This window comes from Pantoea sp. GbtcB22, assembly GCF_019091025.1.
Lineage (GTDB): Bacteria > Pseudomonadota > Gammaproteobacteria > Enterobacterales > Enterobacteriaceae > Pantoea > Pantoea leporis.
In genome coordinates this window covers 353,321-398,815 of the sequence record NZ_JAGXKB010000003.1, presented here as the reverse complement: position 1 = coordinate 398,815, position 45,495 = coordinate 353,321, and the positions used below count along the sequence as shown (strand labels likewise).

66 protein-coding genes (1 of these 66 running past the window's edge) are annotated in these 45,495 nt (G+C 53.2%); 28 read left to right on the top strand and 38 right to left on the bottom strand.

Translation table 11 applies throughout. The features are described from left to right. Positions 1-139 precede the first annotated feature (139 nt). The 4 genes from KVT28_RS13385 to KVT28_RS13370 all read right to left on the bottom strand — a co-directional run bounded on the left by KVT28_RS13385 (position 140) and on the right by KVT28_RS13370 (position 4,801). Complete coding sequence (locus tag KVT28_RS13385; RefSeq protein ID WP_217548920.1) at positions 140-1,741, bottom strand: rhodanese homology domain-containing protein; 1,602 nt, start codon at positions 1,739-1,741, stop codon at positions 140-142. Next, entirely contained in the window at positions 1,734-2,324 is a 591-nt protein-coding gene (locus KVT28_RS13380) for a cysteine dioxygenase (protein ID WP_101763589.1), read from the bottom strand. The genes KVT28_RS13385 and KVT28_RS13380 overlap by 8 nt, the downstream gene beginning before the upstream one ends. Positions 2,325-2,329: 5 nt before the next feature. Then, entirely contained in the window at positions 2,330-3,418 is a 1,089-nt protein-coding gene (locus KVT28_RS13375) for an LLM class flavin-dependent oxidoreductase (RefSeq protein ID WP_217548918.1), read from the bottom strand. A gap of 192 nt (positions 3,419-3,610) precedes the next feature. Continuing rightward, on the bottom strand, positions 3,611-4,801 hold the full coding sequence (locus tag KVT28_RS13370) for a NupC/NupG family nucleoside CNT transporter (RefSeq protein ID WP_101763591.1): 1,191 nt from the start codon (positions 4,799-4,801) through the stop codon (positions 3,611-3,613). Positions 4,802-5,170: 369 nt separating this feature from the next. Between KVT28_RS13370 and KVT28_RS13365 the strand changes: the two genes are divergently transcribed. After that, complete coding sequence (locus tag KVT28_RS13365; protein ID WP_008101352.1) at positions 5,171-6,412, top strand: Nramp family divalent metal transporter; 1,242 nt, start codon at positions 5,171-5,173, stop codon at positions 6,410-6,412. A 45-nt stretch (positions 6,413-6,457) separates the two neighbouring features. On the opposite strand, the gene KVT28_RS13360 is transcribed toward KVT28_RS13365, so the two are convergent. Both KVT28_RS13360 and mgrA read right to left on the bottom strand, forming a co-directional pair. Then, positions 6,458-6,814, bottom strand: a complete 357-nt coding sequence (locus KVT28_RS13360) for a DUF2502 domain-containing protein (RefSeq protein WP_101763592.1) — start codon at positions 6,812-6,814, stop codon at positions 6,458-6,460. 159 nt (positions 6,815-6,973) lie between these two features. Further along, positions 6,974-7,963, bottom strand: a complete 990-nt coding sequence (gene mgrA, locus KVT28_RS13355) for an L-glyceraldehyde 3-phosphate reductase (RefSeq protein ID WP_110866527.1) — start codon at positions 7,961-7,963, stop codon at positions 6,974-6,976. Positions 7,964-8,176: 213 nt separating this feature from the next. Between mgrA and KVT28_RS13350 the strand changes: the two genes are divergently transcribed. Together KVT28_RS13350 and glk are read left to right on the top strand one after the other, a co-directional pair. Then, entirely contained in the window at positions 8,177-9,829 is a 1,653-nt protein-coding gene (locus KVT28_RS13350; protein ID WP_217548916.1) for an alpha-keto acid decarboxylase family protein, read from the top strand. Between the two features lie 160 nt (positions 9,830-9,989). Beyond that, a complete protein-coding gene (gene glk, locus KVT28_RS13345; protein ID WP_101763595.1) occupies positions 9,990-10,955 on the top strand; it encodes a glucokinase in 966 nt (321 codons plus the stop codon). Positions 10,956-10,986: 31 nt separating this feature from the next. Here glk and KVT28_RS13340 read toward each other — a convergent pair whose 3' ends face one another. After that, positions 10,987-11,712 (bottom strand): LytTR family DNA-binding domain-containing protein, encoded by a 726-nt coding sequence (locus tag KVT28_RS13340; RefSeq protein WP_217548914.1) that lies wholly within the window; start codon positions 11,710-11,712, stop codon positions 10,987-10,989. Further along, positions 11,709-13,400, bottom strand: coding sequence for a sensor histidine kinase (locus KVT28_RS13335; RefSeq protein WP_305801709.1), 1,692 nt, complete (start codon positions 13,398-13,400; stop codon positions 11,709-11,711). Before KVT28_RS13335 ends, KVT28_RS13340 begins: the two co-directional genes overlap by 4 nt. Before the next feature lie 269 nt (positions 13,401-13,669). Between KVT28_RS13335 and KVT28_RS13330 the strand changes: the two genes are divergently transcribed. Together KVT28_RS13330 and alaC are read left to right on the top strand one after the other, a co-directional pair. After that, positions 13,670-14,194: a GNAT family N-acetyltransferase gene (locus KVT28_RS13330; protein WP_101763598.1), complete on the top strand. Its 525-nt coding sequence runs from the start codon at positions 13,670-13,672 to the stop codon at positions 14,192-14,194. A 118-nt stretch (positions 14,195-14,312) separates the two neighbouring features. Continuing rightward, positions 14,313-15,551 (top strand): alanine transaminase, encoded by a 1,239-nt coding sequence (alaC, locus tag KVT28_RS13325; protein WP_008101332.1) that lies wholly within the window; start codon positions 14,313-14,315, stop codon positions 15,549-15,551. Positions 15,552-15,592: 41 nt separating this feature from the next. On the opposite strand, the gene ypdK is transcribed toward alaC, so the two are convergent. The 3 genes from ypdK to KVT28_RS13310 all read right to left on the bottom strand — a co-directional run bounded on the left by ypdK (position 15,593) and on the right by KVT28_RS13310 (position 18,502). Next, positions 15,593-15,664: a membrane protein YpdK gene (gene ypdK / locus KVT28_RS13320; protein ID WP_099686956.1), complete on the bottom strand. Its 72-nt coding sequence runs from the start codon at positions 15,662-15,664 to the stop codon at positions 15,593-15,595. 202 nt (positions 15,665-15,866) lie between these two features. After that, positions 15,867-16,895, bottom strand: a complete 1,029-nt coding sequence (locus KVT28_RS13315) for an HlyD family secretion protein (protein WP_217548912.1) — start codon at positions 16,893-16,895, stop codon at positions 15,867-15,869. A 5-nt stretch (positions 16,896-16,900) separates the two neighbouring features. Then, positions 16,901-18,502, bottom strand: coding sequence for an MFS transporter (locus tag KVT28_RS13310; RefSeq protein WP_217548910.1), 1,602 nt, complete (start codon positions 18,500-18,502; stop codon positions 16,901-16,903). Between the two features lie 150 nt (positions 18,503-18,652). Here KVT28_RS13310 and KVT28_RS13305 point away from each other — a divergent pair, with 150 nt between their 5' ends. The 4 genes from KVT28_RS13305 (at position 18,653) to KVT28_RS13290 (ending at position 21,246) form a co-directional block, all read left to right on the top strand. Beyond that, on the top strand, positions 18,653-19,438 hold the full coding sequence (locus tag KVT28_RS13305) for an IclR family transcriptional regulator (RefSeq protein ID WP_008101326.1): 786 nt from the start codon (positions 18,653-18,655) through the stop codon (positions 19,436-19,438). Positions 19,439-19,445: 7 nt separating this feature from the next. After that, on the top strand, positions 19,446-19,898 hold the full coding sequence (locus KVT28_RS13300) for a universal stress protein (RefSeq protein ID WP_101763602.1): 453 nt from the start codon (positions 19,446-19,448) through the stop codon (positions 19,896-19,898). Positions 19,899-19,907: 9 nt separating this feature from the next. Then, positions 19,908-20,711: a hypothetical protein gene (locus tag KVT28_RS13295; protein ID WP_110866533.1), complete on the top strand. Its 804-nt coding sequence runs from the start codon at positions 19,908-19,910 to the stop codon at positions 20,709-20,711. 253 nt (positions 20,712-20,964) lie between these two features. Next, positions 20,965-21,246: a membrane lipoprotein lipid attachment site-containing protein gene (locus KVT28_RS13290; RefSeq protein WP_110866534.1), complete on the top strand. Its 282-nt coding sequence runs from the start codon at positions 20,965-20,967 to the stop codon at positions 21,244-21,246. 515 nt (positions 21,247-21,761) lie between these two features. On the opposite strand, the gene KVT28_RS13285 is transcribed toward KVT28_RS13290, so the two are convergent. Next, positions 21,762-22,979, bottom strand: a complete 1,218-nt coding sequence (locus KVT28_RS13285) for an MFS transporter (protein ID WP_217548908.1) — start codon at positions 22,977-22,979, stop codon at positions 21,762-21,764. Positions 22,980-23,248: 269 nt separating this feature from the next. Here KVT28_RS13285 and KVT28_RS13280 point away from each other — a divergent pair, with 269 nt between their 5' ends. After that, a complete protein-coding gene (locus KVT28_RS13280; RefSeq protein WP_008101313.1) occupies positions 23,249-23,488 on the top strand; it encodes a hypothetical protein in 240 nt (79 codons plus the stop codon). 38 nt (positions 23,489-23,526) lie between these two features. On the opposite strand, the gene KVT28_RS13275 is transcribed toward KVT28_RS13280, so the two are convergent. Further along, entirely contained in the window at positions 23,527-24,426 is a 900-nt protein-coding gene (locus KVT28_RS13275; protein WP_217548905.1) for a DMT family transporter, read from the bottom strand. Positions 24,427-24,606: 180 nt separating this feature from the next. Here KVT28_RS13275 and KVT28_RS13270 point away from each other — a divergent pair, with 180 nt between their 5' ends. The 3 genes from KVT28_RS13270 to KVT28_RS13260 all read left to right on the top strand — a co-directional run bounded on the left by KVT28_RS13270 (position 24,607) and on the right by KVT28_RS13260 (position 26,129). Then, positions 24,607-25,476, top strand: coding sequence for an AraC family transcriptional regulator (locus tag KVT28_RS13270; RefSeq protein ID WP_137386227.1), 870 nt, complete (start codon positions 24,607-24,609; stop codon positions 25,474-25,476). 106 nt (positions 25,477-25,582) lie between these two features. Beyond that, positions 25,583-25,915 (top strand): hypothetical protein, encoded by a 333-nt coding sequence (locus KVT28_RS13265; RefSeq protein WP_254633535.1) that lies wholly within the window; start codon positions 25,583-25,585, stop codon positions 25,913-25,915. A gap of 25 nt (positions 25,916-25,940) precedes the next feature. Continuing rightward, positions 25,941-26,129, top strand: a complete 189-nt coding sequence (locus KVT28_RS13260) for a hypothetical protein (protein ID WP_110866538.1) — start codon at positions 25,941-25,943, stop codon at positions 26,127-26,129. A gap of 108 nt (positions 26,130-26,237) precedes the next feature. On the opposite strand, the gene KVT28_RS13255 is transcribed toward KVT28_RS13260, so the two are convergent. The 18 genes from KVT28_RS13255 to KVT28_RS13170 form a co-directional block, all read right to left on the bottom strand. After that, positions 26,238-26,432, bottom strand: a complete 195-nt coding sequence (locus KVT28_RS13255; RefSeq protein ID WP_064739444.1) for an AlpA family transcriptional regulator — start codon at positions 26,430-26,432, stop codon at positions 26,238-26,240. 177 nt (positions 26,433-26,609) lie between these two features. Next, positions 26,610-27,089, bottom strand: a complete 480-nt coding sequence (locus tag KVT28_RS13250) for a class I SAM-dependent methyltransferase (protein ID WP_217548903.1) — start codon at positions 27,087-27,089, stop codon at positions 26,610-26,612. Between the two features lie 46 nt (positions 27,090-27,135). Next, a complete protein-coding gene (locus KVT28_RS13245; RefSeq protein ID WP_217548901.1) occupies positions 27,136-27,435 on the bottom strand; it encodes a hypothetical protein in 300 nt (99 codons plus the stop codon). Further along, entirely contained in the window at positions 27,425-27,655 is a 231-nt protein-coding gene (locus KVT28_RS13240; protein WP_217548899.1) for a hypothetical protein, read from the bottom strand. The genes KVT28_RS13245 and KVT28_RS13240 overlap by 11 nt, the downstream gene beginning before the upstream one ends. Then, complete coding sequence (locus KVT28_RS13235) at positions 27,652-27,864, bottom strand: hypothetical protein (protein ID WP_101763961.1); 213 nt, start codon at positions 27,862-27,864, stop codon at positions 27,652-27,654. Before KVT28_RS13235 ends, KVT28_RS13240 begins: the two co-directional genes overlap by 4 nt. A 45-nt stretch (positions 27,865-27,909) precedes the next feature. Beyond that, positions 27,910-28,179 (bottom strand): hypothetical protein, encoded by a 270-nt coding sequence (locus KVT28_RS13230; RefSeq protein WP_101763962.1) that lies wholly within the window; start codon positions 28,177-28,179, stop codon positions 27,910-27,912. 93 nt (positions 28,180-28,272) lie between these two features. Beyond that, positions 28,273-28,512 carry a hypothetical protein gene (locus KVT28_RS13225; RefSeq protein WP_217548897.1) on the bottom strand — a complete coding sequence of 80 codons (240 nt, stop codon included), beginning with the start codon at positions 28,510-28,512 and terminating at the stop codon, positions 28,273-28,275. Then, on the bottom strand, positions 28,509-29,027 hold the full coding sequence (locus KVT28_RS13220; protein ID WP_217548895.1) for a DUF551 domain-containing protein: 519 nt from the start codon (positions 29,025-29,027) through the stop codon (positions 28,509-28,511). The genes KVT28_RS13225 and KVT28_RS13220 overlap by 4 nt, the downstream gene beginning before the upstream one ends. Next, complete coding sequence (locus tag KVT28_RS13215; RefSeq protein WP_217548893.1) at positions 29,024-29,395, bottom strand: hypothetical protein; 372 nt, start codon at positions 29,393-29,395, stop codon at positions 29,024-29,026. The genes KVT28_RS13220 and KVT28_RS13215 overlap by 4 nt, the downstream gene beginning before the upstream one ends. Then, positions 29,388-29,951 carry a hypothetical protein gene (locus tag KVT28_RS13210; RefSeq protein ID WP_217548891.1) on the bottom strand — a complete coding sequence of 188 codons (564 nt, stop codon included), beginning with the start codon at positions 29,949-29,951 and terminating at the stop codon, positions 29,388-29,390. Before KVT28_RS13210 ends, KVT28_RS13215 begins: the two co-directional genes overlap by 8 nt. After that, the gene (locus KVT28_RS13205; RefSeq protein ID WP_217548889.1) at positions 29,951-30,169 is read right to left on the bottom strand and encodes a hypothetical protein; all 219 of its coding nucleotides are present in this window, start codon (positions 30,167-30,169) and stop codon (positions 29,951-29,953) included. The genes KVT28_RS13210 and KVT28_RS13205 overlap by 1 nt, the downstream gene beginning before the upstream one ends. 52 nt (positions 30,170-30,221) lie before the next feature. Next, positions 30,222-30,554 (bottom strand): hypothetical protein, encoded by a 333-nt coding sequence (locus KVT28_RS13200; protein WP_217548886.1) that lies wholly within the window; start codon positions 30,552-30,554, stop codon positions 30,222-30,224. A gap of 98 nt (positions 30,555-30,652) precedes the next feature. After that, the gene (locus tag KVT28_RS13195) at positions 30,653-30,976 is read right to left on the bottom strand and encodes a single-stranded DNA-binding protein (protein WP_217548884.1); all 324 of its coding nucleotides are present in this window, start codon (positions 30,974-30,976) and stop codon (positions 30,653-30,655) included. Further along, entirely contained in the window at positions 30,976-31,605 is a 630-nt protein-coding gene (locus KVT28_RS13190; RefSeq protein WP_217548881.1) for an ERF family protein, read from the bottom strand. The genes KVT28_RS13195 and KVT28_RS13190 overlap by 1 nt, the downstream gene beginning before the upstream one ends. Beyond that, a complete protein-coding gene (locus KVT28_RS13185) occupies positions 31,592-31,750 on the bottom strand; it encodes a hypothetical protein (protein WP_217548879.1) in 159 nt (52 codons plus the stop codon). The genes KVT28_RS13190 and KVT28_RS13185 overlap by 14 nt, the downstream gene beginning before the upstream one ends. Further along, a complete protein-coding gene (locus tag KVT28_RS13180) occupies positions 31,747-31,941 on the bottom strand; it encodes a thioredoxin reductase (RefSeq protein WP_217548877.1) in 195 nt (64 codons plus the stop codon). The genes KVT28_RS13185 and KVT28_RS13180 overlap by 4 nt, the downstream gene beginning before the upstream one ends. Positions 31,942-32,047: 106 nt before the next feature. Further along, entirely contained in the window at positions 32,048-32,188 is a 141-nt protein-coding gene (locus tag KVT28_RS13175) for a protease FtsH-inhibitory lysogeny factor CIII (RefSeq protein ID WP_155726396.1), read from the bottom strand. 33 nt (positions 32,189-32,221) lie between these two features. Continuing rightward, complete coding sequence (locus KVT28_RS13170) at positions 32,222-33,193, bottom strand: cell envelope biogenesis protein TolA (RefSeq protein ID WP_217549027.1); 972 nt, start codon at positions 33,191-33,193, stop codon at positions 32,222-32,224. A 180-nt stretch (positions 33,194-33,373) separates the two neighbouring features. Here KVT28_RS13170 and KVT28_RS13165 point away from each other — a divergent pair, with 180 nt between their 5' ends. Further along, entirely contained in the window at positions 33,374-33,511 is a 138-nt protein-coding gene (locus KVT28_RS13165) for a DUF2256 domain-containing protein (protein WP_217548874.1), read from the top strand. 13 nt (positions 33,512-33,524) lie between these two features. On the opposite strand, the gene KVT28_RS13160 is transcribed toward KVT28_RS13165, so the two are convergent. The 7 genes from KVT28_RS13160 to KVT28_RS13135 form a co-directional block, all read right to left on the bottom strand. Then, complete coding sequence (locus KVT28_RS13160) at positions 33,525-33,773, bottom strand: hypothetical protein (protein WP_217548872.1); 249 nt, start codon at positions 33,771-33,773, stop codon at positions 33,525-33,527. Positions 33,774-33,898: 125 nt separating this feature from the next. Next, the gene (locus KVT28_RS13155; RefSeq protein ID WP_217548870.1) at positions 33,899-34,651 is read right to left on the bottom strand and encodes a methyltransferase; all 753 of its coding nucleotides are present in this window, start codon (positions 34,649-34,651) and stop codon (positions 33,899-33,901) included. A gap of 99 nt (positions 34,652-34,750) precedes the next feature. Next, positions 34,751-34,972, bottom strand: a complete 222-nt coding sequence (locus KVT28_RS13150) for a hypothetical protein (protein WP_217548868.1) — start codon at positions 34,970-34,972, stop codon at positions 34,751-34,753. Beyond that, positions 34,972-35,241: a hypothetical protein gene (locus KVT28_RS27815; RefSeq protein WP_254633533.1), complete on the bottom strand. Its 270-nt coding sequence runs from the start codon at positions 35,239-35,241 to the stop codon at positions 34,972-34,974. Before KVT28_RS27815 ends, KVT28_RS13150 begins: the two co-directional genes overlap by 1 nt. A 470-nt stretch (positions 35,242-35,711) precedes the next feature. After that, positions 35,712-36,053, bottom strand: coding sequence for a hypothetical protein (locus tag KVT28_RS13145; RefSeq protein WP_217549031.1), 342 nt, complete (start codon positions 36,051-36,053; stop codon positions 35,712-35,714). A gap of 1 nt (position 36,054) precedes the next feature. Next, positions 36,055-36,513: a hypothetical protein gene (locus tag KVT28_RS13140; RefSeq protein ID WP_217548866.1), complete on the bottom strand. Its 459-nt coding sequence runs from the start codon at positions 36,511-36,513 to the stop codon at positions 36,055-36,057. A gap of 23 nt (positions 36,514-36,536) precedes the next feature. Next, positions 36,537-37,199 carry a LexA family transcriptional regulator gene (locus tag KVT28_RS13135; RefSeq protein WP_217548864.1) on the bottom strand — a complete coding sequence of 221 codons (663 nt, stop codon included), beginning with the start codon at positions 37,197-37,199 and terminating at the stop codon, positions 36,537-36,539. Positions 37,200-37,302: 103 nt separating this feature from the next. On the opposite strand from KVT28_RS13135, the gene KVT28_RS13130 reads away from it, so the two are divergent. The 14 genes from KVT28_RS13130 to KVT28_RS13065 form a co-directional block, all read left to right on the top strand. Next, on the top strand, positions 37,303-37,512 hold the full coding sequence (locus KVT28_RS13130; protein ID WP_049852104.1) for a helix-turn-helix transcriptional regulator: 210 nt from the start codon (positions 37,303-37,305) through the stop codon (positions 37,510-37,512). A gap of 117 nt (positions 37,513-37,629) precedes the next feature. Continuing rightward, positions 37,630-37,917 (top strand): CII family transcriptional regulator, encoded by a 288-nt coding sequence (locus KVT28_RS13125; protein WP_101763980.1) that lies wholly within the window; start codon positions 37,630-37,632, stop codon positions 37,915-37,917. Positions 37,918-37,953: 36 nt separating this feature from the next. Next, positions 37,954-38,778, top strand: coding sequence for a DNA-binding protein (locus KVT28_RS13120; protein ID WP_217548862.1), 825 nt, complete (start codon positions 37,954-37,956; stop codon positions 38,776-38,778). After that, positions 38,775-39,677 (top strand): DNA replication protein, encoded by a 903-nt coding sequence (locus KVT28_RS13115; protein ID WP_254633532.1) that lies wholly within the window; start codon positions 38,775-38,777, stop codon positions 39,675-39,677. Before KVT28_RS13120 ends, KVT28_RS13115 begins: the two co-directional genes overlap by 4 nt. Further along, positions 39,667-41,097, top strand: coding sequence for a DnaB-like helicase C-terminal domain-containing protein (locus KVT28_RS13110; protein WP_217548860.1), 1,431 nt, complete (start codon positions 39,667-39,669; stop codon positions 41,095-41,097). The genes KVT28_RS13115 and KVT28_RS13110 overlap by 11 nt, the downstream gene beginning before the upstream one ends. Continuing rightward, a complete protein-coding gene (locus KVT28_RS13105) occupies positions 41,097-41,414 on the top strand; it encodes a hypothetical protein (RefSeq protein WP_217548858.1) in 318 nt (105 codons plus the stop codon). Before KVT28_RS13110 ends, KVT28_RS13105 begins: the two co-directional genes overlap by 1 nt. 452 nt (positions 41,415-41,866) lie before the next feature. Next, positions 41,867-42,325 carry a YbcN family protein gene (locus KVT28_RS13100; RefSeq protein ID WP_217548856.1) on the top strand — a complete coding sequence of 153 codons (459 nt, stop codon included), beginning with the start codon at positions 41,867-41,869 and terminating at the stop codon, positions 42,323-42,325. After that, positions 42,318-42,524: a hypothetical protein gene (locus KVT28_RS13095; protein WP_217548854.1), complete on the top strand. Its 207-nt coding sequence runs from the start codon at positions 42,318-42,320 to the stop codon at positions 42,522-42,524. The genes KVT28_RS13100 and KVT28_RS13095 overlap by 8 nt, the downstream gene beginning before the upstream one ends. Next, on the top strand, positions 42,521-42,691 hold the full coding sequence (locus KVT28_RS13090) for a NinE family protein (protein WP_217548852.1): 171 nt from the start codon (positions 42,521-42,523) through the stop codon (positions 42,689-42,691). The genes KVT28_RS13095 and KVT28_RS13090 overlap by 4 nt, the downstream gene beginning before the upstream one ends. Before the next feature lie 102 nt (positions 42,692-42,793). After that, complete coding sequence (locus KVT28_RS28195) at positions 42,794-42,985, top strand: protein NinF (protein WP_217548850.1); 192 nt, start codon at positions 42,794-42,796, stop codon at positions 42,983-42,985. Then, positions 42,960-43,565 carry a recombination protein NinG gene (locus KVT28_RS13080; protein ID WP_217548848.1) on the top strand — a complete coding sequence of 202 codons (606 nt, stop codon included), beginning with the start codon at positions 42,960-42,962 and terminating at the stop codon, positions 43,563-43,565. The genes KVT28_RS28195 and KVT28_RS13080 overlap by 26 nt, the downstream gene beginning before the upstream one ends. A 114-nt stretch (positions 43,566-43,679) precedes the next feature. Then, entirely contained in the window at positions 43,680-44,207 is a 528-nt protein-coding gene (locus tag KVT28_RS13075) for an antiterminator Q family protein (RefSeq protein ID WP_217548845.1), read from the top strand. A gap of 641 nt (positions 44,208-44,848) precedes the next feature. Beyond that, the gene (locus tag KVT28_RS13070; RefSeq protein WP_217548843.1) at positions 44,849-45,091 is read left to right on the top strand and encodes a phage holin; all 243 of its coding nucleotides are present in this window, start codon (positions 44,849-44,851) and stop codon (positions 45,089-45,091) included. A gap of 4 nt (positions 45,092-45,095) precedes the next feature. Then, a protein-coding gene (locus KVT28_RS13065) for a lysozyme (RefSeq protein WP_305801708.1) crosses the window boundary here: on the top strand, positions 45,096-45,495 show its 5' portion. 104 nt of this gene lie beyond the right edge of the window; only the first 400 of its 504 coding nucleotides appear in the window; the start codon lies at positions 45,096-45,098; its stop codon lies off the right edge, out of view.

Here is a 45,495-nt window from a genome sequence, read left to right as displayed (position 1 = left end):
ATCTCTGTTCATTCTGAACACATTCAAAAAAATACCTTCTTAAACGCAACGCAGTAAATTGCGATTTTTGTCGTTTGAAGGGCCGCCATTTTGGCGACCTCATCACTCACGACGCAAATTATCATCAGGCCGTAACAGCCTACGGCTGCAATTGCAGCACCCGGAAACCGTGCGTGCCATCGCGATCCAGCTGCGCCACTAAACCGTATTCCCAGTCCAGATACGCCTGCATCACGCCCGCTTCAATATCGGTGCCTTCATATGGACGGCGATAGCGATCAATGGCCGGGGACAACAGTTGCTGCTCTCCCTGCTCCGTTGGCAAACCCGCTTCGCGCCAGGCAGCGTTACCGCCCTCCAGCACAAACACCGGCTTGCCGGTCAGCTCAGCCACTTGTTGCACCGCATAACCCGCTAGCAGGCTGCTGCCGCAGGTCAGAACATAGCGACGTGCCTCCGGCAACAACGCTTTGCCTTGCTGCTGCAGGGTAGAGCGCAGCAACCAGGCCGCGCCCGGAATATGGCTGTTGAGATGGTTCGCGCGCGTGGTGAAATCCAGTACCTGCGTTTGTCCTTCCTGCAACCATTCCGCTAACTGCTGCGGTGAGATGAATTCGGGTTGAGCGACGGGCGGCACCTGCGCTTTCCAGTTACCGCGTTCACTGAAATCACTGGCCTGCAGCTCCTCCAGCACCGAAACCTGCCAGCCAAGCTGCGCCAGCCAGGATGCGGTCATATTGGCGCGCACGCCGTCATCATCAATCAGCACAATACGCGCACCGCGTACACTGGCGTAATGATCGGTCTCCTGCACCAGTTGACCTCCCGGCACATGGCGGCTGCCAGGCAGATGCCCGGCGGCGTATTCGTCGGCATCACGCACATCAAACAGATAAGTGGTGCGCGTCTCCTGCTGCCAGCGTTTCAGCGTTGCGAGTGGGATACGTTCCACACCGGCGCGATCGGCGATGATGCGCGCATTGTTCGCCGCCTGATGCTGTGCGGTTTCGCTGGCCTCACCGTAGCGGCGCGACTGGCCTTTATCCAGCGCATGCCCGGCCAGCGTCCAGCCGATGGTACCATTACGCAGTGCGAACACCGGATTGCGAATCCCGGCGTTCACCAGCGATTGCGTACCAATGATACTGCGCGTGCGGCCGGCGCAGTTCACTATCACCGTGGTCTCCGGCGATGGCGCGATGTCACGCACGCGCAGCACCAGTTCACCGCCCGGCACGCTGGTGGCGCCTGGAATACTCATGGTTTGATATTCATCGAAACGACGCGCATCGAGCACCACCACGTTAGCATCGCTGTTAATCAGCTGATGCACCTCGTCCGCAGATAAAGAAGGTGTGTGATTGTGATGCTCAACCAGCTCGCCAAAGGCTTTGCTGGGTGAATTCACGTCGATAAACAGTTCGCCGCCTGCCGCTTGCCAGCCGGCCAAATCATCTGCCAGCAGCGCGACATTGCTGTAACCCAGCGCGGCAATCCGTTCGGCAGCGGTTTGCGCCAGGCCTTCGTTACCGTCATACAGCGTGATCGCGGTGGTGCGCTGCGGAATGCGGTCCAGCAGCTCAAGCTCCAGTTTTGACAGTGGAATATTCACGGCAAACAACGGATGCGCGGTGGCAAACAGCGCTTCATCGCGCACATCGACAATCGCCACTTCCTGCTGCTGACGCAGGGCTTCAATAATTTCCGCCGCCTGGCGTAAAGGGAAAACCGGTTTAGTCATGTGAAAGGTCCCAAATGTTCGGTAAGTAACGGTTGCTGTAACCGGAGATAAACGTTTTTTCACTGCCGTCTTCGCGGTAGACCGCGCGTTTGACCGCGCCAATATTGGCGCCATAAACGTGAATGCTGATGGAGACGCGGTCGTCATAGGCGTTGCTGACGCGATGAATATCGCCTACCGTCGGCGACACCGCCTCAACGCGGCCGGGATCGAGTCGGACTGGCGCGCCTTCCGGCTGCAATCCGTTCGGCCCCGGCTGCCAGGATTGTGAAATCTCTGCACCGCGCAGCATCCCAATCAGTCCCCATACGCGATGGTCGTGAATCGGCGTTTGCTGGCCTGGCCCCCAGACGAAACTCACCACCGAAAAGCGTTGCTGCGCATCGGCATACAACAAATATTGTTGATAGTGTTCGGGATGAGGTTGGGTAAAGGCATCGTCCAGCCAGTCGTCGTGGCGAATCAACTCGCCAAGCCACGCGCTACCACGTTGCAACACCGTGGCCTCCTCCGGCTGCGCATCCAGCAAGTTGGCAAGATTGGCGACAAAATCACGCAGGCGCTGGTGCTGATACTGGCTCATAAGCTTCAGGCGCTCCTTTTCTCGGCGGCTGAGAGCGCATCGACTTTCTCGCGCGTCAGCGGAATCAGCTCGCGACCATATTCCACCGCATCGTTAAGCGGATCGAAGCCGCGAATCAGCACGCTATGAATGCCAAGGCGATAATATTCCAGCAGTGCATCGGAAACTTGCTCCGGCGTTCCCACCAGCGCAGTGGAGTTGTAGCCGCCCTGAACCAGTTTTGCGACGCCGGTCCACAGCACTTTATCCAGACGATCGCCTTCATTGGCGGCGGCGAGTAAACGCTGCGCGCCAACGCTCTGTGGCTTCGCCTTACCAAAGGTAAAGCCACTTTCGTTAAGCTGTTTTTCAGCCGTGGCGCGGATGTGCTCCGCACGTTCCCAGGCTTCTTTTTCAGTTGTGCCAAGAATCGGCCGGAACGAGATGTTGAAGTTAATTTCGCGGCCCTGTCTGGCGGCAGCGGCACGCACGTTGCGTACCGTCTCTTCCGCGCCTTTCAGCGGCTCGCCCCACAGCGCAAACACATCGGCATGGCGTGCTGCAACATCAATCGCCTCCTGCGACGATCCGCCAAAATAGATGGGCAGTTTATTCTGCAGCGGTTTGATGGCTGAGAACGCCTGCTCGGCCTGATAAAACTGGCCTTGATGATCGTACGGCTGCGCGGATTCGAGACTCTGCTTCAATACGGTGAGGAACTCATCGCTACGCGCATAGCGCTCGGCTTTATTGAGGAAGTCACCGTCGCGGCGCTGCTCGGCATCGCTGCCGCCGCTGATGATGTGCACCGCTAAGCGACCGTCGGTGAGGTGATCAAGCGAAGCCAGCTTGCGCGCCGCTAACGTCGGCGAGACAAAGCCGGGACGATGCGCAAGCAAAAATTTCAGCGTCGAGGTGTGCGCCGCCGAGTGCGCGGTGACCAGAAAACCATCCGGCTGATCCGACCAATAGCCCACCAGAATGCGATCAAAACCGGCGTCTTCGTGCGCCCGCGCAAAACGCGCAATGTACTCTTTATCGAACAGCGGGCCGCTAGCCGGAATAATTTCGGAAGCGAGGCGGTGGCCTATCATGCCTAGGAATTGAATGCTCATGCGGTTCTCCTGAAGTGACGTCATGGAGAAAAACTACGGGCGCAGGCGGTGTGAACGGAAATTCAATATTGTGCAAAGGTTTTGCGTTTAACAGTGAAGCGGGTGATAGCGGGGGAAAAGCGGAAGCGACGCGGATTAGAACTGATGGAAATAATTAAGAACAGAAGGGCGAGCCGCAGCTCGCCCCGTATATCAGAAGGCCAACACCAGACCAGCGATAGCGGCTGACAGCACGCTCACCAGCGTTGAACCGTACAGCAGTTTCAGGCCGAAGCGTGAAACCACGTTACCTTGCTCTTCGTGCAGACCTTTAATCGCGCCTGCCACAATCCCGATTGAGGAGAAGTTAGCAAAGGAGACCAGGAACACAGAAAGAATACCTTCCGAGTGTGGCGACAGCTGACCGGCGATTTTCTGCAGATCCATCATTGCCACGAATTCGTTGGAAACCAGTTTGGTTGCCATGATGCTGCCTACTTGCAGCGCTTCGTGTGAAGGAACACCCATCACCCACGCAAATGGATAGAACACATAGCCCAGCACGCCCTGGAAGCTGATGCCGAAAATCAGGTCGAACAGCGCGTTCAGACCGGTGATCAAGGCGATAAAACCAATCAGCATTGCGGCAACAATCATCGCAACTTTAAAACCGGCGAGGATGTATTCGCCCAGCATTTCGAAGAAGCTCTGGCCTTTATGCAGGTCCTGCAGTTGCAGATCTTCTTCGCTGTCCACGCGGTACGGGTTAATCAGCGACAGCACAATAAAGGTGCTGAACATGTTCAATACCAGCGCGGCCACCACATATTTTGGCTGCAGCATGGTCATGTAGGCGCCGACAATTGACATCGAAACGGTCGACATGGCAGTCGCTGCCATGGTGTACATACGGCGCTGTGACATTTTGCCAAGGATATCTTTATAGGCGATGAAGTTTTCTGACTGTCCCAAAATCAGAGAACTCACGGCGTTAAAGGATTCCAGTTTGCCCATACCGTTTACTTTGGACAGCACGGTACCAATGCCGCGAATCACCCACGGCAAGATGCGGAAATGCTGCAAAATACCGATTAACGCAGAGATGAAAATGATGGGGCAAAGCACGTTAAGGAAGAAGAAAGCGAGACCTTTTTCGCTCATATTGCCAAACACGAAGTTGGTGCCTTCGGCGGCATATTTGAGCAGATGATCAAAGAATCCTGCGAAGCCCTGCACAAAGCCGAGACCGATGGAGGAGTTCAGGAAGAACCAGGCCAGCAGAATTTCGATTACCAGAAGTTGAACGATATAACGAAGACGGATGCTTTTACGATCGTGGCTGACCAGCAAGGCCAGCACCGCTACCACCACTAGTGCTAAAAGAAAATGCAAAACATGGGACATGTCGGCTCCAAATTTGAGGAGGGTTGTATTTTGTTGCGTATTCTATGTAACGCGTTACTTAAAAACGAGATCAAAACCACATTATAAGTATTCGCTATCGCGTTTTTTCTCAGATAAGTCTGACCGCTCACAACCCTATTACAAATTCATCACAAGAAATATCCACAAAAACATTGTCTATAAAATAACCCAAGAGTAGAGTCTTTTGCGTTGCACTTGTTTTAAGCAAGAACTGACTTTACCGTAATGTATAGCAATGGCTATACTTTATAGCACCATCTATTACTACAATAACTATAACCAAATTTCATCTGCCTTGAATGACCCTTAATCTGGACAGGTCAACAAGCATTAGGACAGGGTAAAACTATGCTAGAAAGCCGCACCGCCGAGCGCGCCGCTCGCGGAGCCAGAAAGATCAAACTCGCGCTGCTGGGCCCGGCCTTTATTGCGGCGATTGGCTACATCGATCCCGGCAACTTCGCGACCAACATTCAGGCTGGCGCCGCCTATGGCTACAAGCTGTTATGGGTGGTGGTGTGGGCCAACGTCATGGCGATGCTGATCCAGCTGATGTCCGCCAAGCTGGGCATTGCTACCGGCAAAAATCTTGCAGAACACATCCGCGATCGCTTCCCGCGCCCGGCGGTGTGGTTCTATTGGGTGCAGGCGGAAATCATCGCCATGGCCACCGATCTCGCTGAATTTATCGGCGCGGCGCTCGGCTTCAAGCTATTACTTGGCATTTCCCTGCTGCAGGGTGCGGTGTTAACCGGTATCGCGACCTACCTGATTCTGATGCTGCAAAGTCGCGGGCAGAAGCCGCTGGAACTGGTGATTGGCGGTCTGCTGCTGTTTGTAGCGGCGGCTTATATTGTGGAGCTGTTTTTCTCCCAGCCTAAAGTGAGTGAGCTGGTGGTTGGCATGGCGCTGCCATCGCTGCCAACATCGGATGCGGTATTCCTCGCTGCTGGTGTGTTAGGCGCCACCATTATGCCGCACGTGATTTATCTGCACTCGGCGCTGACGCAGCACGGCAATAAAGGCAGCAAGGCGCAACGTTACAGTTCAACCAAGCTGGATGTGGCTATCGCCATGACCATCGCTGGCTTTGTGAATCTGGCGATGATGGCCACCGCCGCCGCGGCGTTTCACTTTAGCGGTCACTCCAGCATCGTCGATCTCGATCAGGCATACCTAACGCTGCAACCGCTGTTGGGTGAAGCGGCAGCAATTGTGTTTGGTTTGAGTCTGGTGGCTGCCGGTCTCTCCTCAACCGTGGTTGGCACGCTGGCGGGACAAGTGGTGATGCAGGGCTTTATCCGTTTCCACATTCCGCTGTGGTTCCGCCGCACCATCACCATGTTGCCCTCTTTTATAGTAATTTGGGCGGGCTGGGATCCCACGCGCATTCTGGTAATGAGTCAGGTGCTGTTGAGTTTTGGTATCGCGCTGGCGCTGATTCCGCTGCTCTCCTTTACCGGCAACCGCGAATTGATGGGCGATGAGATGGTGAACTCGCGTCTGATGCAGAATGCCGGGCGGCTGATTGTGGTGCTGGTGATCGCGCTCAATCTCTATTTGCTGGTCGGCGAAGCGCTCGGTTGGTAACTGCCAGAGAAAAGAAAAATCCCGCCATTGTGCGGGATTTTTTGTTTAGTGATGATGGTGATCGTGGTGACCTCGACGATCATCATGGCGATGATCGTGGCGGTGATGTTCACGACGTTCACGCTCATGCCAGCGGCGTTCGCGCTCACGTTCATAGGCGCGATGACGTTTCCACTCTTCGTGACGCCACCAGCGATGATCATTGTACTGATAACGATCGTTCCACCAGCGCGGCTCGCGCCAGCGCCCCCCGTCCCAGTAATTACCGTGACGATCGCGATCGCCGAGATGCAGCGTAACGCCCGGACCCAAATTGATGGTGGCGCTGTCGGCTTGTGCTGTGCTGATAGCCAATGGGGATAAGGTTGCCAGCAAGGCGGCAAACAAAATGGCACGTTTCATAACTTCTCCTTTTCAGTAGCTTATAACTGCCACCGTTGCGCTAGTTTGCCACATCGGACCAGGGAAGCCTTGAGAATCAGTCTGAAAACGCTGAGGTAAATCTGAAATGAGAATTTTCTGCTGCGGAAAACGCCCGACCAATGCCGGGCGGGTAAACGTTTACACTAAGATGTTGTGGATAGCGTCGATCTCATCCTGGCTTAGTTCCGGCTGGCTCAACATCTCAACCGCATCATCAATTTGCGCGGTTTTACTGGCGCCAATCAGCACCGAGGTAACACGCGCATCGCGCAGCACCCAGCTCAGCGCCATCTGCGCCAGCTTCTGGCCGCGCTGTTGGGCAATCGCCTGCAGCTGACGCACTTTTTCCATCTTCTCTTGCGTCAGCTGGTTTTCATTCAGGAACTTACTGCCGCTGGCGATGCGCGAGTCTTGTGGAATACCCTGCAAATAGCGGTCGGTTAACACGCCACCCGCCAGCGGCGAGAAGGCGATGCAACCAACGCCGTTGTCGCCCAGCACATCCAGTAAACCCTGCTCAGGCATACGTTCAAACATCGAATAACGCGGCTGGTGGATCAGGCAAGGCGTGCCGAGGTCGCGCAGAATCGCAATCGCTTCGGCAGCTTTGTCTGCCGGATAGTTGGAGATGGCGGCATACAGCGCTTTGCCCTGACGCACCACCTGATCCAGCGCACGCATGGTCTCTTCCAGCGGCGTTTCGGGATCGGGGCGGTGATGATAGAAGATATCAACGTACTCCAATCCCATGCGCTTCAGGCTTTGATCGAGACTGGAAATCAGATACTTGCGCGAACCCCAATCGCCGTATGGGCCGTCCCACATGGTGTAACCGGCTTTAGTTGAAATCACCAGCTCGTCACGCAGTCCCTGAAAATCCTCGCGCAGAATGCGACCAAAGTTGGATTCCGCCGATCCCGGCGGCGGGCCGTAATTATTGGCGAGATCGAAATGGGTAATGCCGCGATCAAAGGCATGGCGCAGCAGTTCACGGCTGTTATCGACGCGCGTACTGTCGCCAAAGTTATGCCACAAACCCAGTGAAATCGCCGGTAACTTCAGGCCGCTACGGCCACTGCGGCGGTATTGCATCTGTTGATAACGTTCGGGATGGGGAAAAGCACTCATGCAGCGTTCCTGTCTCATAGGGGAGAAAGTGACATCAGCATATCAGTGTATGCGTTTACACTAAGGCGAAACGCGCCGAAGATCGCAACTTACAGAATTATCTGTCGTCGTAACGAATGCTTGCCACAAATCACCACGCCACGATGATGAATATCTCGCCAATTCAGCCACATCGCTAATACTCGTGATTATCCCCTTAACAAGGAGCTGTCGATGAAAAACCCGAATGTTGGCGATTATTTACTGCACCGATTACAGCAAGCTGGCATCCGTCATCTGTTCGGCGTGCCCGGCGATTACAACCTGCAATTTCTCGACAGCGTGATTGCGCATCCCGACATTGCCTGGGTTGGCTGTGCCAATGAACTGAATGCGGCGTATGCGGCGGATGGTTACGGGCGCTGCAACGGTGCGGCGGCACTGCTGACCACCTTTGGCGTCGGCGAGCTCAGCGCTATCAACGGCATCGCCGGCAGCTATGCCGAATATGTGCCGGTGATTCATATCGTTGGCGCGCCCGCCAGTCAGGCGCAACAGCAGGGCGATTGTGTGCACCATTCGCTGGGCGACGGCGATTTTGGTCACTTCCTGCGTATGGCGCAGGAAGTAAGTGTGGCATCGGCGGTGCTGACGGCGGAAAACGCAGTGACTGAGATTGATCGCGTTATCAGCGAGGCGCTAACGCAACATCGCCCCGGCTATTTACTGCTGGCGGTGGATGTGGCGGCGGCTGAGATTTCGCTATCAGAGGAAAAAGCCACAGCCGCAGATAACCATCAGCAGGTTGCCGTGGCCTTTGCCGATGCGGCAGAACGCTTGCTGGCACCAGCACAGCGCGTGGCGCTGTTGGCCGATTTCCTGGCCTCACGCTGGCAGTTGCAGCCACAGCTTGAGGTGTTGCGCCAGCTGCGTGCGATTCCTGCCGCCACCTTGTTGATGGGCAAGGGCGTGCTGAACGAGCAGCAGCCGGGCTTCGTCGGTACGTACGCCGCGCAAGGCAGCAGCGAGGCGGTGCGTCAGGCCATCGAAGATACCGACGTTACGCTGTGCGTCGGCGTGCGGTTTACCGACACCTTAACCGCCGGCTTCACACAAAATCTGCCCGCCGAGCGCGTGATCGATCTGCAGCCGTTTCAGGCCACGGTCGCTGGCGAGGTGTTTGCGCCGTTGAGCATGCAGCAGGCGCTGGCGGCGCTGACGCCGATTTATCAGCGTCACTGCGCGCACTGGCGGCTGGCAGATGCGCCTGAGTGCGAGGAAAGTGAGCAAATTGCTGCGGCGGTAATCAGTCAGCAGGCATTCTGGCAGGCCATGCAGCGCTTCCTGCAACCCGGTGATATTATCCTTGCCGATCAAGGCACTGCGGCCTTTGGTGCGGCGGCGCTGCGTTTACCGCAGGATGCACAACTGTTGGTGCAACCGCTGTGGGGATCGATTGGCTATACTTTACCCGCCACTTTTGGTGCGCAAACCGCGCAGCCAGATCGGCGGGTCATCCTGATCATTGGCGATGGCTCTGCGCAGCTGACGATTCAGGAGTTAGGTTCGATGCTACGCGACGGCCAGCAGCCGATTATCTTCTTGATTAATAACGATGGTTATACCGTTGAGCGCGCGATTCACGGTGCTGAGCAACGTTACAATGATATCGCGCAATGGAACTGGACCGCGCTACCGCAGGCGCTGAGCCAGCACTGTGCGGCGCAAAGCTGGCGCGTCAGCGAAACGGTGCAACTCGACGCGGTGATGGAACAATTGATGCGGAATCGACGTCTGTCGCTGGTGGAAGTGGTGATGGACAAACAGGACTTGCCGCCGCTGCTACGTAAAGTCACCGCCGCACTGCATCAGCGTAATAGTGGCTAAATTTCGGAAAGTTGCCGCTGGGAAGTCGGGCAGGTGATCGGTAGGCTGTGCAGCATCTTTGAATGGATTACGCCCATCGTGCAGGTGGGCGTTGTTGTTTTATTGGCAGGCTTTTATAGTGTCCTGCAATTGTTTATGACCCAAGCGGAGCAGCAGAAGAATGACAACATACGCCCTGGTCGGCGATGTGGGCGGTACCAATGCCCGTCTCGCATTGTGTGAGGTAGAAAACGGCGCTATCTCGCAAGCCCAAACTTTCTCAACATCAGACTACGACAATCTCGAAGCGGTGATTCGCCACTATCTGGACGAGCAAAAACAGGACATTAAGCACGCCTGTATCGCTATTGCCTGTCCGATTACCGGCGATTGGGTGGAGATGACCAACCACGATTGGGCGTTCTCGACCAAAGTGATGAAAGAGCATCTGGCGCTGGAAAGCCTGGAAATCATTAATGATTTCACCGCCGTTTCCATGGCGATTCCGATGCTGAGCGAACAGGAAGTGATTCAGTTCGGCGGTAGAGCGCCGGTTGAAGGCAAGCCTATCGCGATTTATGGTGCGGGCACCGGCCTTGGCGTCAGCCATTTGGTGCACGTGGATAAGCGCTGGATCAGCTTGCCGGGCGAGGGCGGTCACGTCGACTTCGCGCCAAATAGCGAAGAAGAGGGTGAAATTCTCGAAGTGCTGCGCGCGGAGATTGGCCACGTTTCGGCGGAACGCGTGCTGTCCGGTGCCGGTTTGGTTAATCTGTATCGCGCCATCGTGAAGTCAGATGAGCGTGAGCCAGAAAACCTCAAGCCTAAAGATGTTACCGAACGCGCATTAAAAGATACCTGCATTGATTGCCGTCGCGCGCTGTCGCTGTTCTGCGTGATTATGGGCCGTTTTGGCGGCAACCTGGCGCTGAATCTGGGCACCTTCGGCGGCGTTTATATCGCGGGCGGTATTGTGCCGCGCTTCCTCGATTTCTTTAAAGCCTCCGGTTTCCGCGCGGCATTTGAAGATAAAGGTCGCTTCCGCGATTACCTGGTCGATATTCCGGTATATATGATTACTCACGATCAGCCGGGCTTACTCGGCGCCGGTGCGCACTTGCGTCAGGTGTTGGGCCGCGAGCTGTAAGCATGCAGGCGAGCGGCATCCGCCGTTCGCCTTATAATCTCATTAACTGCCTAAAGGCTTTCACCTTGCTGCGACTCACCGGCACCTGCGCATCCAAATCACGCAACTTCACCAAATAGGTATTGTTAAACCACGGCTCGATTTCACGAATCTTGCTCAGGTTGACGCAGTAAGAGCGATGGCAGCGGAAGAACTGTTGTTCCGGCAAACGGCTGCAAAACTCACTGATCACCATCGACATCACATAGGCTTCGCGCCGCGTATACACAAACGTCAACTTCTCATGCGCCTCAACGTAATAGATCTCGTTGATATCGGTGACGATAATGCGTTCATCTTTCACCAGATTGACGGTTTGTGGCGAGTTGGTGGCTGCGTTTTGTGGTTGCAACTGCTGTTGCGCGCTGGCTTCCAGCTTCTGCAGCATCGTCATGATGCGCGACTCATGATACGGCTTGAGAATGTAGTCAAACGCGTCCAGCTCAAACGCTTCAACCGCATGCTCTTTCCACGCGGTGATAAACACAATCAGCGGTTTGTGGGCAAACTGATTGATGTTTTGCGCCAGCAGCATGCCATCGAGCGAAGGAATGTTGATATCGAGGAAAATCACATCCACCCGATGGTTCTGCAGATATTTCAGCACTTCCAGCCCATCATCAAAGCAGGCCTCAACGCTGATTTGGCTGTGTTGCTGAATCATCCAGCTTAACTCTTGCTGGGCGAGAAATTCGTCTTCAACGATGATGGCTTTCACGTGGCGGTTTCCGTGGTGGGGCGCAGCGGGGCAGGCAGCCCCTGGCCATTCTTGCTAAGCGTAAAGGCGATTTCCGTGCCGGGATGATGGCGGGTGATGACCAAACCCTGGCCGGAGAGCAGCTTAACGCGATGATGCACATTCAGCAGACCAATTTTGTTGCCGGGCATCTCGTTTCGCGCCACGCGGCTCATCACATCATCGCTGATGCCATCGCCGGTATCGCGCACCGCAACGCGCACCCGATCGCCTAAATCCTTCACGCTCAGCGTCACTACGCCTTTGCCGCGACAAGGCTGAATACCGTGCACAATCGCGTTCTCTACCAGCGGCTGAATCAGCAGGCTGGGCAGCGTGAAGTGCAGATCTTCATCCACGTCATAAATCATCGACAGCTTATCGCCGAAACGCGCCTGCTCAATCGCGATGTAATCCTTCACCTGCCACAACTCTTTCTTGATATCGATAAGCTCGTCATCGTTGAGTTCGAGGTTGTAACGCAGATAACGTGACAAATTGATCACCAACTGGCGCGCGGTGTCCGGATTAAGGCGAATCGAAGAGGAAATAGCATTCAGGGCGTTAAACAGGAAATGCGGGTTAATTTTGCTCTGCAGTGCGCGCAATTCTGCCTTGTTCGCCATCTCACGCAGCTGTTCAGCCCGCGAGACTTCCAGCTGGGTGGAGATGATTTGCGACAGCCCAATCGCCATCTCTTTCAGCGACCCGGTGATGCGATGCGCTCGGCGATAATAGATTTTTAGCGTGCCTGTCACTTCCCCTTTTTCCCAAAGGGGAATAACCAGCATCGAGTGAATATCTTTGGTGCGATGTGCCTCGTCGTTGTTTTTAATAATAATTTTACCGCTGGCGATCGCCTGCGCGGTGGTCGGGCTGATGGCATCATCGCCGTTGTGATAGTTCTGCTCGCCGTAGCCGACGTAAGCGAGAATCTGTTTGTTATTGGTGATGGCGACCGCATCGGCGTGAATGTCGGTGCGGATGATATCGCACACTTTATGCAGCGACTGGCTATCAACCTGGCGAAACAGCGGCAATGTTTTGTTGGCGATCTCCAGCGCAAGCTTGGCCTGACGCGCCGCAATCGCCTCTTTTTCACCTTCGACGCTCTGCACCAGCAGCACGATTAAACCGATGCTTGATGCGCCCAAAATCATCGGCAGCGCAATCTCGGACACGATCGCCAGTCCCAGCGTCATTGGCTTGGCCCACAGCACAATCAGCAGCATGGTCAGGCTTTCGCACAACATGCCGCCAAGAATACCGGCGCGCCAGCGCTGCTCTTTATTCACCCGGCGGTTGATCACGCCCGAAGCGATGCCAGCAATGATGCTGGTGATCAGGCAAGGCACCGCCGTGACGCCATCCATATCAATCAGATAGCGATGCAAACCGGCAATCACGCCGGTGGCGATGCCTACCCACGGACCAAACAGAATGCCGCCGGACATCACTGCAATCACGCGCACATTGAGCAGCGAGCCGTCGACGTTAATGCCTGACCAGGTGCTGAACAGCGCAAACAGCGAGAATATTGCCGTCACCACCAGTTTTTCTCGCACCGAATGCTCATCTTTTTGCAACAGCTGACGAAACACCCGCGTGCGCGTGAGGAAGAACAGACAGATCAGCATCAGCGCCGCGCGGTCAAAAACCGCCAGCAGCATGTCGAAGTGGGAAGGCAAGGGCATCTCTCAGGCAAGAAACGGGAGGCTATGATAAAAAATGTGGTCACGATCCGCCAGCGCCACGGCAATCTGCAGACCTTTCTCGTAGCCGGGATCAATTTTGAGCATGCCTGGTCGCCATAAATAGCGACCTCTGCCAAAAGAGGAAAACTTGACTAACAAAAAGAGGATTAGCGAAAGCGTGCGCCGATCGCTGGTTGTCAATACGCCGGTTTGCTATGTTGCCGGATAAAAAGGGGAGATTAGCCATGCAATTACTCACGCCACGTTTGTCCCTCAGTCGGCTTCAACCTGAAGACTGGCGGATTTTCAAAGCGGTACATCAGGACCGCGCGACCATGACGTGGGTCAGTGAAATCCCGGATGAAAACGATATTCGTCAACGCTTTACTGAGCGTCTGGCGCCATGGCAGGCGAGCAGTTTTCATATGCTGTGTCTGGTGGCGCGCATCCGGGAAACCGGCGAGCCGATTGGCCTGTTTGGCTGTAGCGCCGAGTGGCATCCTTATCGTCAGGCCGAAGTGGGTTACATGCTGCGCGCGGCGTTTACCGGAATGGGTTATGGCAGTGAAGCGCTCGACGCGCTGTGCCAGTTTTTGCTACAGGCAGAATTTCATAAGCTGAAAGCGATGGTGATTGAGGGGAATTGGCCGTCGCGCCGCATTCTTGAGAAGAATGGTTTCGTACTTGAGGGTACGTTGCGGGATAATTATCTGCTAAACGGCCAATGGGTAAGCGATTGGGTGTTTGGCCGCTTGAATCCGCAACATTAAAAAAATTTCCGTCTGCTCTCGACAATCTTGTTATCAGCGCGTTATGTTCTTGGTGCGGTCACCACAGTGACCCACGTCGCTCGGACGGTCCGGGCGCTTACGTAAACCAGAGGACATCATGGCTGATAACAGCACACCCCGTCGTTTCTCGCGTATTGAACGCCTTCCCCCGTATGTTTTTAACATTACCGCTGAATTGAAGATGGCTGCGCGTCGGCGCGGCGAAGACATCATCGATTTTTCGATGGGCAATCCGGATGGCCCCACGCCGCCGCACATCGTCGAAAAACTCTGCCAGGTGGCGCAGCGCGAAGACACGCACGGTTACTCAACCTCGAAAGGTATTCCCCGTTTGCGTCGCGCGATTTCGCGCTGGTACGCAGACCGTTATCAGGTAGAGATCGATCCAGAATCGGAAGCAATAGTCACCATCGGCTCCAAAGAGGGTTTGGCGCACTTGATGCTGGCCACGCTCGACCACGGCGACACCGTGCTGGTGCCGAATCCCAGCTATCCAATTCACATTTACGGCGCGGTCATTGCCGGCGCGCAGGTGCGTTCTGTTCCGTTGGTAGCGGGCGTTGATTTCTTCAACGAGCTGGAGCGGGCGATTCGCGAAAGCTATCCCAAACCGAAAATGATGATTCTCGGCTTCCCGTCGAACCCTACAGCGCAATGCGTTGAGCTCGACTTCTTTGAGCGCGTCATCGCGCTGGCGAAGCAGTACAACGTGCTGGTCATCCACGATCTCGCCTACGCTGATATCACCTACGATGGCTGGAAAGCGCCGTCGATTATGCAGGTGCCAGGCGCGCGTGATGTGGCGGTAGAATTCTTTACCCTGTCGAAAAGCTACAACATGGCGGGCTGGCGCATCGGCTTTATGGTCGGTAACAAAGAGCTGGTCTCCGCGCTGGCGCGCATCAAAAGTTATCACGATTACGGCACCTTCACGCCACTGCAGGTCGCAGCGATTGCGGCGCTGGAAGGCGATCAACAGTGCGTGCGCGATATTGCTGAACAGTACAAACGCCGTCGTGATGTGCTGGTGAAAGGCCTGCACGAAGCGGGCTGGATGGTCGATCTGCCGAAGGCGTCGATGTACGTCTGGGCGAAAATTCCCGATCACTACGCGCATCTTGGCTCACTGGAGTTTGCCAAATTACTGATGCAGGAGGCCAAAGTGTGCGTCTCGCCGGGCATCGGTTTCGGTGATTACGGGGATACCCACGTGCGTTTCGCGCTGATTGAAAACAGCGATCGTATTCGTCAGGCGGTGCGGGGGATTAAATCGATGTTCCGTGCCGATGGCATTTTGCCGGGAACGGTGAAAGCGCTGGAAGAAGAAGAGGAATAACCATTAAGTGGGGCGACTCAGCGTCGCCCCGCCTGGCGGCTCTACAGCATCAGTACAAAAGTACCGACCCAAAGCAACAGGAAGAAAGAAATTCCCATCAAAGCGTATCTCACAAAACAACTCCTCTGAGCGGCTACCCGGCGGGCGATCCCAAACCCGCGTAACCCGAACAGAATAAGAGAAAGGTGGAGTTCATCATCGCTACACGCTTTCTTCTCAGGTCGCTCCAGGCAAGCCCGAAACAGGATCGAGGGCTAATTTACGCGGATTTGTCCCAAAAATAAATAGGCCGCTTCTGAGATATTGCTCACATTTTCAGCGGGTCTCAATCTCCGGTATCGCCGACATTCCCACGCGCAGTTTGGCCAGATCCGGCTGGTTTTCATCGAGCACAATTTTCACCGGTAAACGCTGTACCACTTTGGTGTAATTGCCGGTGGCGTTGTCCGGCGAAATGGCGGAAAAGGTCGCGCCCGTAGCTGGAGCAATGCTGTCGACGTGACCGCTAAATACCTTGCCCGGCAAGGCATCCACCTTCACGCTCACTTTCTGCCCTTGCTGCACATCCGCCAGCTGCGTTTCCAGATAATTAGCGGTGATATAGGTTTGCTGCAGCGGCACCACCGCCAGCAAACGCGTGCCTGCGCTAACGTAGGCGCCGAGGCGCACCGAACGCTGACCGACCATGCCATCCACCGGCGCCACAATCCGCGTGTAGGAAAGATTGAGCTGCGCCTGATCGACGCTGGCCTGCGCGGCAGCGACATCGGCAGCGGCCTGACGCACCGCAGCTTGTAGCACGCCAACTTGCTGGACGGCGGAAGCTAGCGCCGCTTCGCTCTGGCGGACGGTAGCCGAAGCGGATCGCTGCGTTGAGTTGGCTTTTTGCTGATCGTCTGCGGCGATGGTGCCACTTTTATACAGCTGGTTGTAACGCGCGGCGCTTTGTCCGGCGTACTGCGCTGAAGCCTGGCTCGCCGCTAACGTGGCCTTCGCCTGGTCGATAGTGGATTGCTGCTGTTCCAGCTGCGCCTGGCTACTCAAACGCTTCGCCTCGCTGACCTGCAAATTGGCCTGCGCGGTCTCTAACGCCACACGGTAATCGCGATCGTCGAGTGTCGCCAGCAGTTCGCCGGCCTTCACGCGCTGGTTGTCTTGCACGTTGACGCTGGCGATGTAGCCGGAAACTTTCGGTGCAACCAGCGTGTAATCGGCATTCACGTAGGCATCGGTGGTGCGGTGATCGTTGCCGGTCATTGATGACCAGACAAAAAAAGCCATCGCTAATAACACCAGTAATAAGGCGCTCAACAGCACCGTTCTCTTCAAAGCAAAAGCTTGCATATCAATTATCTCGACGTCGTCGTAACAGGTTGAATCAGTGTTTGTGGTGGCCACACGCGTTTTGGCAACCAGGCGGTTAACAGTAAAAGCAGGGCGGCGAAGGCAATCAGCATCTGGTAGCAATCACTCAGGCTCAGCACCATCGCCTGCTGTTTCAGCAAGGTGGCGAAGCCGCTGAGGTTTTCCGCGCTGCTGACGCTGCCGTCCGGCAGCAACGGCACGCTGCTGCTGGATTGTGCGCTGTTCGGCGCCGTCATCAGCCATGAACGGCTGGCGGCGCTATCGACCAGCACGTTGGAGTGGAATTTTTCACGGTGGCTGATAAACCATTCCACCAGCGTGCTGGCGGCGATGCTGGAGAAACCGCGCACCGTGTTGAACATCGCCGAGGCAAAGGGGCCTTCTGGTGGTGCAACCACGCTGGTGGCACTCATCAGCACCGGCAAAATCACCATGGGCTGTCCGAACGCCTGCAAAATCTGAATCAGCCAGAAATTCTGCCGCGCCCAATCGGTGGTGATGTGCATGCCCATCAGGCAGGACGTCACCAACAGCGCTACGCCCGTCGTCAACATCCAGCGGCAATCCACCCAGCGAACATTCAGCAGCGCGGCAACAAAAGGCGCGATCAGCAATTGCGGCAATCCGATGGTCAACGCCAGCGGGGCGAACTGCAGCGTGCGGAAGCCTTGCACCTGCGCCAGATAGGCCGACGGCAACGCCGAACCTGACAGCGACAGAATCAGCACGCCCGCCAGCACCAGCAAGCCGTGCGCGAGATTGCGCCGCCCCAGCATTTGCAATTTGAACAGCGGCAGCGGATGAAACCATTCATTAATAAAGAACACAGTCAGCAACGCCAGCGCGCTGAATAATAAGCCGCAGAATAACGGCGATTCGAGCCAGTCGAGTCGCTCGCCCTGCGTCAGCGCCAGAATCAACAGCGCCATACCGGAGCAGCCGGTCAGCATGCCGAACAGGTCGATCTGTTTAAAACGCTCAAGGCGCAGCGGATCCTGCGGCAAACCCCAGCTAATCAGCAGCATGGCAATCAGCATTGCGGGCACCACTTGCCAGAAGACAAACAGCCAGCTGACGTCATCGGTCCAGAACGCCGCCAGCGAAGCGGCCATATTCGGACCGAAAGTGGCGGTCAGCGCATATCCGGCTAAACCGTATAATTTGATCGGCGGCGGAAGAAAGCGCAGCGCAACGGTCATCAGCATTGGCGGCAGCGCGCCGCCAAATAACCCCTGCACCACGCGCAAGGCGATAAACAGCGTGGCGTTAGGCATCAGCGGCAGCAGCAGACCGCTCAGCATAAAACCAGCGGAGACGGTGAGCGCAAAGCGGCGCAGCGAAAAGGTGACGGCGAACCAGGGCGCAATCATCATTACCGCCACTTCAGCGGCCTGATACGCGGAGATGATCCAGCTGCCTTGATCGTAACTGATGCCGATGGCAGCGCGGATATCGGCTAACGCGATATCGGTGACGCGATCGTTTAATCCTGATGTGAGCGCGGCAATCAGCACGCCAACCAATCCCAGCGCTAGGCGCAGAGTAAACGGATGGGGGGCCGGAGCCGCAATGGGCTGGGCGTTCATAGCAGGCTTCTCGTTATGATGTTGATGCAGTGTATTGCGATGTGATACAGATGGCATCTTACATATCGATATGCTGTATTGCAATGTGATACAGGGTGTAAAAGTGCGATCATTCGCGTTAAAGTAGGGCAGGCCAAAAAGGAACGCATCATGGTTGAACTTCCCTCAAGCCGTGAGGATGAAAAAGCGGGTGGCATTCAGGTCATCGCGCGTGCGGCAAAAATTCTGAACGCGCTGGGTGAGCATCCCGGCGGCATGAGTTTGGGTGAAATTGCGCAGGTGGTTGATCTGCCGCGCTCGACGGTGCAGCGCATTATTGGTGCGCTGGACAGCGCACAGCTGGTGCGCAGCAGCGGTGCCGGCGGGTTACGTCTTGGTCCGGCGCTGCTCAAGCTGATCTCCAGCGTGCACAGCGACGTGGTGGAAATCGTGCGTCCATTCCTCGAACAACTCTCTGCAGAGATTAATGAAACGGTATCGCTGGCGCGGGCCAGCGGCACGCAGCTGGCTATCGTGCATTATGTGGTGGCCTCGCGCGAACTGCGCGTGGTGCCGCGCATCGGGCTGAATTTGCCGCTTTACAGCACATCGGGCGGCCGCGCGTTGCTGGCGCTGGAGAGCGATGAAGATGTGCGCGTGATGGTGGGCGAAGCCTATAAAGAGTTAACCGAGATGACGGTGAAAACGCTGCCGCAATTGCTGGAGCTGATTGCCGAGGTACGCGCCAGCGGATTGGCGATTGATCGCGGTGAGACGCTGGAGGGCATTTCGACCATGGCGGTCGCCATTGATACGCTGTTTGGCCGCTTCTCCATCTCATTACTGGTGCCGACCGCGCGTTTTCATAAGCAGGAAGCGCATTATCGTGAGCAAATCATCAAGTGCAAAGACGCCTTGATTCGTGAAATTGGCAAAATGACCGCTGTGGAAGGATAACCAACTGATGAAAACCTTGCTGATGGCCATCGATAACTCTCCGGTGGCGGAAAAAGTGATTGCGTTGACCATTGAACAAGCGCTGGCGCATCAGGCACAGGTCACGGTGCTATGCTGCGTTGATCCCGCTTACTCCTCCTGTAATCAACCGATAGAGATTGATGCCGGTGAAGATCCGGATGATTTTGTGGCGGCGAAAGATGAGCAGAACACCGCCGAAATGGTGGTGCGTCATGCGCTGGCGCCGCTTTTGCGCGCGGGCGTGGCGGCAAAAGGTTTGATTCTGGCGGGGGAAGCGGCGGAAACCATTGTGGCGCAATCCACACTTTTGCATGCCAGCATGATCATCATGGGACGCCGTCATCTGTCGCCGTTTAATCGTCTGCTGAAAGGTTCGGTCAGCGCTGCGGTGATTGAACGCGCCAATTGCCCCGTTTTAATTGATGTACGTAAGGATTAACCCCGCTCGATGCTCTCGCTTTTTCCGATTACGCTAGCGGCGTTCGCGCTGCTGGCGATCATTATTATTCTGCTGGTGCGCACCACCTCGCTGCGACTGTGGCAAGGCGTGCTGTTATTTATCTTGCCGCTAATACTGGCGAATTTACTGTGGTTCAGCTGGCTTCATCCACGTCAGGAGCGGCAGGCGCTGATGGAAGAGGTCGCAACCCAACTCAGCCTTGCGCCCGGTTATCGCCTGCTAAAAATTCAGGAACCCGCATTGTGGCAGTTGCTTAATCGCGAGCTGCTGCATAAACGGCTGGAAGGTGTTCCCGCCAATCAGGCGCTGGGGGATATGCGCGGCTGGTTGATGGATCTGGTTAATCAGCGTCTGACGCGCGCCAGCGATGCGGCGATCATTGATTACATCCGCGTCTCGGTCGAGGAGATGCAGGCGTTGCAGCAGCAGGAACCGCAGCGCTGCTTCCGTTTCCTCTATCCGCAGGTGAATGGCGGCGTCAATTTGCAACAGGTGCTGTCACCGGAACTGAATCAGCGCGATGCGCAAGCACTCGAAACGCTGCTGCAGCAAAGTACCGGCAATGAACAGCCGCTGGATCAGGCTGCGGCGCAGCGCGATTTACAAAGCGTGGTGGAAAAACTGTATGGCAAGTGGGGCGATCGGCTGCAACAGCTGAATATGCCAGCGGATACCGCGGTTGATCGCGGCGCAATGTGCGCGATGTCGATTGATCTCTACAGCGGCATTCTCGCATTGCCTGACAAACAAGCGGCCAATCTTTTACGTAAGATGGTCAGCCTTACCGGTTAGCAGGCAAAAAAAAAAGCCCGCTCAGCGCGGGCATGAAGGTCATTATCAGTATGTTTATTATTAATTCACCTGGTGTGGTGCAGACTTCGTTTTGTCTGAACAGATAATCGCACCCTTACCTTGATAAGTGAAACCGTTTGGTTTTATCGATTTGATTGGCGAAAGCTTCACTAATCCCGGACATTTCGCGCTTTATTCCTATAGATAAGCGCGGCGTTGCCTTTTAGACTGCAACGCTCAAGAGGAAACCCTAATGAAAAAAATGCTTATTAGCACATTGGCGCTTTTTATGTTGGCAGGTTGTAGCGTCAGCAAACCAGGAGGATTTGAGCGTGTTGATGAAGATACCAGCTCAAATACCGTGCAGTATCGTTACGATCCGCACACGCTGAATAAAGACGCAATGGAGATCGACCTTGCGAATTATTGCAGCCAGCGTGGATTTGATAAGGTGGAATCACTGCCGTCGCAAAATAGCCATTTGCCCGGACTTAAGAAAGCCTGGTATCAATGTAATTACGCGGTAAAAAGCTAAAAAAATAGGGCGGGATAATTTCCCGCCCTTTTTATTTTCTTATTATTTGCTGTGTGTGCTTTGCCCAACTATCTGCGGTGTCCATGACCGCCGTGCCCATGATGCCAGCCGCCGCCACCACCATGATGGCCCCAGCCTGGGCCGCCGCCTCCACGATGATGATCGATAATACAGCCACTCAACATCGTCATAATGGCTACAACCGATGCAAGCTTAATCACTTTCTTCATGGAGAGTCCTCCTCTGTTCCAATGACGCCAGATTACAGGGGAATAGTGGAGTGAAGATGCAGGAAATGTAGAGTTATTACGGAATGTATTACGGAGTGTGTCAATTAAATGCTAAAAAAGTCGCGGGGTAAAATAAACCAATCGGAATAAGCTGAATGCCTGATAATAATAACGAGATTACTCCGAAAGGCAAGGCTTAATAATAGTGGTTCTCAATTAACGTTTTATTGTGGAATAATTGTGGAGAAATTGGATGCCGCGTATTAATGCGGCATCCCAGCGAACTTAATTATGCAGTAAAGGTTCTGCCACGTTTTGGCGATTTGGCAGACGGATGCTCAGCGACAACACCAGCGAAATCACCAGCAAGGTCATAATCAGGCTGAAGGTGACGGTGAAGCCGCCAAAGGCGGAAGCAACCAGCGAACCCAGCACGCTGCCGATACCGAAGCCCAGGTAAATCAGACCATAGTTTTTGGTCAGGTTGTTCAGGCCAAAGAAATCGCTGACCAGCGATGGGAACACGGTAATGGTGCCGCCGAAGCTGAAGGCCACGCAAGCTAAGGAGAGGAAGAAGGTCGATTCACTCATATGGGTGAATAGCAAAATGCTCATGCCCACCAGCGAGACGATTTGCGCCAGCGTAATCACGCGGATGCGCGCCATTTTATCCGAGAGCACGCCAAGAATCAGACGGCCGCTGAGGTTGGCAATCGCAATCACCGTGACCGCATTGGCGGCGGTTTGCGCGCTCAGATGCACCATGCCTTCACCGATATCTTTCGCCACGCCAATCACGTACAGGCCGCTCATGCAGGCAGTGAGGAACATCAGCGCCAGCATCCAGTACTGCGGTAAACGCACCGATTGCGCCAGCGTGTAATCTTTGGCTTCCAGCTGCGTATTACCTCTGTTCTTCTGTATCGGTGCGTCACGCATCAGCAACGCGCCGACAATGATCATGCTCATCGCCAGCACGCCCCAGATCATGAAGGTATTCTCCAGACCTTGTGCGCTCAGCAGTGCGCCGCAGATGAATTTAAAGCCGAGGCTACCCAAACCGTACGCACCAATCGAGCAGGCGGAAATGAGCCCTTTGCGCTCCGGGAACCACTTCACGCAGTTAGAGAGCGTCATCAGATAACCGGCGCCATCGGCCAATCCCACCAGAATCCCCGCGCTGAGGTAGAGCATCATCAGATTATCGGCATGCGCGGTCAGCCAGAAACCTACCGCCATCAGCATGCCCGCACCGATGGTGACGTTGCGCACGCCAAAGCGCTCCTGCAATTTCCCGGCAAGCGATGACGCAATCGCCAGGCCAAGACTGAGTAAACCGAACGAGAAAGCCACTTCACTGATCGGCGCATTCAGCTTATTTGCCAGCGGGCCGTTAAACAGGCTCCAGGTATAAACCGAGCCCAAAGCGAACTGGGTGATAATAGTGCCGATAAGGGTGAGCATGCGGGTACGTTGGTCATTCGCGGGGGTTGCTGTTGTCATTTTTATCTCTCACTCGAGAAAGCGGAATCTGTGGAGATAATAAGTTGCTCTCGCGCGTGCGGGGGATACAGAGGCGTGAATGAACCGGATGGTGGAACGAAATGCAGTTAAGCGGGTATGAATGACATTGTGATGACAGTAAGTGATGTCATTTAAGCCGTAGCGGTTGCTACGGGTAACCATCTGTAAGTGTTTGTATCGATCACGCCATATCGCCTGCAAAGTTGTGGATGTTTGCCAGGCTTAAAGTTCATTCAAAAGGAGGAAATATGAAAGACCGAACATATGAATCCGCGTCAAATGAGGATGAGGTTTGCTGCATTATCGGTCAGGCGGTGATCGAGTTAAGCGATGAGCATCAACCAGTGAATAAATCCACGTTGTCGCTGAAATTACTGGCAATGGCCGACCGCGACAAAGATGATGAACGCGTCCTGCTTTACTGGATTGCCAGAAAAGCCATAACTAAACCTCACCAGCTCAATATCGGCGTTCAGGGCTGGCGCTAGAGGAACAAAAGAGCGGGCGCAATGCCCGCTCTCGTTATTTATGCGGTCCGTAATCGCCCCATCGTCGGCCAGCGCACAAACATCACCATATTCCCCGCCAGAATCATCACCAACCCGACAATCGCATTACTCTGCCAGTGATAACCTTCGTAAAGCGTGGAGAGCGTTAGCGCCACCAGCGGGAACAGCAAAGTACTGTAAGCGGCCTGACTGGCACCAATACGGCCCACCAGCGTGAAATAGGCGCCAAATCCCACGACCGAACCAAATATCGCCAGGTAGCTCATCGCGCCTAACCACTGCATATTCAGCGCTGGCGCCAGCGAATCGCCGTTAATTAATGCCAGTGCGGCCATCACCAAAGCGCCATACAGCATCGCGTAGCTGTTGGTGGTCAGCACATCACGCTGACGGCGTTGATGGCGCAGCGAAATCATATTGCCGAAGGAGAAGCCCAGCGTGCCAAGCGCGCTGAGGCCCACGCCCCACAGCAACTGTGGAGCCGGATGCGCCGCCTGAATATCATTCCAGAACAGTGCGACAATACCGCCCAGGCCAAGCACCGCCGCTGGCAACAGGCGAAACGATGGGCGCTGACGGAAGAAGATCCAGCCGTTAAACGCGTTATACAGCACGGCCATCGAGAATATCACCGACTCGAGTCCGCTGCTGATCCACACGGCAGCATGATAGAAGCAGACAAAGTTGAAGCCAAACACGCAGCAGCCCTGCAGCAGACAAAACAGATGATCGCGTTTATCCAGCGTTCGTAGCCGATGCAGCAGTTTGAGGATCACCAGCATCATCAGCGACGCCAGTAAGAAACGCCAAAATACCGCCACCAAAACGGGCGTATCGCCCGCTTCCTGCTGCAGGAAAATGGCAATCCATGTGGTTCCCCAAATCATCACCACGGCAAGGTATAACATCACATTCATAGCGCACTCTCCGACATAATCTGGCGCGCAGTGTGGCGTGAAAAGCAACCTGCGGCTTGCACGTTTTTGCGCGGCAATTGCAAAATCTTGCGCTTTTTACTTCTGTGTCCGGCTGTGACCTGTTTTCTGTCTGCGGAGATCCGTACACTGGGCGCTCATGAACTTCGAGTGATATGAACCATGGCCGATTACCAGACCTTCAACATGCTGCAGCGCCACAAAGCGCAGCTGCGCGACAGTGTGCAGTTGTCGAGCGGCATTAAGCTGGCGGCCTGGTTTAACAGCGGCGATCGCGTCACCAATCTTAGCGATCATCACACGCTGAGCCTGTATACCGCCGACGGCTATGAAACCTGGCATAAAACCCAAAACGGCTGGCGCAACGGCGGCGGCCCGGATCGCTTTTGCCTGATGCCCAGCGGGGTAGAATCGGTGTGGGATATTCGCGCCGATTTGTCGTTTGTGCATCTCTATTGCACCGACGAACATCTGCGGCATTTGGGCGAGCAGATTTGGGATCGCAGTCCGTCGCAGCTCAATCTGCATGAAAAGATCTTCGCGGCGGACGATCGCATCACCCAACTTTATCGCCACTTCTTGCTGAGCACCGACTGGCAACAGCCGGCGAACCAATTGATGCTCAGCAGCGCATCAACGTTGCTGATGACGCATCTGCTGCAACGCTACAGCGATGTGCAATGGCAAGCGCCGCAGGTGCGTGGCGGACTGGCGCCCGCCGTGTTGCGGCGAGTCATGGCGTATATCGATGCGCAGCTCGATCAGCCATTAACGCTGGCGCAACTTGCAGCCGAAGCGGCGCTGAGCGAATACCATTTTGCCCGCATGTTCCGCAGCAGCGTTGGCGAGGCCCCGCATCAATATGTGATGCGTCGCCGCATGGATGCTGCGCTGCAGCTGCTGAAATTCAGCCGTTTAACGCTAACAGAAATCGCAATGCGCTGCGGTTTTCACTCCTCGAGTCACTTCAGTAACCGCTTCCGTCAGCTGCATGGCGTGACGCCATCGGCATGGCGCCACGATCAAGTCTGATTACGATCTCACTTTTAAAACGTTGTAATCGGCTGCAAGAACCCCTTTTTTTTTCTGAACACATCTCTCAATTAGGCATTCTCAAACTCGGTGAGGCATTTTTTTCATGGATTTTGGAGTAGGATGCTTTGCAGGAAATTTAATCTATCACATTGATTACAATGACAAGTTACAAGAGGCTGTAATTATGGAAAAGCGCGTGTCAAAGCTGGAAGCGGATATTGACGATATCAAAACCGATATGGCAGTAATGAAAACGGATATCGCGGTGATCAAATCGAATTACGTCACCAAAAGCGATCTTTATCAGGAGATTGGCAAAGTGCATCAGGATATTGGGAGAATTCATCAGGAGTTAAGTAAGCAGACAAAATGGATAATCGCTGGGATGCTGAGTACTGCGGGCATGACGCTGGCACTGGCTCGCTGGTTGTTTTAAGTGAATAACTAATCAAGGAGTGAACATGGAAAAGCGCGTATCAAAGCTGGAAGCGGATATTCATGAAATGAAAACGGATATCGCGGTGATCAAATCGAATTACGCCACTAAAAGCGATCTTCATCAGGCGATTAACCAGCAAACGAAATGGATTGTGGCGGGAATAATGAGCACCGCTGGACTGACACTTGCTCTGGCGAGATGGCTGTTTTAGGCGGGAGAACGATGAAAATCTGGTGTCCCCTGCAGACGTCTAATCCACCACCTAACAAGTTGCACCATATAGGTTTTTTCAGATTGGAAGAATTCTTTACCCAGCATTTTACCCGCCGCAGCCGGAAATTAGCTTGTTTTTGAACTCCAGGTGATCGCGATATTTCCAGCGAGAGCGTCCGCTGATTTTGATTGGCTTGCAGAGGGTGCCGTCTTTTACACGGTCATAAATGTAGGTCTTGCCGAAACCAGTATCGGCCATGATGAATTTCAGGTCAACGAGCGTGTCTTCGCGCAATTCCATAATTGAATTCTCCAATGTCGGTATATAGCAACAATCCCACCCAGCTAGAGCAAATGTGACCATATGGCCACACTCACTCCTTAGGTGGTTTGCCGAGGATAAAAGCGATGATTACTGCAGCGAGAAGGCTGAAATCGATGATGACCTCAGCCGGGGTGATGTCTTCGCAGGTGGTGGTCATGCTGCTGGTTTCAGGAAGAGAATCCAGTGTGTTTTGTCACTCTTTCCTGTGCGCTGCCAGATTGTTGGCTTATGGTCGGTTAGGGCGATGACCTTGCGTACCGGAATCTGCGTCTCATTCCATTTGAAAATCAGCGTGCCGTGTGGACGGAGCACCCTGAATGCCTCCGCGAAACCGGCGCGGATATCTTCTGGCCACGTCGATTTATCCAGAGCGCCGTACTTCTTACGCATCCAGCTATTTTCGCCGGCATGCTGCAAATGTGGCGGATCGAAAACAACCTGAGCAAAAGTGTTATCAGCAAATGGGAGTGCACGGAAATCTGCGATGATGTCCGGGCTGATTTGAAGCGTTCGCCCATCGCACAACACATGCTGCTCCGCGCGGCGGTCGGTGAATACGGCGCGGTCATCCTGCTTATCCATCCAGAACATGCGCGAACCGCAGCACATATCCAATATGCTTACTTCAGACATAACAACTCCTCACGCAGAGCGCGATAAAGGTTAATGGGATGGGGGCTTAGTAAGAGCGGAAGCCGTTACAGTTGCGGAAAAACTCGAGCAGGTAATTTTTCATTCTGGCGTGGGCTTCGCGGTCATTTCCATTGCACCAACCATCGGGCGGTGTCCATGGTTCCAGCAGGTCGGCCATTTTCTTGGCTTTTGCTGGGGTAACGCTCAATGGATCATTGGTGTGCTGCGTGTCTACCAGCTTTTCCATGCCGGGAATGGCGAGCACTTTAAACCACGTTCCGTTTGGCAATCCTAGGCCGCTTATGCGTTCACCGGCGCGGCGCTTATCTACTAATTCAACTGACATTGTGAATCTCCTTATCAATTTTGCGCACGTAATACGTCAACCAGGCTTTGGGCCGGAACGTGCTAGGCGGCAGGCAGTTAATGGTTTTGGCGTGCTTATCAAGCAGGGTGGTGATGATGCGGTCGTGTTCTGATTTGGGCTTGCCGTCAATGGCGGTGAGTATTTCCGTTCTGCACTTACGCGCTACGGCCCTTAACGCGTTTTCAGTCTGCGGCGTCATGCCACCTTTCTGTGCTGCTGAGCACGCTCAATGCGCTCATAATCATCTTTGCATTCAGGGCAGCAGAAGAAGCCCTTATCCACTTTCTCGCCGCAGTCGCCGTTCTGGCATAGACCTGTGAATGTCATCGTCGGCCTCTGCCGGTTAGCCAGCGCAATTTGCGTGTTGAGCATTTCTAGTTCTGAGGCTTGGTCGAGTTCGTCAGACATGATTTATCTCCAAAATTTGGGCGTAAAAAAACCTGCCGGAGCAGGTTAGATTTTTTGATTGCTTAGTCTGAATATGTATTGGCGGTAATTTCCACCGATATACTGATACTCGCCAGAGAATGTTCCCGGCAAACCTGTATCCTGAACGTCAACGACGCTATCCAGCGGGATGGCTTCTAAGTGAGCTATCTCACCACCCTCTCTCTCAATAACAATAATTGACTCACGCCATTCTGGCTTACCAACATGCCTGCCGTAAGCGTCGGGATAGCTCACACCATTAATGGATATATCAATTTTTTGGAAACTTGCCATCGTTTGCATTCCTTTTGATTGGTCAGAATATTATGACAGGATAAATCATCGACTAACCCATAAGAAACTTTACTGCTATCGGTAGGTGAGCACTCAAGTGGCGCTGTCGATGGGTTTGCGGTAGAGCGGCAGCGTGCACGCAAGGCTTTTGCTTCTTTTGGCAAGTATGTGCGGTTCAAATTGCTCAACGTCCGTGCGATTAACCCAAGCCGCCGGCTCACTAAACGCCTTGCGCATCGCTATCAACTCCTTCGCCATCGATACGATTTCTTCAGTGACATTGCACATGCGCTTATCGTGAGCGAATTGCTCCAACCTCTCATCACTAATCATTCTTCCTCCGGAGCCGCTGGGTGATACATCCAATGGGTATACTCATCTCTGCCAAATTCACTCCGCCACTCCCCATTACCCCAATAAACAACATCGCCAGCGAAATCACCTTCTTCAATGGCTATGCACCACGACCCATCTTTCGGCAGCTCATCCTCAAGCTTCACCCACTCTGCACCACCTGTGGCACATATAGGCTCTATTGGTGCTGTGTGTGGAACAGCGGGTGCTGCTGCAACCATGCAAGCCCATGTGCCTTTTGCTGTTGCGTTCTTCTCCAGTACAGAATAGGTCCAGCCTGACTCAATCATTTCAATCGTTGCTTCACGCGGCACCGCCACCCAGCCATCAGGCAGCTTAAAATCCGGGCTTGCAGGCTGGGTGAGTGTGGCAAGTGCGATGCGCATTGTTTTAATCAGTATCTGGTCTAAATCTGTTGCTGGATTATGGTTTTCGTAGCGCGCCAACTCTTCGGCGCACCAATCAGCGACGCGTTGTTGCTCCTCGGTCATCATGATTTCACCTCGTAACCTGCGGCGCGGATTGCCTTTTTGATATCTTTGACGGGTATACACTTAACCTCAGCAGATAAATCATCGTGGTCGTACCACAAATTCCGGCACGATGTTAAATCAATCGGCTTCAGTTCTGGCACCGGCGGCGCGGTGTAAAACTGAGTACCGACAGGCCAGACATAATTTATTTTGTCGCTTACCTGCACCTCGCCATTGTGTTGATTACAACCATCATCGACAACTCTATCAGCTGGCACCGCCTCCAGCCTCGCCAGCGCCACTCTCGCAATATCCACCACCCAATCCAGATGGTCTTGCGGATTGGCGATAACGTCTTCGCAACGTGCTTTTAGTTGCTGGTTAGTCATGGTTGGCTCCACCTACTTTTCTGGCGCGGAGTTCCTCAGCGAATGCGAATGCCGCCATAGCGCAATGGTCGGCACTTACCGCCATCTCTCTGTCCTTTTTCGCTACGTAATGCTTGCGCAGCTCCTCACGCTCAGCAGCAAACATCTCTACGCCCTCCGCCCGCACCTCGTTGAGGATGGCGTCAGTGGCGACATATTTGCTCTTTGAGGTAACGCCCCATGGAGTGTCACCGTACTTTTCTTCAAAAGATTGTCCCTGTGCGAATATATGACGAATCCATTCATGAGATGCGCCATAATTTGAATCCGCGTGGTCACCTGTCATGCATTCAACAAGGCGAAGAAACTCGACCATTTCTGGAGATTTCAGCGCCACATTCTCCGCCAGCACCGCATCCAGCTTCTGCTGCAAGGCTGAGTAATCTTTGCACATAGCAGAGATAAGCGACGCATTACCTGCAACAAACTCATTCAGATTGCACCGATGAATTTCATCGGGCTTATAATCGTACTTATCAGCCAGATCAATAAGCTGGTTCAGTTTTTCTGCATTCATCACCTCACCTCCGCAGCAATGAATTTCAGCTCGAAAACAACGCCATCAGATTTCAGATCTTCGAGCGGGTGATCGCATGGCTCGTCATCTGCGCAGTAATGTTCGCGCGCCCAGAGTACATTTTCTTCATCAATGAATACCGGAAGCGTGGAACCTTCAATCAGGTAAGTGCCGCCATTGTTTTTGATATTAATAATTCCCACTTGTGTTTCACTCATCACTCTTTCCCCTCATTCGCCAACCGGGTACAGGCCAGCGTCGATTAATCTGCTAGTCGCCATGGAAGTGCTTATCAGCCCATTCCGGATATGCGGCGTTATTGTCCACGACCTGTTTAAATATCGGTCGGGCAGGGTAGTAGGCGGTCAGCCGAACCTGCTGGCGAAACCTCTTGCGCTCCATCGCTTCTTCGTAGAATTCTTCCTTTTCCTGTACGGTTTTTAGCTCTCGCAAGGCTTGATGCTCTTCCCATGAGAGAATTGAGCGGCTGATTTTTGCTCTCAGCATTCCCGCTCGCCAGCAATCCGGCCCAAAGAAAGGCAGGCCATGACTGTCGCATCGGTTCAGATGTGCGGGCACCGCCGATTTATCGGTGATATTCATGGTTGCTGCCTTATTGGTGGGTTAAATCAGAAGGGGATCGAATCGTCGTATTCAGGTGCGGTAGATTGCCCACGAGCTTGCGGCTGATTCGATGGCGCTCAGTTTCCCGCTTGTTTCGGTGGCAGGTCGATGTCACGAACCAGAATTGTGGGGATAGACGCCTTGCTGCCGTCATCGCGATCCCACTCTTCAAGAACAAACTCACCGCTTACCGTAACCTTCGCGCCCTTGGTGATGCTCTGAGTTAATTTCTCGGCCATCGCGCCGAACATTTTGCACTGCAGCCAGGAGGTTTTCTCTTTGTCGCCAAAGCCAGATTTGGCCGGCAGAGAGAAGGTGGCGATGTGCTTGCCGTTCGGGGTGACGCGCAAAACGGCATCCTTGCCGACGTTTCCGGAAATTATGATCACATTGATTGGCATTATGCTGCTGCTCCTTCCAGTTCAGATTTCCTGATTTCGTAAACTTCCTTCGCCTTTGCTTGCTCTGGCGTGCCATCAAGCATCTGCCATGCTTTGGCGAACGCCTGTTTCAACTCTTCCAGTGTTGCTTTCTTCATTGCAGCTTCAGTGAACGCCGCCAGCGCTGCATCCGGCGCAGGCTTGGCTTTTTGTTGTGGCGCCACATGGTGAACTTCTGCATCAGGATCAACTGCGGTTTCTTCCGTAGGAATACAGAAAGCCTGAAACGCTGCGTACTTGTAGGCGATCGACATAGCCTTGTTGGTCGCCTTGTCGCCGCTATCCATGGCTTCACCGTATGTCGTCACGGTATGAATGCTGCCGTCTTCAGTGGCAACGAAATCGAACTCAGCCTTCACCACAACGTAAAACAGGACGCCGCCTTTCTGTGTGGTTCGCTCAGTTACGGTGCGCTCTGTAATTCGGGGCAAGATTACCAGCCCGTGCTTTGCCAGCATTGGCGCCAGAGCGTTGTAAACCTGATCGATGCCGCGAAACTGGAAGTTCTGCTGCACGTTCTTGCGGTCCTTGCTAATGCCTTTCTCCGCCATTTCTTTGGCTACAGCGCTAATCGCCTTATAGACGCTCATTCATGCCTCCCATCATTTCAAACTGGCGTTCCGTGCGGTGATCGGCAATCGCATCCTTTGCGGCTTGCTCGTATGTCATAGGGTCGGACAGGTCGCCAAGCGCACCCTTCATGAATTCAATAAACGCTGCATCGTCGTCGCTCACGCTGCTTTCTCCTGATGAATTGTGTAGCCCTGCTCAGAAAGCCATTCCATGACGTCTCTGATGTCCAGCTGGTTGAGAACCTTTTTGCCGTCGAAATCCAGCAGTGACACCTCTGTTAGTTCGGCGATCATCATTCCGGGCCGCTGTCCGGCGCGGGTTTCGATTTCCCCGCATTCGATTTTGATGTTCATGCCAGTGCGCTCCTTAACAGGTTCATCGCTACCGCCCACTTGGCAGGGCTGCTATACAGGACAGCTTCACGAGAAAGCTCCTGAGCCTTTCTGAAATGACGTGTTCTCATGGCTCGCCTCTCTGATTCAGAGTGTCCAAAAGTGAGCGCAGGCCAGAACGGAGGCGGCGCACTAAACGGTCGAGTTGTGACGTGTTAAAGCCGAAGTCACCCATGTGGGTGGCCCCAGCGACGGCGTAAGTCTGCATGGGTGATTCCTTGGTGTTGGTTAAGTGGTTAAATCAGTAGGTGATGCTGGTATGCGGGATTTTGCTGTCTTTCAGCGCAACCAGAACTTCAATTGCCTGCTCGCGGGTTAGGCTGGTGTGGCCCAATAGAGCGGTGACAATCTCAGTGCCAATCTTCTTGCGATGGGCTTCATTTGCTGCACGCGCTGCCGCTTCGTCCGCGATGCGTTTCTCTTCAGCCAGGCGGGCATCTTCAGCTGCTTTGGCCTTGCGCTGCTCTTCGGCAATTGCCGCATGTTTCTCACGCTCAGCCTGTTCACGCGCTTCCTGCGCCAGTCTTGCGGTGCGCTCCTGCGCTTCTTTGGCTTCACGCTCTGCACGCTCCTGTGCGGCTTTTGCGTCGGCCTCAGCCTTTTCCTTCGCTGCCTTCAAATCAGCCTCGCGCCGAGCTGCTGCTTCGCGTTCCTGTTGGGCTTTCTGCTCAGCCTCAATGCGTGCCTGCTCGACAGCCTGACGCTTAATCTCTTCTTCGTGAGCAATGCGCTGGCGCTCTGCTTCGGCTTTGGCTTCAGCTGCGTCACGGTCGAATTTTTCATTCAGAAGTAGGGCGATTTCGTGGTCGGCTTCGATTTGTGCTGCCAGCTTTTCAGCTGCGATACGCGCTTCCTCTTCGGCCTTGATTCGCTCCTGTTCGGCTTCCCAATCCGTTACCGGCTGGCGAGCTTTATCACGAAGAACATCCAGCCGATCGCGCACTGTCTTGCGATTGGCATCGATTAGCTTTGGAACCTCTTTCAGCTCCGCGACTAAATCCTTACCCAAGCCATCCAGGTAAGATTTCGTCTGCGATACACGGTAGGCCAGTGAAGCGATCTCCTTTCTGCCCTTCGCCGTGGTGACATCCGGCACAAAGGACATAACTTCACGCTCAACCTTCGCCAGAATCTCTTCAATCTGGTCGGCTGACTTGAAAACGGTGAGGGCGTTAGCCTTCTCAATGACGACAAGATCCGTTGTTTCACTCATTTGCATTTCCTTCAGGCAAAAAGAAGCCCAGCATTGCGCCGGGCGTAAGGATGTAACGTTCTATTTGTTGCTCAAGGGCTCGACTCTTAAGCGTTGGTGACTAGCACCGTCAGCCGCACTCAGTGAATACGGCTTGCGCTGCTGTATCAGCTAAAATAATCCCTCTGCATCACTTTCCAGATGAGGTGCGTTGTGAAGAAAAGTGAACTCCCAACCAAAATCTGCACGGTGTGTGGACGGCCTTTCACATGGCGTAAAAAGTGGGAGAACTGCTGGGATGAAGTGCGTAAGTGCTCGGAGCGATGCCGGAGGCAGTGAGCGTTGTCGGTGGTTACTGGCCAAGCGCCTTCATATCCTTCACTCGGTACTTAAGGACGACTGTTTCATCTAATCCGCAACAGATGCAAAGGCACACATCTTCCGTTTTGTCGTGTATGACCTCTTTCGCAGGGGATTGAACCGGAACCTCAACCCATGTGTTTGACCTGAGCTGACGAATCACTTTGTGCCGGTATATTTCATTTGGTGCACCATGGCGCTTTTGCTCAAGCAGCGCGTAATCCCCGAAATCAAAACTCATCTCAAATCCTCGCTATCATCGCCAACCCCATCAGCAACACAGTCACTACCCAGCAGATAATGCAATCTTGTGTGCTCATGGTTTTGGCCTTGGTGTAGGTAAAAAGAAACCCGCTCGGGGGCGGGCTATGCTGGAATCACAGCGATAATGGTGTTAACCATCGTGCCGGATGATTTAAATGCGCCTTCGGGTAGTTCTTCGATGTGGCCGCCGCGCTCTTCAATTAGCTGCCTGAAGTCTGTTGTCAGCTTGTTGCTGCGGAACGTTACTGATGAGGCCATTACCGATACCAGCAAACCATCCGGCTTAAGGAATTTCAGTGCGTGGGTAACGTGCTTAATGTCAGCCTGGCGACCAAATGGAGGATTCATCACTACCCGGTCGTAAACTGGATTAGGCTCAACAGTGAGAAAATCGACTGGCTCACCAATGCTTGACAGGCGTAGATTAAGAGCATGCAGCGCATCATTGTTGGCTGGCATAAGCTCATACATATCGATCATCACATCGGCTGCCGCATCATGAGCCGCCTTAGCAATTGCGCCTTGACCAGCGCTAGGCTCAAGAACCGTCATTCCATCGCGAATATTTGCTAAATGGATTACGTGACGGACAACGTCTGGCGGGGTAGGGAAGAACTCGAAATCATCTTTCGGCACCACGACATCACCGGTAAGGATGATTTGTTCAATACGTTCAGCTGCATCAATATCGAACACATGTGCTTTAGCTTTGCGGTTCCATTTTCCGCCAGCCGCCTCAATCACCTTGTTGGTTCGGGTATATAGATTTCTATCTAGCTGACCAGTCAGGATTAAGTTATTCCCTTCGCACTGACAGGCGCTAAGCACATTCAATACTTCGTTATCTACACGCATTTGCTTTCCTTTGGGCGTAAAAAAAGCTCCATTCGGAGCTAATTGTTTTTCTGCTGCGTCCACGCTGTTTAGTGAACAGGTGGCGTAAAAAAGGCCGCGTTATGCGACCAGCTTGAATTCGTTCTCTTCGCACCAACGCTTAGCGCTATTGATGCCGGCCATCTGCGTCTGACAAACGCCATCCTGCACGACATCAAAGCACCCGGCGCGGTAGTAAATATCGAAGCCGCAATGAGATGTTACTTTTCGGTCTGCGGTATAAACTGCTGGGCCATATCCTTGCCCGCCCTTGTGCCATGGGTTGCGATAGCTCTCCATCATCACCTCGCCGTCACGTTGTCTTTAGATTTCCGATAGCCTGCTGCGAACTGAGCCACATCCGGCAAACAAACCCCTCCACCTTCCTGCTTATCACGCATACTAGGGGAGGAGGTGGCGCGGGCTACTGTTAATGCGCACCCTGCGCTTGCTACGGCTATTTTTCTGGCGAGGCGATTATCTGCACTCAAACCATCTCGCTCAGCAGCACGGCGCAACCTGCGACGATTCTTGGCCGTATCAGAGGCCAGATAAGTTACGACTACTGTCATGGTGTACCTCCGGTAATTGGCTTAGGTGGTGAAGGCCGGACGCTACCCCGGCGATGTGTTCAGGCATGGGCGTCACCATTACCTTGGGCCACCTGCCTGCCCAGTCACGAATTGCTGTGTTCGTGCGCCACGTTGCGTGTCTTCGCTTTACCACGCCGCTTCACCCCAAAGCCAACTTCACTTTGGTTCCCCGCATTTCGGCGGAGACAAACCCCATCAATGTTAAAGAGCGATCCAACGTCCTGTTGGGTGGTGCGTCCTGCTGATGGGAATAATATACAAAACGTATTCATCTAGTGCAATACGAAATGTATACTAATTTTATGTTGTATACGTTATGTCATGAAATTGAAGGAGATTTATTTTCGATAGGCGCAAAAAAGCCCGCTCAGCGGCGGGCTTGATCTTGCAGGCATGAAAAACCCGGCGCGGTGGCCAGGTTAAAAGTTATGGTCAGGATTAGATGCGGCTTAGTGTGGTAAAGATCTGACTATCACAGTTGCTGCTATGCCAACGGTTGCTAGGACTGAACCTATAATTGTTAGAGCCTGAATTCGCAGAGCACTATGTAAGTCCGCTTTTGCATTAGCTATCTCTGTCTTCACGTTAGAGACATCGGATGAAGTGGCATAGTTAGATTTGATAACCGCAATGTCAGTTACAAGCGAATTGACCTTTTCTTCTAATTTCTTTACTCGCTCTAACATGTCATCACCTCCGCCATTACCATCACCATAAGAAGGAGTATGAAGCTTGAGATCACTTGTATCAAGTATCTCAGACTTATTATTCATGTCGTAAAGCTGCCCCATCCTATTCATCTTCCTCAGTTAAGACGTAAAAGTAGCTTGAGTGTTTATCGATCAACGTTTCTGTTTTTTCATGCTTATCATTCAATAAATAAACAGATAAGTAGATTTCATAGCATCCGCTGCTGCTTATTTCTACTTGACTCACAAACATAGAGCTAAGGTAAATAACCTGATTATTTTTTATAACTCTTCTGATTGGGTGCTCAACTCTTCCATTCATCCCGCTGTCTAGAACCATTCCCTTACCTTCGAAAAGAATGTCTAGTTCTGTAACGACAAATTTATTAGTTTCAAGCGCCAACCCAGCCGTAATTATAAAAGACTGAATTGAATTGCTTTTTATACCAGTGATTAATGGCTCAGGGGGATAAATCGGGCTGGCAGAAGTACCCTCTTTTAATAAGGTCGGGTAGGAAAAAAGTATTTTATCCAAAAGAATTTCACTCCCAAGTTTATCCAAACGTCTCTTCCGGCCACTGAGCATTACAGCAGCCGCAACTTAGTCTCAATTGCCACGCCGATTATCCTGCAGTTTCCATTGATGGGCGTCATAGGCCATTGAGGGTTTAACCCCTTCAGATACTTCTGGCTACCGTCAATAATCAGTTTTTTGAAGGTCGCTTCGTTGTCATCTACCAATTTGGCTATGACGAGGTTTCCGTTAACTGCTTCGCGGCCAGTATCAAACAACACGAACGTCCCCTCCGGGATGCTCAACCCCATCGGAGCAGTCATTGAATCGCCTTCAACCTCAAGCCAGAAAGCATCACCTTGTGCATGCGCATCTGATTCAAGCCATAAGTCGATCTCTTTTAGTGTATAGGGCTCGCATGCTTCAGCCCATGCGCCGGCTTGAACCTTACTCAACACAGGAAAGCGCTTACCTGGCTTATATTGTTCAACGAACGCCACGTTATTTAGCGACCCGGGTGTAGGGGCTATGGTTCCATCGTGGTTGACAATGAACTCCTTCATGCCGAGGAATCGCATTATTTTTGCGATGTCCTCGATCCCCGGCTCACGCCTAGCATTTAGCCAGTGGCTAACGGCACCCTTGGTTATCCCTAGATGCTCGGCCAACTTCTCTTGATTTATGCCCATGTCCTTCATACGGGACTTGGCCAAGTCATACCATTTCATATTCATCCCTAAATCATACAATCCGTATTCTTTTAATCGAGACACATAATGTATAATTTGTTGCTCGTCACAGATACGAAATGTATACTGCGGTTTTAAGGAGGACCCTATGAACAACTTACGCAACATTCGTAAGCAGTTGGGCCTGACGCAGGGAGAGCTAGCAGTCGAACTTGGATTAACAAAAGGCGCGATTGGACATTACGAAAATGGTCGTCGCAGCCTGAATTTAAACCAATGCCGAGAGCTAGTCGCCGTTTTCAAAAAACACGGTGCGTCAGTGGGAATCGATGATTTATTCCCGCCAACAGCAGCTTAAGCATTACCGCTCTTTAAAACTCTGAAGCCGCTCCCGCCGAAATGCCGGAGCAAACCAAAGTGACTTGCTCACCGCAATGTCACGCAACCAATTAACTAACAAGGACAAGTATCAACTATGGAACAAGCAACTCAAAGCAAGAACGCACGTCGTATCGAGTCGGCGCTGCTGAATAAGCTGGCATCAATCAGCCAGAAAACCTTTGCTGAAAGGCTGGGTATCGCCGAGTACCAGGTCAGCCGCATGAAAAAGAACTTCTTCCGTCAAATGAGCATGGCAATCGACATTCTGGAATACGGGATTGTTGATGACGACGCAGCGCAACTGGCTAAAGCAGTGGCGAAAGAAGTGGCCCTGATTTTGGGCAAAGAAAAAGCGCCGAATGCTGGAACATTCGACGCCTGATGTATGGATTAACTGGATCAACATACAGGAGTAATTATGAGTAGTTTACTTTCGCTTTACAAGGCTAAAGAGAAAAACGGCACCGAAATGTCGGCAAAGAAAACCTTCCTGGTGCCGCTGTCTGAGCTGTATATCGAGCCGGGTTACAACGTACGTGAAATCGACCAGGCGCACATTGAAGAATTCCGCGACGCTTACATCGCCGGAGAATTTGTGCCGCCTCTGGCGGTCCAGGTGACCGACAAAGGCATCAAGGTAATCGACGGTCACCACCGCTACCACGGTGCGTTGCTGGCAACCGAGTCCGGTACCGAAATTCCGCGCCTTGAGTGCAAGGATTTTTCCGGTACCGAAGCCGATCGCATTGCCTTCATGGTCACCAGCAGTCAGGGCAAGCCGCTGACCTCACTGGAACGCGCGGCAGCTTATCAGCGCCTGGCTAATCAGGGATGGGAGCCGACTGAAATCGCTAAACGCGTTAAGCGCTCTCCTTCAGATGTCGATCACCATCTCCAGTTGCTTACCTGCGGCGATGAGCTGATTGAGATGGTCAAGACTGGCGCCGTGGCCGCTACAACAGCAGTGGCGCTCTCACGCGAGCATGGGCCAAAAGCTGGCGCTGTTGCGCTTGAGCAGATGGCTAAGGTGAAGGCTGCTGGCAAAACCAAGCTGTCACGCAGCGCTGCTATGCCTCAGTTCAGCGCAACACGTGCACGCCGCCTGGTTGAGTTGCTGTCTGGCGTTGAAACCTTCCCACACGGTGACGCATCAGCATTAGCGCTGTCACCCCAGAATGAGTTTGAGGTTTTGGCAATCCTTGAAGAGTACCGGGCACAGCATGCCGGTAAGGACAGCCAATGAGTAACGTTGTCAGAAAGATATCTGATCACAAGGATTACCGTCAGCAGGAAGCACAGCCCACAACTGAAAAGGGGTTTGCCTTGTTCCACAGGAAAATTATGGACTGTGGATTCTACAAGGACTCTCAAGCCGTTCACCTTTGGTTCCACCTGGTCATGAAAGCCACCCACAAACCGATTACCTCATCGACCGAATTCGGCGATGTCCAGTTGGTGCGTGGGCAATGCATTACCGGGCGGCACAAGCTGGCTAGCGAAACCGGAATCTCACCTGATCGCATTCAGTACCTGCTGAGAAAGTTTGTCAGCATGGAGATGATCAGCGCGGAATCGAACCGTAAATTCACCGTGATATCCATCCTGAAATACGACGAATATCAGGCAGATTATTTACCAACAGATTACCAACAGATTACCAACGCAAACCCGCATGGCACTAAGGTTGCGGCGATGGTTGTCCCAACAGATTCCCAGCAGATTACCACATACAATGAATTACTAACTAATAACTCAATATCTAAAGATATTGAGTGTGCAACTCCCGCCGCAAAACAGGCTGAGCCAAAGCAAAGAATTTCCTGCGAAGAAGTCTGGCAATGCCTGAAGGAAGAACTGCCAGAGGCAAGAGGCTGGCGAGTGATGGACGAAGACCGCCGAAACCTGATTAAACGGTTTTGGGGTAAGGCCAACAAAATCGCTCGTCAGTTTGATAACGGCGAGCCTCTCACCATTCAGGGCTTCCGATCCTATCTCCAGTACATCAGCGCCAACTGCCGCTGGATGCTGGAAGACCGCCCCGACAACCGCACCGGAAAAACATGGCGCCGCATGAAGTTCGACAGCTTCCTGTCTGAAAAGCTTTATCGCGACGTTCGAGAAGGAGACAAGGATGACCGATAACGTTTTGATGCCACCGCACAGTACCGACGCCGAACAGGGCGTGCTTGGTGGCCTGATGCTTGATGGCGGCGAAGAACGCAGCCTGAAAGTCATGGCAATGCTGAAGGCTGAGAGCTTTTACAATCGATACCACGGCGTGATTTACACCGGCATCCGCGAGCTGATTAGCAAAAACAAGCCTATCGACATCATCACCCTCTCAGAACATCTGGACAGCAACGCGCAGGAATATGGCGGCTTTGCTTACCTGGCTGAGCTGGCAAAGAACACGCCATCCGTCGCCAGCATCGTCAGTTATGCCTCAGTGGTGCGGGACCGCGCGATGGAGCGTTACGCCATTGCCAAGCTGAACGAATCGCTGGAAATGCTCTACAGCCGCAGCGGTATGTCTGCCACTGAAAAGCTGGATGCCGTCAGCACCATGACCAACCTGATTAGCGACCATGCCAAAACCGGCGTTCGCCGTGGCTTGCGCTCTTTCGGTGACGTGATGGAAACGTGGGTAACCGATCTGGAAAAGCGCTTCGACCCGAATGGCGAGCAGCGCGGACTGAGTACGGGCATCCCATCGCTTGATCGCATGCTTTCGCCGAAAGGGCTGGTGAAGGGTTCGCTGTTCGTGATTGGCGCAAGGCCAAAAATGGGCAAGACGACCCTGTACAGCAAGATGGCAATCAACTGCGCGGTGCGCGAGAAAAAACCAGCACTTATGTTCAGCCTTGAAATGCCGGAAGACCAGATTCTGGAAAAACTGGTAGGCCAGCAATCAGGCGTTAACCCAAGCATTTTCTACCTGCCAGCCACCGATCACGAAGACGACGTGTACCACGGCGACTACGACGCTGATTTCAACCGCGCAACGGAAACCGCTAACCGACTACGTGAGCTCGACCTGCTTTACATCGACGATACGCCGGGCATGTCGCTGGCGCACATCGTTGCCGAAAGCAGGAAGATTAAGCGCCAGAAGGGCTGCGTCGGAATGATTCTGGTCGATTACCTGACGCTCATGACCGCCGAAAAAGCCGATCGCAACGACTTAGCCTACGGAATGATTACCAAAGGGCTGAAGAACCTCGCTAAAGAGCTCGGCTGCGTTGTGGTGCTGCTGACACAGCTTAACCGCGAACTGGAAAAGCGCGTCAACAAGCGACCGCTGCCAAGCGATTCCCGCGACACCGGTCAGATTGAGCAGGATTGTGATTACTGGGTAGCAGTTCACCGCGAAGGCGCATTCGATGAAAGCGTCCCGCCTGGCGAAACCGAGCTGATTTTAAGGCTGAACCGCCACGGCAACACCGGCACCGTTTTCTGCATGCAGCGTGACGGCGCTATCTACGATATGGACCAGCAATCGGCAAGGGCAGAACGCGACTCGCGTCAGGCTCCAGCCAAAGGCCAAAAGAAAGGTGGTTTCTGATGTCAGTAATTATCAAAGGTCGATATGTGAAAGTTCTGCACCCGAATAATTCGATGGCTGATTTTGAAGTGCTGCTATCGAACTGCAATTCACCGGAATCTATCAAAGGCTGGGCATCGCACCTGCTGGAGAAAAACTGGGTATCTCGTCAGGTTGCCGACCGCTTTATCACGCTGCTGGCTCAGCGAATCGGAGCAGAACGCAGTGATTGTCTGCCACCTGAGCTAACACCAATGACAGACATTCAGCGGGGCTATCTGGCGGAGAAAGTCGCCATGCTTCGTGGAGTTTTGAAATCAGCGAGGGCTGCATCATGACACAGGTAATTCACGGACTGACCCGCACTGAGCTGATTAAGCGCGTATTTGGTGAGAGCAAACCGGCAGCAAAAGTCGAGCATCAACGACCAAACCAGGGGCGCTGATTGCTGTTAATCCTGGAAGTTGTATTTTCGCACCGCAAAAAATCAATAAGTTCTGCTTTATGTTTCATGGTGTGAATTTGACTTGCGCTTTACCGGTAACATCTTATTTTCAGATGGAGAGTTCAATACACCCAAACTGAAGAGGGATATTTATGGCTAAGCATCATTTCATTAAAACACTTGAAATATCAGCAATTGTTATATTCGCGCTGGTTTTGGCTTATCTGGCCGTTACCGGAATCCTTTCATCTGCGGGCATAGATCATTCCTGGCCGTATCCGAATAAGTAACTAGGAACGACACCAGGGAAATAAGCACCGCTTAAATATAAACATAATAAATCACATGACCGATATCTCTAAAAATGGGGTTCGGTTGCACAAATCGAACTTCTGCGCCATCGGGCAACAGCTTCTTCCTCTGCTCGAATCTGGCGAAAGCTACCGGCTAATCGTTAAGCCGTGGAAAGAAAAACGCAGCATCAACCAGAACTCCTTATCCCATATGTGGTACGCCGAAATCAGCGCCTACCTGATTAAATCTGGCCGCGCCGACGCCACGCCTGAATGGGTAAAGCGAAACCTCAAGCGTACCTATCTTGGCTGCGAAGAAATCACCTACACCGACTTCGTTACAGGCGAGAAGGTCACCACCTACGAACCCCGGCACACATCCAGCCTTGATACAGGAGAGATGCATTTCTTTCTGAATCAGGTTGAGCGGTGGTGTGCGCAGTTCGGTCTGGCGCTGACAATCCCGCACGACAGCGAATACCAAAAGCTGAAGGAAAAACAAAATGCCTAAACGCCACTGGAGTCGAGAGGAAATCGAAATCCTCTGCAATGAATACCCCTCATCACCCACCGATTTACTTGTCGAACTGCTTGGAAAAAGCCAGCAGGCAATCAACTCGAAGGCGACATTCCTTGGCCTGAAGAAAACGCCAGCCATGCTTTCACAAATCAGGCACAACGCGACTGATAGCAGGAGAAGGATGGGATGAAGAGACGCAAATCCATCTGGGAGCGCTACGAAAACCACGCCATCTACGACACCAAATCACCCCGCAAGAAGCGCCAGCCACAACCCACCGAATCGCAAGTGACCACTTTCAGCTATCTGGAAGGGCTGCGCCAATCTGTGGCTAACAGAGTGAGGTTCACGCGATGAGAGAACGCTGCCACCGCTGCCACACCATCCTCACCAGTGAAGATAAGCACTGGTACTCAGTCGCATGCGAAACGTGTGAAACAGACCTCAAGTGGGAGGGGTATGAGCAACACAACCCCATCAAATCCGCCTACTGGCGCTGGCGAGCTATCTGCTTTGGTGTGCGTGTTCTGCGCCATTACCCTGGCCGATTGCGAGACCTATTGCTGCAGCGCTTGCGAGGTGGAGCTAATGAGCGACCCGAATTTCAGGATGTGCGGAGGAAGCGATGAGGAAAGTCAGAAGGCGATGTAAAAACCCCGACTGCCGCGAATGGTTCCATCCAGCCTTTCAGAATCAAACGTGGTGCAGCCCGGAATGTGGAACGGTAATCGCATTAGCCAAAAGAGAAAAAGACCGGCAGAAGTCGATACAGGAGGCAGAACGACGACGAAAGGATGAAGCCCAGCAAGAAAGACGCAGTATCAAAGTCCGCAAGTTAGCACTACAACCCCTCAGCCACTTCCATAAGCAAGCACAAGCCGCCTTCAACGAATACATCCGCACCCGCGATTTCGGTAACGACTGCATCAGCTGCGGGCGAAACACTGGCGCCAAGATGAATGCCGGCCATTATCGCACTGTTGGCGCAAGCAAAGAGACCCGCTACGACGAAACCAACTGCCATCTGCAATGCGAGCACTGCAACTCGTATCTGTCCGGGAATATCGGCGAATACAAGCCGCGATTAATCGCAAAGATTGGCCAGGCCGCGTTCGATCGCCTGATGGGGCCACATGAGCTGAAGAAGTGGACGCGTGAAGAGCTGCAGGAGCTGGCGGCGCATTACCGGCAAAAAACCAAAGAGCTGAATAAGCGAAGAGAGGCAGCATGATAGTCGATTACCTGCACGACAAATGGCGCTTGCTGCGCATGTACCGCGCCCGCCGCATGTTCGAAATCAACTACCGCATATTGCGTAACACAGAGAAAATTATGGGGGTGAAACATGCCAGTACGCGAGCTTAACCTCAGCAAAGAGCAAAATGACTGGCTGAATGGCTGGTTAGAACTGTGGGGAGCGTGGGTATATTCAGGAAGGCTGGAAAAGCGCATGACCAGCGTCATAGCGCAATACATGGCTACTGTTGAACCACAATCATATACATACCGGCCAATGTGCAACGATGATGACGGACTCTTGATTTCTCAGGTCGTGGACTCCGTCATGTGCATCGATAAAAAAGCCCTTGGCATCCTGCTCAGTTACTACGCACACGGATCTTCCAAGCGTGCGATCGCATCTTACTATCACAAGTGCGCAAGTCCTCGCAAAATGTCAGGCAGAAGCGGGGAGAGCATCAGGAAACCATCACTGGCTACCTGTCGCAATGAGATTGATGAGATTTTGAACGCAAGCCTGTTCCTGATTTATCAACCGCTGCAAAATGCGTTCAACGATCGCAAACGTGTAGCTAAAGTGAAGCCATCTGCAAATAAGGGGTTGACTTCCTTTATCCATTTAGCCACAATCTGAAGATAAGCTGCCGTAAGTGTTCTTAGATGAGCCAGCAGCGACAAATTCCATCACAGTGAGATAGTTAAAGAGCCTCGTAGCATCACCAGCTAGCGGGGCTTTTTTGCGATATTGACACCCGAAAAAAGTTTTTGTAAAAAGTGAATCGCCTGATGTGTATTGTTCTTTAGTCCAATCATTCATCTCGCATATCAGGCCGAAAGCCCCGTCTTAACCGATGGGGCTTTTTGTTTTTCTGGATTCTGGCAGCCAGCTGGAATGCCCCGCATCTGAAAGGATGATGCGGGAACCAACGCCGCTGATGGGTCATGAGGCTTCCGCGATGGACGGTTCGAAACTGCGGCATCCAGCAACCAAATCTCAAAATCAGGCACTTTTGCGATTGCCTGAGATTAAAGGTCAGCCATAGAGCTGATCACCTCTTTCGCCCATGCCATCCACTCCAAACTCACTCGTTATCCTGTGTGGCATCGGGCGTCTTTTATGAAAAAAATCCGCACTCTGGCGGATTCTTTGATCTTGGCTACCTAACAGCAACCGGGCTTTTTTCTCTCGACAAGACTAAAGCTAACCGGGCTTGCTCAGTTCAGAAAGTAGACAATTCCTAATTGAGCCAGCTCCCTCAACAAAGAGGGGGTCACATGAGTATTGATATGAGCAAACTGGCATCTGGCGCAGCGTATGGCGCATCTGCCGGGACGATAGCAAACGGCCTTCTTACCAGGCTGAGTCCCGATGAGTGGAGTGCCGTGGGCGTGCTGGCCGGTATTTTGGTTGCGCTATTCACGCTCGGCATTAACTGGTATTACAAACGCAAGACCACAATGGCGCAGATCAAAGCGCTTCAACGCTGGCCCACCGCGCCCGACCTCACCGAGGATTAAACCAATGGCAATGTCTAACACACTGCGCAACAGGCTTATTGCTGCTGCAGGCGGCGGAGCCATGCTTATCGCGACGGTATTCCTCGGCGGAAAGGATGGATTAGAGGGTCGTGTGTACCAGCCTTACAAAGATGTGGCTGGGGTATGGACTGTCTGCGATGGCCATACCGGTGCTGACATCGTGAAGGGAAAGAAGTATACCGACCGCGAATGCGATCGCCTGATGTGGAATGACCTGCAGCCGGTTAAGAAGGCGGTCGATTCCATGGTCAAGGTGCCGCTGGGTGAATATCCCCGCGCCGCGCTTTACAGCTTCACTTATAACGTCGGCGTATCGGCCTTCTCAAAATCCACGCTGCTGAAAAAGCTTAACGCTGGTGACCAGGCTGGAGCATGCGAAGAGC

Excerpts from the sequence above, each read along its gene's own strand:
- KVT28_RS13385 (WP_217548920.1), bottom strand. The coding sequence starts at position 1,741 with ATGACTAAACCGGTTTTCCCTTTACGCCAGGCGGCGGAAATTATTGAA.
- KVT28_RS13380 (WP_101763589.1), bottom strand. The coding sequence starts at position 2,324 with ATGAGCCAGTATCAGCACCAGCGCCTGCGTGATTTTGTCGCCAATCTT.
- KVT28_RS13375 (WP_217548918.1), bottom strand. The coding sequence starts at position 3,418 with ATGAGCATTCAATTCCTAGGCATGATAGGCCACCGCCTCGCTTCCGAA.
- KVT28_RS13370 (WP_101763591.1), bottom strand. The coding sequence starts at position 4,801 with ATGTCCCATGTTTTGCATTTTCTTTTAGCACTAGTGGTGGTAGCGGTG.
- KVT28_RS13365 (WP_008101352.1), top strand. The coding sequence starts at position 5,171 with ATGCTAGAAAGCCGCACCGCCGAGCGCGCCGCTCGCGGAGCCAGAAAG.
- KVT28_RS13360 (WP_101763592.1), bottom strand. The coding sequence starts at position 6,814 with ATGAAACGTGCCATTTTGTTTGCCGCCTTGCTGGCAACCTTATCCCCA.
- mgrA (WP_110866527.1), bottom strand. The coding sequence starts at position 7,963 with ATGAGTGCTTTTCCCCATCCCGAACGTTATCAACAGATGCAATACCGC.
- KVT28_RS13350 (WP_217548916.1), top strand. The coding sequence starts at position 8,177 with ATGAAAAACCCGAATGTTGGCGATTATTTACTGCACCGATTACAGCAA.
- glk (WP_101763595.1), top strand. The coding sequence starts at position 9,990 with ATGACAACATACGCCCTGGTCGGCGATGTGGGCGGTACCAATGCCCGT.
- KVT28_RS13335 (WP_305801709.1), bottom strand. The coding sequence starts at position 13,400 with ATGCTGCTGGCGGTTTTTGACCGCGCGGCGCTGATGCTGATCTGTCTG.
- KVT28_RS13330 (WP_101763598.1), top strand. The coding sequence starts at position 13,670 with ATGCAATTACTCACGCCACGTTTGTCCCTCAGTCGGCTTCAACCTGAA.
- alaC (WP_008101332.1), top strand. The coding sequence starts at position 14,313 with ATGGCTGATAACAGCACACCCCGTCGTTTCTCGCGTATTGAACGCCTT.
- KVT28_RS13315 (WP_217548912.1), bottom strand. The coding sequence starts at position 16,895 with ATGCAAGCTTTTGCTTTGAAGAGAACGGTGCTGTTGAGCGCCTTATTA.
- KVT28_RS13310 (WP_217548910.1), bottom strand. The coding sequence starts at position 18,502 with ATGAACGCCCAGCCCATTGCGGCTCCGGCCCCCCATCCGTTTACTCTG.
- KVT28_RS13305 (WP_008101326.1), top strand. The coding sequence starts at position 18,653 with ATGGTTGAACTTCCCTCAAGCCGTGAGGATGAAAAAGCGGGTGGCATT.
- KVT28_RS13300 (WP_101763602.1), top strand. The coding sequence starts at position 19,446 with ATGAAAACCTTGCTGATGGCCATCGATAACTCTCCGGTGGCGGAAAAA.
- KVT28_RS13295 (WP_110866533.1), top strand. The coding sequence starts at position 19,908 with ATGCTCTCGCTTTTTCCGATTACGCTAGCGGCGTTCGCGCTGCTGGCG.
- KVT28_RS13290 (WP_110866534.1), top strand. The coding sequence starts at position 20,965 with ATGAAAAAAATGCTTATTAGCACATTGGCGCTTTTTATGTTGGCAGGT.
- KVT28_RS13285 (WP_217548908.1), bottom strand. The coding sequence starts at position 22,979 with ATGACAACAGCAACCCCCGCGAATGACCAACGTACCCGCATGCTCACC.
- KVT28_RS13280 (WP_008101313.1), top strand. The coding sequence starts at position 23,249 with ATGAAAGACCGAACATATGAATCCGCGTCAAATGAGGATGAGGTTTGC.
- KVT28_RS13275 (WP_217548905.1), bottom strand. The coding sequence starts at position 24,426 with ATGAATGTGATGTTATACCTTGCCGTGGTGATGATTTGGGGAACCACA.
- KVT28_RS13270 (WP_137386227.1), top strand. The coding sequence starts at position 24,607 with ATGGCCGATTACCAGACCTTCAACATGCTGCAGCGCCACAAAGCGCAG.
- KVT28_RS13265 (WP_254633535.1), top strand. The coding sequence starts at position 25,583 with ATGGATTTTGGAGTAGGATGCTTTGCAGGAAATTTAATCTATCACATT.
- KVT28_RS13260 (WP_110866538.1), top strand. The coding sequence starts at position 25,941 with ATGGAAAAGCGCGTATCAAAGCTGGAAGCGGATATTCATGAAATGAAA.
- KVT28_RS13255 (WP_064739444.1), bottom strand. The coding sequence starts at position 26,432 with ATGGAATTGCGCGAAGACACGCTCGTTGACCTGAAATTCATCATGGCC.
- KVT28_RS13250 (WP_217548903.1), bottom strand. The coding sequence starts at position 27,089 with ATGTCTGAAGTAAGCATATTGGATATGTGCTGCGGTTCGCGCATGTTC.
- KVT28_RS13245 (WP_217548901.1), bottom strand. The coding sequence starts at position 27,435 with ATGTCAGTTGAATTAGTAGATAAGCGCCGCGCCGGTGAACGCATAAGC.
- KVT28_RS13240 (WP_217548899.1), bottom strand. The coding sequence starts at position 27,655 with ATGACGCCGCAGACTGAAAACGCGTTAAGGGCCGTAGCGCGTAAGTGC.
- KVT28_RS13235 (WP_101763961.1), bottom strand. The coding sequence starts at position 27,864 with ATGTCTGACGAACTCGACCAAGCCTCAGAACTAGAAATGCTCAACACG.
- KVT28_RS13230 (WP_101763962.1), bottom strand. The coding sequence starts at position 28,179 with ATGGCAAGTTTCCAAAAAATTGATATATCCATTAATGGTGTGAGCTAT.
- KVT28_RS13225 (WP_217548897.1), bottom strand. The coding sequence starts at position 28,512 with ATGATTAGTGATGAGAGGTTGGAGCAATTCGCTCACGATAAGCGCATG.
- KVT28_RS13220 (WP_217548895.1), bottom strand. The coding sequence starts at position 29,027 with ATGATGACCGAGGAGCAACAACGCGTCGCTGATTGGTGCGCCGAAGAG.
- KVT28_RS13215 (WP_217548893.1), bottom strand. The coding sequence starts at position 29,395 with ATGACTAACCAGCAACTAAAAGCACGTTGCGAAGACGTTATCGCCAAT.
- KVT28_RS13210 (WP_217548891.1), bottom strand. The coding sequence starts at position 29,951 with ATGAATGCAGAAAAACTGAACCAGCTTATTGATCTGGCTGATAAGTAC.
- KVT28_RS13205 (WP_217548889.1), bottom strand. The coding sequence starts at position 30,169 with ATGAGTGAAACACAAGTGGGAATTATTAATATCAAAAACAATGGCGGC.
- KVT28_RS13200 (WP_217548886.1), bottom strand. The coding sequence starts at position 30,554 with ATGAATATCACCGATAAATCGGCGGTGCCCGCACATCTGAACCGATGC.
- KVT28_RS13195 (WP_217548884.1), bottom strand. The coding sequence starts at position 30,976 with ATGCCAATCAATGTGATCATAATTTCCGGAAACGTCGGCAAGGATGCC.
- KVT28_RS13190 (WP_217548881.1), bottom strand. The coding sequence starts at position 31,605 with ATGAGCGTCTATAAGGCGATTAGCGCTGTAGCCAAAGAAATGGCGGAG.
- KVT28_RS13180 (WP_217548877.1), bottom strand. The coding sequence starts at position 31,941 with ATGAACATCAAAATCGAATGCGGGGAAATCGAAACCCGCGCCGGACAG.
- KVT28_RS13175 (WP_155726396.1), bottom strand. The coding sequence starts at position 32,188 with ATGCAGACTTACGCCGTCGCTGGGGCCACCCACATGGGTGACTTCGGC.
- KVT28_RS13170 (WP_217549027.1), bottom strand. The coding sequence starts at position 33,193 with ATGAGTGAAACAACGGATCTTGTCGTCATTGAGAAGGCTAACGCCCTC.
- KVT28_RS13165 (WP_217548874.1), top strand. The coding sequence starts at position 33,374 with ATGAGGTGCGTTGTGAAGAAAAGTGAACTCCCAACCAAAATCTGCACG.
- KVT28_RS13160 (WP_217548872.1), bottom strand. The coding sequence starts at position 33,773 with ATGAGTTTTGATTTCGGGGATTACGCGCTGCTTGAGCAAAAGCGCCAT.
- KVT28_RS13155 (WP_217548870.1), bottom strand. The coding sequence starts at position 34,651 with ATGCGTGTAGATAACGAAGTATTGAATGTGCTTAGCGCCTGTCAGTGC.
- KVT28_RS13150 (WP_217548868.1), bottom strand. The coding sequence starts at position 34,972 with ATGATGGAGAGCTATCGCAACCCATGGCACAAGGGCGGGCAAGGATAT.
- KVT28_RS27815 (WP_254633533.1), bottom strand. The coding sequence starts at position 35,241 with ATGACAGTAGTCGTAACTTATCTGGCCTCTGATACGGCCAAGAATCGT.
- KVT28_RS13145 (WP_217549031.1), bottom strand. The coding sequence starts at position 36,053 with ATGGGGCAGCTTTACGACATGAATAATAAGTCTGAGATACTTGATACA.
- KVT28_RS13135 (WP_217548864.1), bottom strand. The coding sequence starts at position 37,199 with ATGAATATGAAATGGTATGACTTGGCCAAGTCCCGTATGAAGGACATG.
- KVT28_RS13130 (WP_049852104.1), top strand. The coding sequence starts at position 37,303 with ATGAACAACTTACGCAACATTCGTAAGCAGTTGGGCCTGACGCAGGGA.
- KVT28_RS13125 (WP_101763980.1), top strand. The coding sequence starts at position 37,630 with ATGGAACAAGCAACTCAAAGCAAGAACGCACGTCGTATCGAGTCGGCG.
- KVT28_RS13120 (WP_217548862.1), top strand. The coding sequence starts at position 37,954 with ATGAGTAGTTTACTTTCGCTTTACAAGGCTAAAGAGAAAAACGGCACC.
- KVT28_RS13115 (WP_254633532.1), top strand. The coding sequence starts at position 38,775 with ATGAGTAACGTTGTCAGAAAGATATCTGATCACAAGGATTACCGTCAG.
- KVT28_RS13110 (WP_217548860.1), top strand. The coding sequence starts at position 39,667 with ATGACCGATAACGTTTTGATGCCACCGCACAGTACCGACGCCGAACAG.
- KVT28_RS13105 (WP_217548858.1), top strand. The coding sequence starts at position 41,097 with ATGTCAGTAATTATCAAAGGTCGATATGTGAAAGTTCTGCACCCGAAT.
- KVT28_RS13100 (WP_217548856.1), top strand. The coding sequence starts at position 41,867 with ATGACCGATATCTCTAAAAATGGGGTTCGGTTGCACAAATCGAACTTC.
- KVT28_RS13095 (WP_217548854.1), top strand. The coding sequence starts at position 42,318 with ATGCCTAAACGCCACTGGAGTCGAGAGGAAATCGAAATCCTCTGCAAT.
- KVT28_RS13090 (WP_217548852.1), top strand. The coding sequence starts at position 42,521 with ATGAAGAGACGCAAATCCATCTGGGAGCGCTACGAAAACCACGCCATC.
- KVT28_RS28195 (WP_217548850.1), top strand. The coding sequence starts at position 42,794 with ATGAGCAACACAACCCCATCAAATCCGCCTACTGGCGCTGGCGAGCTA.
- KVT28_RS13080 (WP_217548848.1), top strand. The coding sequence starts at position 42,960 with ATGAGGAAAGTCAGAAGGCGATGTAAAAACCCCGACTGCCGCGAATGG.
- KVT28_RS13075 (WP_217548845.1), top strand. The coding sequence starts at position 43,680 with ATGCCAGTACGCGAGCTTAACCTCAGCAAAGAGCAAAATGACTGGCTG.
- KVT28_RS13070 (WP_217548843.1), top strand. The coding sequence starts at position 44,849 with ATGAGTATTGATATGAGCAAACTGGCATCTGGCGCAGCGTATGGCGCA.